Raw genomic sequence first — 55977 nt, 5'->3', positions numbered from 1 at the left:
GCGACCGCGGGCGCGGTGGGCTTCGTCGGCAACGAACTCGTTGCGATGTATCGGATCCGGGTAGGACGCCAGATCGGATCAGCGGCTCTGGTCGCCGACGGGCTGCATGCACGAACCGACGGATTCGGTTCGCTCGCAGTACTTGTCGGAGCCGCGGGCGTCGCACTCGGGTTTCCGTTGGCAGATCCGATCGTCGGCTTGCTCATCACCGCGGCCATCGCAGCCGTGCTGTGGACAGCTGCTCGCGACGTGTTCCGACGGCTGATGGACGGCGTCGAACCGGCATTGGTCGACGCGGCCGAACATGCGCTCGCGCACGAGAACGGCGTGGTCGGCGTGCAGAGCCTGCGGCTGCGGTGGATCGGCCACAGGTTGCACGCCGACGCTGAACTCGACGTCGATCCCGATGTCTCGCTACGGGAAGCGCACGAGGTCGCCCACTCCGCGGAACATGCGCTCATGCACGCGGTTCCGAAGCTGGACAGCGCACTGATTCACGCATATCCGGCTCATCACGCATCCTGAGCGGTCACGCACCGGGCGCCGGTGCCGGCGTAGCTGTCGGCGCAGGCTGCCCGCTCGGCGTCGGTTCTACCGGATTGCGTCGCCCGCCCATATCGCCATCACGCGGCCCGCGCATTTCGCCATGGTTCCTTCCGTGGCCACCCATTCCGCCGCCGTCGCGATACATCATGTGATGCCCGCCGTGGCCGTGATCGTGGCCGGAATCGCCGACCGCGTAGCCGATTCCGAAACCGATGCCACCCACGATCAGCACGGCAAGCACCGCCGACACGATCTGGGCTGCGCGCGACGCCCGCCATCGCTGCGTCAGCTTCGGTTTGGCGGGCGTAGCGGGCGGCGGCGTCGGTTCCACGACCGGACCCATTTCTTCGGTGCGATCTTCGTCAGCCATCGTTGGCCCTTTCTTCGGTTTCGAACCCCGACCTACCCAGCCGAAATTAGGCCCGGAAACTGGGAGCTACCTGCGCAACTCCATCGATGTTGCCGTGAACCTTTTACCGGAGCCCAGCGAGCCGTTACTGGTCGCGATGCCGCATGGGCGATACCCTGGGCCGTACTATCTGCCGATCCCGGTGATAGCTCGGGAGGGAGCCAGAATTCGTGAACTTGCGTGAGATTGCGCTTGTCCGCACGAATTTCCGGTCGGTCACGGAGACACCCAACGGCCGCGACCGTCTCAGCAACTCGTTCTACGGTCTGCTGTTCGGCGAGAATCCGATGTTCCGGCAACTGTTTCCGGCAACCATGGAACACCAGCGCGACCGACTGGTCGACGCGATTCAGATCGTCCTCGACCACCTCGAACAACCCGACATCGCACGCGGCTTCCTCGAGCAGCTCGGCCGCGACCACCGCAAATACGGCGTCGACGGCTCGCATTATGCCGCGGCGGCTCGGGCCCTGCACGGCGCGCTCCGGGCGTACACCGGACCGGCGTTCTGGACCGACTCGATCGATCAGGCGTGGTGGCACGTCGCGACGCTGATCAGCGACTCGATGGCGTCCGGCGCCGACACCGACGACATGCCCTCGCACTGGGACGGCACCGTGGTCGATCATCGCCGGGTCCTCGACGATCTGGCCATCGTCCGACTGCGCACCGATACGCCCATCCCGTACGAGGCCGGGCAGTACCTGTCGGTGCGCACCCCGCAGCGTCCCAGGATGTGGCGCTACCTCTCGCCCGCCATCCCGTCGAATCCGCACGGCGAGATCGAATTCCACATTCGCCGCATCTCCGGCGGCTGGGTGAGTCCGTCGATGGTCAACGAAACGCGGGTGGGCGATCGGTGGTCGCTCAGCTCGCCGCTCGGTGGCCTGAAGGTCGACCTGGACAGCGGCGACGACGTGCTGATGATCGGATCCGGCACCGGCATCGCGCCGCTGCGCGCGCAGATCATGGAGATGTCGTCACGCGGGATCAACCCGCGTGTGCACCTGTTCGTCGGCGGCCGCCACCCGTGCGACCTCTACGACCTCTACACCATGTGGGAACTCGCGATGGTCAATCCGTGGCTCACCGTGGTGCCGGTTTCCGAAGAGGAGAACGATCCGTGGTGGCACGTCGAGCCGCCGCGTGAACATCCGATCGGGATGCACCAACGGCTGGTCGGACCGATCGGCAAGGTGGTCGCCAGCTTCGGCGCCTGGACCGATCGGCAGATTCAGATCGCCGGTTCGCCGCGCATGGTGGCTGAGACCACGCAGGAACTGCTGGCGGCAGGCACGCCGTGGGAGCGCATTCAGCACGATCCGGTCTAGCCCCGGTAATCTCCGCGTGGTGTGGAAATCAACGGTGGTGGAACATCATCGGCTTCGCCACGATCTCGCTGTCGTACGACTGATCGGCGAGCCGGTGCCGTTCACAGCAGGGCAATCGCTCGCGGTGCTGACACCGCAGCATCCCGAGAGCCCGCGCCGACTCTCCCCCGCGCTACCGCCGTCGTTGGACGGCAAGCTCGAGTTTCACGTTCGCGCCGTGCCTGCGGGTTGGATCAGCGGCAGCATCGTGAGCGACACCCGACCCGGCGACGTGTGGCAACTCGCCGACCCGCAGGGCTCGATGCACATCGCCGACTCCACCCGCGACGTGCTGTTGATCGCGGGCGGCACCGGCCTTGCTCCGCTGCGTTCGCTGATTCTCGATCTGACGCAGCGCCCCATTCCGCCTCGTGTCTTTCTGTTCATCGGCGGCCGCAGCCCGCGCGACCTGTACGCCTCCGACATGCTCTACCTGCTGAGTAGGGAATTGCCTTGGCTCACAGTGGTTCCCGTCGTCGAGCAGATCGCCGATCCGGACTGGCGTGACGAGTGGCATGAGCGAAGCTGGGTCAACGTCGGCTTCACCGTCGACGACATTCTGCAGGGCACGCTCGCCGACGTGGTCTGTGCGCACGGCAAGTTCGCCGACAGCCAGGTGCTGGTGTGCGGATCCCCGGCGATGACGAGGGTGACGGTCGATCAGCTGATTCGCAACGGCACGCCTGCCGAGAACATCAGCCACGATCCGATCTAGAAGAGGGGGTCGTGCCGGAAGTTCGCCGTGGGGGTACCTGCCGCCATCATTCGGAATTTCGTGGTCTGCACCATCGGCGGCGGCCCGACGATCTGAACGTCACGATCTGCCCAGGAACCCAGTGCGGCAACCACTTTGCCGATCTGGCCGGTGATCCTGTTCGCCATGGCGGGTGAGGTGCGGTCCTGCGAACCGTGGAACCACCACGGGTTGTCGTCCACCTCGGATACCGGTGTGATGGTCAGCCACGGATTCATCGCCGCAATGTCGCTGAGCACGTCGATGTCGTAGATGTCGCAGGGGTGGTGCCCGCAGACGAACAGATGGACCCGAGGGTTCTGGGGCCGCTGCGCCATCTCCATCAATTGCGCACGCAACGGCGCGATGCCGGTACCGCTCGCCACCATCAACATGTCGCGCGTGGGATCCTTCGGCAGCCCCAGCTCACCCAGGGGCGAGCCGAACAGCCAGCGATCGCCGATGTCGGTGCTGCCCACCATCGCCTGGCTCACCCAGCCGCCTGCGATCGATCGGATGTGGAACTCGATCTCACCGGCGTCGTTGGCCGGATTGGCCGGCGACATGAACCGCCACATCTTCGGACGCTGCGGGATCTGCACGCTCATGTACTGACCGGCGGTGTAGGCGATCGGCACATCGAGCTGCAATCGGATGATCGCCGCGTTGCGGAGGACGCGCTCGTGTTCGATCACCGTGCCTGCCCACACCGAAGCGCCGGACACCCCGTTGGCGCCCTCCTTCATGGTGGTGGCGATCAGGTCCAGTACATCGGTCCAGGCTTCGTCGACCGCATCGGTCCACAGTTCGTTCGCGGCGAACTTGCGCAAGGCGGCTACCAGCGAGTCGCCGACGGCCACATAGTGCACATCGCGCACGCCGTACTTGCGGTGATCGGTGCCGAGTTGGCGGAGAAACGGCAGCAGCTTGTCCGGCTCGTCGAGCCGATCCACCACGTACGCAATCGCTTTCACCAGTCGGTCACGTTGCGAGAGCATGACGGCGGGAAACAGATCACGAAGATCCGGATGGTGCGCGAAGAGGATCGAGTAGAACGAGCGCGCGAGCCGATCCGGCCCGTCTTCCTGTGCGGCTACTGCCTTGAACGACGCCCGAACCAACGAGACAGATTGCGAATCCACTGCCGCCTTCTCCGATTCCAGGCTGCCATTCGGCGAGCGCCGATCGGTTACAGCGCAACTATAAGCGACATTTACGAGGATTGGAATCGTTTCGTGATATTCGGATTGCTGCTTTTTGCAATCACTCACGGTAGAGGGGCCGTCCCTGGAACCATCGCGTGGCCTGCGGCGACACCCAAATCTGGAACAGGTTCTGTTATTACCAATCAGTAACGACTTCAATGCGGATAAGGAGGGCAATGTACTGCCGGAAATTGGCTGTTTTGGAAATCGGACAATTCGTTTTCACCGGTTGCGCCAATTCCGTCCGTACAACGATTCCGCATCAGCGAAACCGTACGGTTTCATAGCCCCACCGCCTCGGCACCGCAAAAGGCTACTGTCGGGTTACCGGGAACAGATTCCCGCGGACCGAGTTCCATCCGAGATCGATAGAACTAGGAGCGTGCCACCGATGACCGACGCACCCAAGCCCGATACCTCCGTTGCGAAGACACCCGGCGATTCGACGGATCTCGCGAATTCGCAGGGGCACACGGTAATTGCCGACACCGTTGTCGCCAAGATCGCAGGCATCGCCACCCGCGAAATCGACGGCGTACGCGATCTCGGTGGCGGCGCTGCGCGTGTGGTGGGTCGGCTGCGCGAGAGTTTGCCTGGCGCATCGACCAATGTTTCGCAAGGCGTCTCGGTGGAGGTGGGCGAAAAGCAGGCCGCCATCGACGTCGGCATCGTTGCGTATTACGGCACGGCAATCCACGAACTCGCGGCGGCGATTCGACGCAACGTCATCAACGCCGTGGAGCGGATGACCGGACTCGATGTGATCGAGGTGAACGTCACCGTGCACGACGTGTACCTCGAGGGCGACGACGACAGCAGCGGCGACTCCGAGCAGGAGCCCGCCAAGCCGCCGAGGGTCCAGTGACCGATGCCGTCGCTACCGCGCAACTGGTAGCCGAGGCGGTGGCGCGAATCGACGGTGTGGTCCGACTGCACGGTGGGACCTTCGGCGAGGTCGCCACCTACCGCGCGGGCGGGCGAATCGCCGGCGTGCGTATCGGGGAGACTGAAGGCGAAGTGCACGTGGTCGCCGGTCTGCACCGGAACGTGCGCACGGTTGCCGAGGAAGCGCGCGCCGCAGCGGAGCGGATTGCGGGAGTGCCGGTCACGGTCACCGTCGCGGATGTGGCCACCGACGAGGAAGCGGCACAGGAAGGGACATGACGATGACAGGCGACGGCATCGACGACCGGACCGATCGGTCGTACGCCGCTGCCCGCCGCGCCATCATCCGAGCCCATCACCCCGACGTCGGCGGTTCCGCGGAGCGGTTGGCCGCAGAGTTGGCCCGTCTCGATCGGCGTCTCGGACCCGCGGCCGTTCACGAAGATCTCCGGCCTCGGCTACGACGGCGGATTGCGCGCGGCGCTCGGAGCGTCCGCACCCGCTTGCCCCGCAAAGTTCCCGGCAGTAAGCGCTATTTCAGCATCTAGCTAGTCCAGCACAGCAGATTGGGAGGCGAAATGAACAACGCAACACTCGGCCTGTTCATCGGGTTACTCTTGGCGATCGCAGGCGTGACCGGCGGCTTCGGCGGTTTCTTGCTCGCCGTGGTCCTCGGCGCCATCGGTCTGGCGATCGGGCTGCACCTCGACGGCAAGCTGGACCTGAGCGGCCTGCTGCGGAGCAGGGGCCGTGGCTGACGCGGATATCGCTGCGCCCCAGCTCGATTCGCAAGACCCGGGACTGCGCGGCACACTGACCATCAAGAACAAGGTGGCAACGCGCATCGCCGAACACGCGGCGCTCGACGTCCCCGAGGTGATCAAGCACAGCTCTCGGCTGGGCGCGCTGACCGGTCGTGAACTGCCGCGGGCCGTCGTCGACATGACACCGGTGCATCCGAACGTCCATGTCGACATCGCCGTGGCGTGGCCGAGTCCTGTTGCGGCCGTGTGCCGTCAGGTGCGTACCCGGGTTGCCGACGAACTGGACCGACTGACCGGGCGCAAGCCGAGCCGAGTCGACGTCTCGGTCACCGAAGTGGTCGCGAACCAAGAGGAAGGTGAATCCGCATGAGCGTCACCGATCTGGACCCCTCGCCAGCCAAGAAGCCCGCAGCAAGCCCGATCGCGGCTCCGATCGCCACGCTGACATCGCTTGCTCTGATCACGCTGTCCGTCATCGCTTTTCGGGAGTTCCTGATCGAGCGCGGCGCGGTCGGCGGTCGACCGTGGATTCGCAACACATTCGAATGGATCAGCCGACTCGGTTGGCAGGGCTGGATGTTGCCAGCCGCCATCGGTGCGGTGATCGTCGGACTGCTGCTGCTCTACACGGCGCTGGCACCACGCGGCAGAACCCATCTGGCAGCAAAGGATTCACCGGAACTGTGGTTGCGTCCTACCGATGCGGCAAGGCTCTCAACAGCCGCGGCGCTGCGCGTTCCCGGGGTACTCAGCGCACAGACCACCGTGGGTAAGCGGGTTGCGAGGATTTCGGCGGTGACCGATTCCACCGATTCGACGACCGTTGCGGAATCGGTCCGATCGAACGTGGTCGGCGTTCTCGACGGCTTGGATTCGCCGCCGCGAGTCAAGGTTTCCGTTCACAAGGGGATCACGCAGCAAACCGTCGTGGACCAATCCCTTGTGGAGAAGGAGGCAACGGCATGAAGCGCTCCACCGCAAGCATCGACCGATTGATCACCGCACTGTTGGCGGCCACCCTGCTGATCGGTGGCCTGCTCGCCCTCGCGTGGCGAGCCGACATCCATTTTGCCGACAGGGTTTTCGCGCACGCCGAGCCGCGCTGGTACGGCGATGCGCCGAAGGAGACCTGGTGGGATTGGGCGCTGCTCGGCGCATCGATTCTGCTGCTGTTGCTCGGCTTGTGGCTGCTACTCGCGAACCTGCGGCCCAATCGGGTGGGTGCGGTGTCCTTGCACGGCAGCGATTCGCTCGGCACGTTGGCGGTCAGCCCCGCACAGATCGGCCGTGCTGTCGCGACCACGTTGGAGCGCAAGCCGGAAGTGCATTCGGTGACCTCGAAGGCGGTGGTCGATCGTGGCCAACGCACGCTCCGCATGACATTGACGGCCGAGCCGACCGTGCCGCTGGACAAGCTTCGGCGTCTCGCGGCCGAGAGTCGCAACGACATCGACCGCGCGCTGGAGGGTTCCGACGTCGCGACGCAGTTCTACGTGCGCTATCTGTCTGCTGGAGCGGCGAAGCCGGCGAAACGTGTTGCCGCGAAGCCTGCGCCGCGGGTGATCTAGCCTGCGATGAGAGTGCTGGTCGGCGTATCCGTCGTGACGGTGATCTGCGCCGTCGCGCAGTGGGTGTACGTGGTGTCGCAGCTGCTGGCGAACGGTGTGGTCGAAGTCGGCGGCGCGATGTTCGAGACGTTGGTGGTGTTCTCGGTACTCGTCGGCGTGGTGGCCGCGCTACTCGGTGCAGTCGTGGGCGCCGTTGTACTCATTCGACAATCCGACCGCGGGCTGCCTGGCACTCTGATGGCGGTCGGGCAGATACTGACCGTGGTGTCAGCCATCGCGATCGTCTTCTGGGCCCTCAACTTCGGCTCCACCGGCTGGGAACTGTTGCTGCTACCCGCAGCGCTGATGTTCGGCCAGATCCCCGTCGCCGTCGGCCTGTTCACGCTGCGGCGCCACCGCCGAGGCGCGCTCGCGAACTGACTGGCGCACCGACCCGCGCACGTTGTGTACGCGTCGCGCACGTTGCAACGATCGCGGCACGTACACAACGTGCGCGTTCTGCGTTTACTAGCCGCGCCGATTCTTCGGCTGCCACACGACAAGTGCAGTACTCCGAGGAATCGGCACCAGATCGCCGCGCCGGTAGGCGCCACCATGCAACTGCGTTATCTCCGCTGCCATCTCGGTGATCCGATGCTGCAGCGCCTCCACCTGATTGGTGAGGTCGATGATGCGTTTGATCCCCGCGAGGTTGACGCCCTCGTCCTGCGACAGCCGCTGCACCTCACGGAGCAGTGCGACATCGCGGGCCGAGTAGCGCCGACCTCCGCCCGACGTGCGTTGCGGGGTAACCAAACCGAGCCGGTCGTAGGTGCGCAACGTCTGCGCGTGCATACCCGCGAGCTCGGCGGCAACCGAGATCACGAACACCTCTTCCGACTCCATCATCAAGCTCCTGCCCAGCCCGATCGTGGATCGAAGCCGCCGGCCTTTTCGACCTCGAGATACTTGGTCAGTGCCTCGGTGGCCGCGTCGTCCAGCTTCTGCGGAATGGCGACGCGCACGGTGACCAACAGATCGCCCGCACCGCCTGCCCGCTTCGGCACACCACGACCGCGAACACGCAGGATGCGACCGTCGACGGTCCCTGGCGGAACCTTCACGCCGACACGGCCTTCCAGCGTCGGCACCGACACCGTGGTGCCCAGCACCAGCTCGCCGTAGCTCACCGGCAGCACCAGCGTCAGGTCGTCGCCGACCCGGCCGAACACCTTGTCGTTGCGCACGTGCACCGTCACGTACAGATCACCCGACGGCGCACCGCGCAAGCCCGCCTCACCTTGACCGGCCAACCTGATCCGCTGGCCGTCGCTCACGCCGGAGGGCACGCGCACCGTGATGGTGCGGGTGCGGTTCTGGATTCCGGTGCCGCGGCAGTCGTCGCAGGGATCGTCGATCAGCGAGCCGGTACCGCGGCAGTCGTCGCACGGCTCACTGAAGCCGAACGCACCCTGATTGCGGCTGACGATGCCGGAACCGTTGCAGTTCGGGCACACTCGCGGACTGGTGCCCGGCTTGGCGCCGCTGCCGTGGCACGTTGTACACGGCGACGGACTGGTCATCCGCAGCGGAACCGTCACACCCTGGGCAGCCTCGCGGAAGCCCAACGTCGTCTCGGTTTCCACATCGCTACCCCGGCGTGGCCGGGTAGTGGTCGGGCGAGCCGCACCGCGGTTGAACAAACCACCGAACAGGTCGCCGATGCCACCGTCGCCGCCTTGAGCTCCGCCACCGAACAGGTCACCGATGTTGAATTCGGTTCCACCGCCGGTGAATCCGCCACCGGCACCGGGCTGGAAGCCGCCGCGACCGCCGCCTGCGAACAGGCGCCGAGTCTCGTCGTACTCCTTGCGCTTCGCCGGATCGGCCAGCACGGCGTTGGCCTCGCTGACCGACTTGAACCGCTCTTCGGCCTTGGTGTCACCCGGATTCTTGTCCGGATGCAGGCTCGACGCGAGCTTGCGGTACGCCTTCTTGATCTCGTCGGAGGAGGCGCTGGAGGAGACACCCAGCTCCTTGTAGAAGTCCTTCTCGATCCACTCCCGTTGGCTCACTGGGCATCTCCTCCTCTCACCGCGTTATTGCTGTTCTTCGTCGACATCGGGTTCGACGCCGACAGGGGCAACCGCATCGGTCACACCCACCATGGCGTGCCGCAGCACGCGGTCGCCCAGCGCATAGCCTTTGCGCATCACGACGCCGATGACCGGATCCCGGCCGTCGCCCTCGTGTTGCACGGCCTCGTGCAGGTTCGGGTCGAAAGGTTCACCCTCCGTACCGAACTCGCTGAGACCGATCTTGGCCAACGCCGCACCGAGCTTGTCCGCCAACGATTTCAGCGGACCGGTCTCGAGATCGCCGTGCGCACGCGCACGCTCGAGATCGTCGACAACGCCCAGCAACTCGACCACCGCCGATTCCTTGCCTGCCTCACGCGCAGCCTTCTTCTCGCGATCGGCACGCTTGCGGAAGTTCGCGTACTCGGCGGAGAGCCGCTGCAGATCAGCGGTCCGCTCCGCGAGTTCGACGTCGCGCGAATCCGGTTCGGCAGCGGGTTCGACGACCTCAGCAGTCCCCGGCTCCGGCTGCGCCGCAGCAGCGGTTGAGCCAGGCTGCGGCGCAGCGGTGGGAACCGTGATGGTTTCCGTCACCTGCTGCGACGCGTCCCGAACCTCACCGGTGTCCGGATCGATCTTCCGCTTGTCGACGAACGTGACCGGTTCTTGCTCGGCGCCAAATCCCCCGTCGCTTCGCTCGCCCCGCCCGCCGGTCACTTCTTGTCCGCGTCGGTCGGCTCGTCGACGACCTCCGCGTCCACAACGTCGTCCGCGTGAGCGGAACCGTCGGTCGGTCCGGCACCGTCACCCTGGGCTGCGCGCTCTTCGGCGGCCGATGCCTCGTAGATCGCCTGGCCGAGGGCCTGCGACTCGGTGGCCAGCTTCTCCACCGCGGACTTCACTGCGGAGATGTCAGAACCCGCCAGGGCAGTGTTGGCCTCGGTGATCGCAGCCTCCACCTTCTCCTTGACGTCGGCGGGCACCTTCTCTTCGTTGTCCTTGATGAACTTCTCGGTCTGGTGCACCAGCGACTCGGCCTGGTTGCGAACCTCGGCCTCTTCGCGGCGGGCCTTGTCTTCCTCGGCATGCGCCTCGGCGTCCTTGACCATCCGGTCGATCTCTTCCTTGGACAAGCCGGAGCCGTCCTGGATCTTGATCGTGTTCTCCTTGCCGGTGCCCTTGTCCTTCGCGGTCACGTGCACGATGCCGTTGGCATCGATGTCGAAGGTGACCTCGATCTGCGGGACGCCACGCGGGGCCGGGGGCAGACCGGTCAGCTCGAACGAGCCGAGCAGCTTGTTGTGCGACGCGATCTCGCGCTCACCCTGGAACACCTGGATCTGCACCGACGGCTGGTTGTCGTCTGCTGTGGTGAAGGTCTCGGACCGCTTGGTGGGGATGGTGGTGTTGCGCTCGATGAGCTTGGTCATCACGCCACCCTTTGTCTCGATGCCGAGGGACAGCGGCGTGACGTCGAGGAGCAGAACGTCCTTGACCTCACCCTTGAGCACGCCTGCCTGCAAGGCTGCGCCGACCGCGACGACCTCGTCGGGGTTGACGTTCTTGTTCGGCTCACGGCCACCGGTCAGCTCGCGCACCAGATCGGAGACGGCGGGCATACGGGTGGAGCCACCGACCAGCACGACGTGGTCGATGTCGCCGACCGAGATACCTGCGTCCTTGATCACGGACTGGAACGGCGCACGCGTGCGATCGAGCAGGTCCGAGGTGATCTTCTGGAACTCCGAGCGGGTCAGCTGCTCGTCGAGGAACAGCGGGTTCTTGTCGGCATCGACCGTGATGTAGGGCAGGTTGATCGACGTGCTCTGTCCGGATGACAGCTCGATCTTCGCCTTCTCGGCAGCCTCACGCAGACGCTGCAGGGCCATCTTGTCCTTGGTCAGGTCGATGCCCTGGCTGGCCTTGAACTTGTCGACGAGCCAGGTGACGATGCGCTCGTCCCAGTCGTCGCCACCGAGGTGGTTGTCACCGGAGGTCGCGCGGACCTCGACGACGCCGTCGCCGATCTCGAGCAGGGACACGTCGAACGTGCCGCCACCGAGGTCGAAGACCAGGATGGTCTGTTCTTTCTCGCCCTTGTCCAGGCCGTACGCCAGTGCGGCGGCGGTGGGCTCGTTGACGATGCGCAGCACGTTGAGGCCGGCGATCTGGCCGGCTTCCTTGGTGGCCTGACGCTGTGCGTCCTCGAAGTACGCGGGGACGGTGATGACCGCGTCGGTGATCTCTTCACCGAGGTAGGACTCCGCGTCGCGCTTGAGCTTCATCAGAGTGCGGGCGCTGATCTCCTGCGCCGTGTACTTCTTGCCGTCGATCTCCACGTTCCAGTCGGTGCCGATGTGGCGCTTGACCGAGCGGATGGTGCGGTCGACGTTGGTGACCGCCTGGTTCTTGGCGGGCTGGCCGACCAACACTTCGCCGTTCTTGGCGAAAGCGACGATCGACGGTGTGGTCCGCGCGCCCTCGGAGTTGGCGACCACTACGGGCTCGCCGCCCTCCAGAACGGACACGACGGAGTTGGTGGTTCCGAGGTCGATCCCGACCGCACGAGCCATTGTTGTTCCTCCCTATTACGGTTGCCACGACGCTGGTGCGGCGCGGCGGTGTATTTCTTGCACCCTGTAGGTCTTGCACGCAGTACATCTGAGCGTGAGCGGCTCAAGCTTGCCCGGCTGCCCCATCGGCCGTCAAGTCGAACTTGAGCGAACCGCACTCAATGCTGTCGAAGTGTCCAACGGGCGTCTGCGCAGATTTGTTCCCGGTGCGCCCGGTCCAAGCCGAAATCGGGGCAGCAACGAAGTCAGTGCATGAGCACCCTGGCGCTGATCGGACTACTCGGCGGTCTGATCACCGGAATTTCACCCTGCATCCTGCCGGTACTCCCCGTCATCTTCATCTCCGCAGGCGCACAGGGCACCCGCGAGACCGAAGGCGCCGGCGGCGGAACAGCGACCCTGGTGAAACAGCCGTCGAAACTGCGGCCCTACCTGGTGATCGCCGGACTGGTGCTGAGCTTTGCAACCTTCACTCTGGTCGGATCGGCACTGCTGTCCGTCCTCGGCCTGCCGCAAGACCTGCTGCGCTGGGCGGGATTGGTCGTGTTGGTGCTGATCGGGATCGGGCTGATCTTTCCGCAGTTCGAGCACATCCTGGAGAAGCCGTTCTCGTGGATTCCGCAGCGCCAGGTCGACACGCAACGCAGCGGATTCGTTCTCGGCCTCGCACTCGGCGCGGTCTACGTGCCGTGCGCGGGGCCCGTGCTCGCGGCAATCGCCGTTGCCGGCTCGACCGGCGAAATCGGCTGGGACACAATTGTTCTCACCGTCACATTCTCGATCGGCGCCGCAATTCCACTGCTGATATTCGCGTTGGCCGGGCGTCGGGTCGCGGAACGGGTCCGGGCATTTCGCCAGCGGCAACGCGCCATTCGAATGGTCGGCGGAATCCTGATGATCGCGCTGGCGATCGGCCTCGTCTTCGACCTGCCCGCGGTGCTGCAGCGCGCAATACCCGACTACACCAGCGCGCTGCAGGACAAGGTAGGCGACTCCAGCGATATCCAGAACAAGCTCGATCTCGGCGGGCTCGTCAACGATCAGAACCGCGATCTGGACGAGTGCACCGACGGCGCAACGCAATTGGAAAGCTGCGGGACGGCTCCCGACATCAAGGGCATCACCAACTGGATCAACACCCCCGACGGGCAGCCGATCGATCTGAAAAGCCTGCACGGCAAGGTGGTCCTGATCGACTTCTGGGCGTACTCGTGCATCAATTGCCAGCGCTCCATCCCGCACGTGGTCGACTGGTACAACACCTACCGCAACGACGGCTTCGAGGTGATCGGCGTGCATGCGCCGGAGTACGCGTTCGAGAAGGAGACCCGCAACGTGATCTCCGGTGCCCAGAAACTCGGGATCACGTATCCCATCGCCCAAGACAACAACCTCGCAACCTGGACCAACTACCGCAATCGGTACTGGCCCGCGCACTACCTGATCGACGCGTCGGGTGTGGTTCGGCACGTCAAGTTCGGCGAGGGCGACTACGACGTGACCGAAAACCTCATCCGCCAGCTGGTGAAGGACAACAACGCCAAAGCCGACCTCCCGCAGATGACGGCGAACACCGACACCACACCGCAATCCTCGACAACGCGCGAGACGTACTTGAACGTCGGCAAACAGGTCAACTACGCAGGGCCCGGCCCGCTGCTGGCAGGCGAAGCCACCTACGACTATCCGACTCCCTTTCCCGCCGACTCGTTCGCGATGCGAGGCCGATTCGACGTCGATTACGAAGGTGTCACCGCCATCGACGACCAGGCGAGCATCCGACTGAACTACCACGCTCGCCAGGTGTTCATCGTTGTCGGCGGCCAAGGCACCCTGACCGTCGACGAGAACGGCGTCCAGCAGAAGATCCCGATCAGCGGAGCTCCCACGCTGTACAAGATTCACGACGGTCCGACGAACGCCGCGAGCAGCCTCACCGTGAGTCTCGACAAAGGGCTGCAAGCGTTTTCGTTCACCTACGGCTGATCGCGAATCTCATACCTCGGTGTGACGCCCGCGGGCGCAGGTGGCACCTAGCGTCGACGGGGTGACCTTCCGAAACCTGCTTCGGCATGCCAGATACGCACTGACCGCACCGCCACGTTCGGTGGTCGCGGTGACACAGTCGCGCGATTACCGCGTGCTGATCAACGCCGTCCTTGCCGGCTGCGTCGGTCTGCTCGCCTGGTTCCTGGCGTTTCTTGCCGTGCTCGGAGCCTTCCGCGGAATCTTCTACCCCCTGATCGACGACGACAGTTACGCCCAATCGTGGGGCGGGCCGACACTCGCCGGAGCTTGGGCCGTCCACGCACTCGCCGTGTTCCTCGTGCCGGTGTTCGGCCTTGCGATCGCCGCGATCGGGATACTGCAACTGCGTCTCGCCCGCAGGTTGCTCGACCGTTCGGGGCCGATCTGGCCGGTACCTTTCGCCGTTGTGCTGCTGATCGGTGGGCTCTTCTTCTTTGTGTCCTGGCTCCACCAGGCGCAGTGATCGGCCTCGAACTGTAGATTCTGTAACCAAACCGGTGGCTGAATGCGACATTCAAGCTGAAACGGCAGCGAGCCGGAGCTGGAACAGATGGGGAGTGTATGGCCACGGGACTGGGCCTACGGGTCGGTGATGCCGAGAGCGTTGCCGCCATTGTGACGTCCGGCCGCCTCTCCGAACCCGAATACGTGGTGCGCCCGACCGTTTTGCACATGTCCGACGACGGCGACACCGTGCTCGGCGACGCTCCGGCCGACGGCACCTACAAGACGGTGTCCGATTTCGTGGGCCACGTCGGCGATCCCGAGGGCATCAGCGTCGATCAGGGCGATGCGTATCGCGCCGAAGACCTCGTCGCCACCGCCATGTTCTGCCTGATCAACGAGGTCGGCGATCGACTCGGCGAGCCCAATCGGATCGTTGCGACGTATCCGGCGGAGTGGACCGGACCGACCGTCGACTCGGTACGCGACTCACTCGACTACCTGGGGCTCAACCAGGTCAAACTGGTCCGACAGGACGACGCAGGTTCGGACAAGGATCTGGCTCTCGGCGCTGCGCTGGTCGCCCACGATGCGGCGTCCGGAACGGTGCCGGTCTCCGGCGCGGCAGGCGACCCGCAGGACATGACCGAAGAGTTCCCGGTGACCGCAGGTCCGATGGTCGGCGCGCAGGCCTATTCGACGGCGACCGAAATCCCCATCGCCCTGCCGCCACTCGACGTACCGCCGAGCAGCCAGATCGTCGAGGCGGAAGCGGTTCCGGAAAAGCGCCGCAAGACTCCGCTGATCATCGCCGCCGGTGCGGCGGCCGTACTCGCCCTCGGCGGTGGTGCGGTCGCAATCGCCCTGCAGAGCAACGACACCACCGAGGTGCCGACCATCCGCGATGCCCCGACCAGCGCTGTCGTTCCGCCGACCACCACGCGCACCTCGGCACCCGTCGTGTTCGCGCCGCCCACTCAGACTCAGGAGCAAGAGTCGGTCGCTCCGCAAACGACGCAGGCACCTGCGCCGCCCCCGCCACCCCCGGTGACGACACCGCCGCCGCCACCCCCGGTCACGACACCGCAGCCGCCACCCCCGACGACTGAACCGCCAGTCACGGTCGCACCGACGACCGTCCCGTCCGAGGAACCGACCGAGACCGACTCACCGACCACCACACGGCATTTTCCAACCGTTCCGAATCCGTACGGGATCCCCACTTTCCCGCGTCCGGGCGACCCCAACTACCCGTACTGAGGCAACGCTGCAGGTGACGCCGCTGCGCCCATCGTGGTGCAAGCTTTTGTCCCCTCGTGCCCTAGTGTTATGGCGCACGGTCGGGGAGTTGAAGGGATTTCATGCGTAAGTCGGTGGCGCTTCGCGCTGCAGTAATCGGTTCCACAGCGATACTGCTCTACACGTCGTTTTCCTCCTTCACAGCCAGTGCGGCACCCGCGGATTCCGCTGCGCCGACCCAGCTTTCCGCTGATCAGCTGCCTGCCGAGCTCACACAGGCCATCCAGCGCGATCTGAAGATGAGCCCGCAGGAATACCTGAACCGGGCCGCGGCTGCACAGAAGCTCGGCAGCTACGCGCGTGAATTCCGTGCCGAGCACCCGCAGGCGTTCGCCGGTGCGTTCATGGGCCAGGACGGCTCTGCCACGGTTGCCGTCACCTCGAACGAAGCGGCTGCCATCGCCGCCAAGGACGGCTACAAGACGCGGATGGCGCCCATCTCCGCGGACGGCCTGGAGCAGTCGCTCGCCGAGCTGAACCGTTGGCTGTCGAAACTTCCGCGTGAGGCGAGCTCGCAGGTCAATTCCATCGCCATCGATCTGCTGAACAATCAGATCGTCGTCGACATCGCGAACAGCCCCATCGGTCGCGTACTGAATCTCCCGACAGTCCTCGCGAACATCAAGGTGATCCTGTCGCCGGGTGGCGGCGGTCCGGTCGACCACTCGCCGATGGGTGGCGACACCTACATCACCGCGAAGAGCACTCTGAAAGGCACGCCGCCGAGCGAAATCGGTGTGTGCTCGTTCGGCTTCAACAGCACCGATTCCGTCGGCAACGCCATCAACATCACCGCGGGCCACTGCAACCCCAACGTGACGACCGGCGGCACCGCTCCCGTCTTCGGTCCGACGCCGTCGCACCTGGAGAACAGCCCCCAGATCGGCGTATTCGCCAAGTCGACGCTGGGTGGCAGCTCCGAACTCGACTACTCGCTGATCAAGCTGAACAAGACGGCAACCAACGCGGGGCTGGATCGTCCGCACGTGCGCGGCGCCAACGGCACCACGTTGACGATCACCGGAACCGCCGCACCCGTGGTCGGCGCTCCGCTGTGCAAGACGGGTCAGACCTCCACCTTCACCTGCGGAATCGTCGCAGCCGATCGGGTGGAGACCCAGTTGTTCACCGACGACGGCTCCAGCCGGACGGTTCGCGGATTTGCCAGCACCGCATGCACCCTCGCGGGTGACAGCGGCGGCGCAATCGTCTCCGGCACTCTGGCCCTCGGCATCACCAGCGGGTCCAACAGCGCGATGGCGCCGGACTGCGACGAGGCCAACCGAGTCCTCGCTCCGAATGGTGGAACCGCAAGCCTCGGCATCCCGATTCGCGAGATTCTGGCCGACGCGAACTCGTCGTCGGGCGGCGGCATCGGCTCCGGACTTGCTGTGCGTACCGGTAACAGCGCCAGTTGATTCATTTCGCTGCCCTATAGTCTTTCGTTGTGACCGCGCCTTTCGCGCTGGTGTCCCATAACGCGAGAGGCATTCATGCGACGCTCCATCGCACGTAAGGCTGCACTGTTCGGTTCCACCGCACTGCTGCTGCTCGGCCCGACGACGGCCATCGCGCAGGCGGACCCCGGTACCGACCCAGGCGTTTCGGATCAGGCGGCGCATCTGCCGATCGAACTGACCCAGGCGCTGCAGCACGACCTGCAGCTGACGCCGGACCAGTACATCGAGCGCTCCGAGCTGGCTCAGAAGCTGGGCGAGTTCGCGTCGATCGCGCGGATTCAGTACCCCGACGCGTTCGCGGGCAGCTGGCTCGACGATCAGGGCAAGGCGATCGTCGCACTGGCGGGACCGAACGCGGGTCCCGCGCGCGCTGCCGCACAGGCCGCCGGCTTCGGCGTCAAGGATGTCGCGCGGTCGGAGGCGAGTCTCAACGATCAGCTCACCGCCTTCGACGATTGGCTTCGCGGCCAGCCCACCGACGTCGCCAAGCTGGTTCGCGGTGCCGCGGTCGACCTGCTGAACAACACGCTGTCGATCCGGGTGCAGCAGGTCGCGGGCGGCGTGCCGCTGCCCGGCTTCCTCGATCCGTTCCAGCCTCGCGTGCTCGTCACACCCCCTGCCGTCGGACCGGAGAAGGCGCCAACCAAGGCCGCCGACATCGCCGCGGCTACACCGGACTCCCTCGAAGGCGGCGACGCCTACGCAGCACTCGCCGGCGACAACTCGCTGCGGTGCTCGCTCGGCTTCAACGGCACCGATGCAGCGGGTCGCGTCGTGAACATCACCGCAGGCCACTGCGACCCCAATCTGGCCGCCGCAGGCACCGCCGACGCCACGCCGGTCCACGCGGTCGGCGTCGGTGACAGCGTTGGCCCCAAGGTCGGCTCGTTCGAGAAGACGGTGCTCAACAGCCACGACTACGCCCTGATCGGCATCGACGAGGCGGCCAAGACCCGGTTCCAGAACAACCTGGTTCGCGTGCCAGGCCAGGCACCCGTCGCCATCGATGGTGTTGCTCAGCCGGTTGTCGGCGCGCCGGTCTGCAAGTCGGGATCGCGCACCGGATTCAGCTGCGGCACAATCAATTCCGTCGGCCAGTCGGTGACGGTCGGCGATCGCACGCTCAACGACGCGTTCTCCACCACCATCTGCGCACTGCCCGGTGACAGCGGCGGCGCCATCATCACCGGCACCAAGGCCCTCGGAGTTTCGAGCGCGTCGTCGGTAGCCGACGCACCGTTCTGCGCCATTCCCGAGCTGATCGGTTCGATCACCGGCGACACCCCGATTCTCTTCGCCACCACGCTCAACGTTGTGCTGGCCGAGAACCCGGGCCTGCAGGTGCGCACCTCCTGACGTGAGCGAGGGGCCCCCTCACGACGTCTATTGGCGTGCGGGGTCCCCCGGCTCGTTCACCTGGTCGGCGTAGCGCTGTAGGTAGAGCGGCCAGCCAGCCTCGTTGTCGACGCCGTCGCGCACCGCTTCCCAGCCGTCACCATGGCGCTCGAGATTGCGATGTTCGAGCTCGACGCGCGTGCTGTCGGCGGATTGGGCGATGAATCGGACCTCCACCTCGCTCGTCTTGTTCGGGTCGGTCTCGATCTGCCAGCGCATATCGATATCCCAGCTGAACACGAGGCGGTTCGGCGGCTCGTAGGCCAGCACGCGCGCCCAGCGGCACTCGGTGCCATCGACGCCGCGGTCGTAGATGTTGCCCCCGACGCGGGGCTCGAAGACCGTCTCCGCAATCGGGACGGCCAAGAGGTTGTGCTCGCGCGGCTTGATGGCGTCGAATCTGTCGACGAAAACAGAGAACGCTCGCTCGAGCGGTGCGTTGACGACGATCGTCTGCTGTATCGGCTCTGCCTGGGTGTGCGTCATGATCTCTCCTCGTCGTGTTCGACAACCTCTTTGTAGGCGGCCAGGGACTGGCTCCAAAACCTGTCGAGCTGCGCGCGCAGCGCTTCCATGCCGTTCGGATCGAGCTGATAGATGCGCCGAGTGCCCGCGGCGCGATCACAGACCAGACCGGCATCCTTGAGCACCTTCAGGTGCTGTGACACCGCAGGTCGACTGATCGGCATCCCGCGGGCGATATCGCCGACCGCGCACGGGCCTGCCGCAAGCCGTTCGAGAATCGTGCGCCTCGTCTTGTCGGCGAGTGCGCCCCATTCATCTCCCGCTTGGTAAGTAGCCACTAACCGTAAGTATCCACTTACGGATGGGTGCGGTCAAGGCTTGAACACGAAAAAACCCGCCCTCCAGAAGGAGAGCGGGCTCTGTCGGTAAAGCTGAGATCAGTTACTTCGGCAGCTGATCGGCGTACTTGCTGGTGCCCGGAGGCGCCGTGAGCGTGCTGACCAAGTCGACGCCCGCGATGAGCAGCGTCGGACCGCCGGCAACGATGGTGCCGATGACGCCACCCACGCCTGCGCCCGTGGCGATGCCACCGAGGATCGTCGCGAGACCAACGGGGCCGCCAAGGAGGCCCGCACTGCCGATGATGCCGCCGACAACGGCACCGATTGCGGTGCCGGTGAGGCCACCGATCGCGGTTGCAATACCGAGCTGGGTTGCGAAGGCGCTCATCGCCGCCTGGTTCTCGATCGTCGAGGCAACCGGGCGCAACAGCGGCTTACCGTGCAGCAGGTCCGGCGTGGTCTCGAGGACCTTGCCGTCGTTGCTCACCTTGTTCACCAAAGGAAAGGTCGCGTTGTTGAAGTTGAATGCGAGCGGAAGGGTGACGAGCGCGTTGCCCGACGCCTTGTCCTTCACATCGACAGTCTTGCCGTCACTCGACACCTGGAAGAAACCGCCGTCCAGGGTGGTCACCACCGTTTTGTCGACGAGCTTGGCCTCGTAGCCGACCCCCTTGTCGGTAGGCGCGGCCGGCGCTGCGGCCGACGTGCCCATTCCGACTCCCATAGCAGCAATTACGAGCACCGCGGTCGCGGTGAGTCTGCGGATGTTCATACTGAAATTGATCCATTCCTACTCAGGTCTGCAGCGTCCTGCTCTGGGTTTCGAGGGCGTTCGAATCCCCAGGTTTCACGATAGGTTTTGTCAACCCTCCCCGACGACCGTGAAGCAGGACACATTGGACAGGCTGGGGTGAGCGTAGCCGAATCGTGACCGAGAAGCGAGTCTGATCATGGTTTGTGTCCGACTAAGCCTGACCTGCACTGGAGGCCGATTCTTCGACCACATACCTTACTTGTGACAGCTGCGTCGCCAGTGACACGTGGTTTGGAAAAAGGTACATCTGGTTACTGAATGTCTGGTTTCCAGCAGGTGTACGTAGCAATATTACTGGCTAGTAACTTATCGTGGATTACGATACTGCCTGACCGGCGGCGGACTCGCTGCCACTACAGAAAGGCCGCGACATGAATGCCCTGACGATTACGTTGGGCACGATTGGGGCCCTGCTCAGCCTCGTGTGTTGGGCATCCTTCCTCAGTGGCGCATACCGGATGTTCCGCACGATCACGATCGGTCAGCCCGCGCCTGATCGCTGGCGTCCGTTCTTCCCGCGCTTCAAGCAGATGATCGTCGAGTTCCTCGCACACACCCGCATGGTGAAATTCCGTACCGTCGGCTGGGCGCACTGGCTCGTGATGATCGGGTTCATGGCCGGCGCAGTGTTCTGGTTCGAGGCGTACGGCCAGACGTTCAACCCCGAATTCCACTGGCCGTTCGTCGGCAATTGGAAGATCTACCACCTGATGGACGAGATCCTCGGTGTCGGCACCGTGCTCGGCATCCTGACGTTGATGACCATCCGTCAGCTGAACCATCCGCGCCTGCCCGAGCGTCTCTCCCGCTTCAGCGGCTCCAAGTTCGGCCCCGCCTACTTCGTCGAATGGGTCGTCCTCATCGAAGGTCTCGGCATGGTGTTCGTGAAGGCGGGCAAGATCGCCACCTTCCACGAGTCGAACGCCTGGACCGACTTCTTCACCATGAACGTCGCGAAGCTGCTCCCCGAGAGCGTCGTGATGGTGTCGATCTTCGCGTTCATCAAGTTGATGTCCGGCATGATCTGGCTGCTGATGGTCGGCCGCAACATCACGTGGGGCGTTGCCTGGCACCGCTTCTCGGCGTTCCCCAATATCTACTTCAAGCGTGAGAAGGACGGCGGCGTCGCACTCGGTGCCGCGAAGCCGATGATGTCCGGCGGTAAGCCCGTCGACCTGGAGGATCCGGGCGAGGACGACCTGCTCGGCGTCGGCAAGATCGAAGACTTCAGTTGGAAGGGCTGGCTCGACTTCACGACGTGTACCGAGTGCGGTCGTTGCCAGTCACAGTGCCCGGCCTGGAACACGGGAAAGCCGCTGTCGCCCAAATTGCTGATCATGTCGTTGCGCGATCACGGCTACGCGAAGGCGCCGTACCTGCTTGCCGGTGGTCGTACCGATATCGGCGGCGACGAGGTCGGCCTTGTCGACGGCGACGGCACGCCCGACGACGCCAAGCTCGCAAAGATCTCCGAAGCCGCACGTACCGAGTCCGAGCGTCCGCTGGTCGGCTCCGAGGATCTCCGCGGCATCATCGATCCCGAAGTCTTGTGGAGCTGCACCACCTGCGGAGCCTGCGTCGAGCAGTGCCCGGTGGACATCGAGCACGTCGACCACATCATCGATATGCGCCGCTACCAGGTGCTGATCGAGTCGGAGTTCCCGTCCGAGCTGGCAGGCCTGTTCAAGAACCTGGAGAACAAGGGCAACCCGTGGGGCCAGAACTCCAAGGATCGCCTCAACTGGATCTCCGAGATGGACTTCGACATTCCGGTCTTCGGTAAGGACGCCGACACCTTCGACGACTACGAGTACCTCTTCTGGGTCGGCTGCGCCGGTGCCTACGAGGATCGCGCGAAGAAGACCACCAAGGCCGTCGCCGAGCTGCTCGCGACCGCGGGCGTCAAGTTCATGGTCCTCGGTGCGGACGAGACCTGCACCGGCGATTCGGCTCGGCGAGCGGGCAACGAGTTCCTGTTCCAGCAGCTTGCCCAGCAGAACATCGAGACCATCAACTCGGTGTTCGACGGAGTCGAGAAGAGCAAGCGCAAGATCGTCGTCACCTGCGCGCACTGCTTCAACGCGCTCGGTAACGAATACCCGGAGGTCGGCGGCGACTACGAGGTGGTTCACCACACGCAGCTGCTGAATCGCCTTGTGCGACAGAAGAAGCTGATTCCCGTGGCCTCGACCAACGAGGACGTCACCTACCACGACCCCTGCTACCTCGGCAGGCACAACAAGGTTTACGACGCTCCCCGCGAGCTGATGGCCGCGTCGAACACCACGCTCAAGGAAATGCCGCGGCATGCCGAGCGGTCCATGTGCTGTGGTGCCGGTGGCGCGCGCATGTGGATGGAAGAGAACATCGGCAAGCGCATCAACATCGACCGCGTCGACGAGGCGCTGTCCACCAACCCGAAGAAGATCGCAACCGGCTGCCCGTTCTGCCGTGTGATGCTCACGGACGGTGTGACCGCGCGCCAGGAGTCCGGTCAGGGCGAAGGTGTCGAGGTTGTCGACGTCGCACAGCTGATGCTCGGCTCGATCACCCGCCTGGAACCGACGCAGCTCAGCGAGAACACCAAGGTCGTCCAGACGCCGAGGGCCGAGCCCGCACCGGTTGCGGCGGAGGCGACGGCCGAGGTCAAGGAAGCCGAGCGAGTCGAAGAGGTCGAGGCCGCTGCGTCGACCACGGCCGCGGCGCCCGCAGGCAAGGGCCTCGGCATGAAGGGTCTGGCTAAGGCACCCGGTGCGAAAGCCCCCGGCGCAAAGGCGGCACCCAAGGCCGACGACGCTGCGCCCGTAGCCGACAAGCCGAAGGGCCTCGGCATGAAGGGCCTCGCGAAGGCACCCGGTGCCAAGGCGCCAGGAGCAAAGGCTGCCCCACAGGCCGCCGACGCTCCCGCTACCGACGCTGCGGCAGCTCCCGAAGCCAAGCCCAAGGGTCTGGCGATGAAGGGCTTGGCCAAAGCACCTGGCGCGAAGGCACCCGGCGCTAAAGCACCTGGCGCGAAGGCACCCGGCGCAGCAGCACCGGCTCCGGCCGAGTCGGTGGAAACTGACGCCGCACCGGCGGGAGCAGCACTGCCGACGGTGAAGCCGAAGGGTCTCGCCGTGAAGTCGGGCTTCAAGAAGCCTGGCGCAAAAGCACCAGGAGCAGCGGCACCTGTTGCGGAGCCGAAGGCCGAGGAGTCGGCTGAGCCGGAGACTGCAGCCGGCACTGCTGAACCTGCAGCTCCCGCCGCAGAACCGACCATGCCGACGGTGAAGCCCAAGGGTCTCGCCGTGAAGTCGGGCTTCAAGAAGCCAGGCGCAAAAGCACCAGGAGCAGCGGCACCTATTGCGGAGCCGAAGGCCGAGCAGCCGGCTGAGGCTGAAGCGCCAGCGGTCGAGGAACCACAGGCAGAAGCTCCGAAAGCGGAGTCTGCGAAAGCAGAGTCTGCGCCGACCCCGCCTCCCCCAGCAGCCAAGGCAGGCGGGCTGGGTTTCAAGTCGGGAGCCAAGCCGCCCGGTCGTAGGTAAGCCCTACTCGAAAAGGTCCGCGAGGTCACCTCGCGGACCTTTTCTTGTCTTCGCCCACGCGATCGGCAGCGCGAAGTCGGTAGAACCACCGCGAAGTGATCCGGGCTCAGCTCCGAACAGACTGCAAAACTTATGGTTTTGCCGCCATACTGGTGGTCAGTCAACCGGGGGAGGTAGGACTTCTGTGACCCTGCACGGCCCAAGCACATTTCACGATCTCGCTGTGCCCGAACAGCTGAAGATCGTGCGACGTGGCACCGCCTACTTTGCGCAGCGCCTCGTCGAATTGAACGACTCCGACCTCGACGCCCCGTCCACGCTGCCGAACTGGACGCGCAAGCATGTAGTAGCGCACGTCGGTTACAACGCCGACGCGCTCGGCCGTCTGCTCGACTGGGCCGAGACAGGCGTCGAGAATCCTATGTACGAGTCGATGGACGAACGCGCACGTCAGATCGCCGAGGGCGCGAACCTGGGCGGCGTCGAACTGCGCAATCTGTTCAATCAATCAGCTGCCCGACTGGACGAGCAGTGGCGGCAACTGTCGCACGAGGGCTGGCGCGCCGAAGTCCGCAATGCGAAAGGCGCCGCGATACCGGCGGCCGACACCGTATGGATGCGCGCCCGCGAGGTCTGGATTCACGCGATCGACCTCGGGACGGGAGCCACCTTCGACGAGTTCCCGGAGTCGGTTCTGGAGGCGCTGCTCGCCGACGTCGTCGACTCGTGGCGCAACAACGACTTGGGCGCAGATCTGATCATCGAGGTCGACGGCAGAGAACCTGTTGCGGTTCAAGAGAATTCGACCAACACAGCCGGGGTGCGCGGATCGTTGGCGGCCGTCACACAGTGGGCCGTCGGCCGCGGCGCCGGCGGACTCTCGTCCGACGCTCCGGCACCGCCTGCCTGGCTCTAGAGCTATACCGCGATGGCCTGCAGCGGGTGAATCGCGGGAGCCGACGCGAGCTTGTCGCTGACGCCTGCGATGGTCTGCTGCAATTCGGGCGACTGCAGATGCCGGTCGAGATCAGCTTGGCTTGCCCAGACCTCGACGGTGACGAACGTTCCTGGGGCGGCGGCGGACTCGTAGACGTCGTACGAGGTGCAGCCCTCCTCCGTCCGCGACGATGCGACCAGCGTTTTCAGGGCGTCACGAATCTGATCGACGGCCTCGGGCTTGGCTTCGATGGTGGCAACGACATGCAGTTCGGTCACAGCGCTTCCTCTCGCTTCGGCCACCTCGTGGTGACGCGTTTTCGAGACTACCTGCGGGCATCGCCGAAAACCGGTGGACGGAGGGTGGCACCATATGGGGTGTGAGCACACCGAATTCGAGCCCGGAGTCAGAGCCGGTCACACCACCGACCTCGCATCATCACGTCCCGCCGCGCCAGCTGGGTCAGTCGACCAAGCTGCAGAACGTGGTGTACGAGATCCGTGGCCCGGTACACGCTCACGCAGCACGACTGGAGGCCGAAGGCCACCGCATCCTCAAGCTCAACATCGGCAACCCGGCGCCGTTCGGCTTCGAGGCGCCCGACGTGATCATGCGCGACATCATCGCCGCACTGCCGTACGCGCAGGGGTATTCGGAGTCCAAGGGCATACTCTCCGCCCGACGTGCGATCGTCACGCGCTACGAATTGGTACCCGGGTTTCCCGAATTGGACGTCGACGACATCTACCTGGGCAACGGTGTTTCGGAACTCATCACGATCACCATGCAAGCGCTGCTCGACAATGGCGACGAAGTGCTGATTCCGTCGCCCGATTACCCACTCTGGACGGCGATGACGAGCCTGGCCGGCGGCACCGCAGTGCATTACCGCTGCGACGAGTCGAACGACTGGCAACCCGACATCGCCGACATCGAATCCAAGATCACCAGCAAGACCAAGGCGCTGCTGGTTATCAACCCGAACAACCCGACCGGCGCGGTTTACTCGACCGAGGTGCTGCAGCAGCTGGTCGACATCGCCCGCAAGCATCACCTGCTGCTGCTGGCCGACGAGATCTACGACAAGATCCTCTACGACGACGCCAAGCACGTGTCGCTCGCGTCGCTGGCCCCCGACCTGCTGTGCCTCACCTACAACGGCCTGTCGAAGGCGTACCGCGTTGCCGGCTACCGCGCGGGCTGGCTCGCCATCACCGGGCCGAAGGAGCACGCGTCGGGCTTCCTCGAGGGCATCGACCTTCTTGCGTCGTCGAGGTTGTGTCCGAACGTTCCTGCGCAGCATGCGATTCAGGTAGCACTCGGCGGACACCAGAGCATCGAGGACCTGATCCTGCCCGGCGGTCGACTGCTGGAGCAGCGCGACGTCGCGTACGAGAAGTTGAACGCGATCCCCGGCGTCTCGTGCGTGAAGCCGAAGGGGGCGTTGTATGCGTTCCCCAAGCTCGACCCGAACGTGCACGAGATCCACGACGACGAGAAACTGGTGCAGGACCTGTTGCTGCAGGAGAAGATCCTGGTGGTCCAAGGCACCGGCTTCAACTGGCCGACGCACGACCACATTCGTATCGTCACTTTGCCGTGGGCGCGCGACCTCGCGGTGGCCATCGAGCGGTTCGGCAACTTCCTCGCGAACTACTCGCAGTAAAACGGATTGAATTCAGACAAAACAAACCGAAAGTTTGTTTTGAGACACTTTTGTTGAGTAGGCGTCCAGAAAAACTGGATTATCAGACCGACTGGCGTAAACCCACTTTATGTCTGTACATTAGTAGCTGGCACTACGCGTGCCGGTTCCGGCCGCCCACCCCCCCTGGGCGTTGCCGCAGCCGGGTGGCGGGGACACCCCCCCCTGCTCTCCGCCACCCCCCAAAACTTTTTTCGTTTTCGCGAGACTGCACACCGACCCACCAGGCCACAACACCGAGGGTCGCGCAGACATTCATTACGCTGATGCGGTGCGAGTAGACAACTCACGGCCGGTGTCCCTGTGAGCCCCCAGCACGGGCGCCCGGACAATCCCAGCGTCGGCCATGGTCATGGGCACGGCCATTCCGATACTCCGCTCGCGATCGGTGCCGCAGCCAAGTGGGTGGTGATCGGACTTCTCGCGACCATCGGCCTCGTGGTGATCGTCAGCGCGGCCGTGTTGTGGCCGAGCAAGCAGAACGTCGACATCCCGCTGCCGTTCCAGACGGCGGGCGGCGGTGCCGTCACCACCGTGGCCGCGTCGGTCACGCAGCAGGACATGGGTGCGTGCGGCAGCGAGTCGGCGGGCAAGGTGCTGACAGCGAATCCTCTTCCCGCGCCGAACTCTTCATATCAGTGCCAGCGCAGCCTGATCGACATCAAGTCCGGATCCGACGCGGGCAGCAAGACTCTGCTCGAGATCGCGCAGGGGCCGGGTCAGCCGGATCTGCGGGTCGGCGACAACATTCGACTGGTCAAGCAGACGGATCCGTCCGGCGCCACGATCTACTCGTTCAACGACTACGCGCGCGGCTCGTCGCTGATCATCATCGGCCTTGTGTTCTTGGTGGTGATCGTGATCGTCGCGCGGTGGCGTGGGCTGCGCGCCGTGATCGGGTTGGTGTTCGCGTTCGCGGTACTCGTGACGTTCCTGCTGCCTGCACTGCTCGACGGCAAGCCCGCCATCCCCGTCGCCATGGTGGCGGGTGCGGTGATCCTCTACGCGGTGCTCTACCTGGCGCACGGAGTCAATCTACGGACCAGCTCGGCGCTGCTCGGCACGCTGGCGTCGATGATCCTTGCGGCATTCCTGTCGTGGGTCGCGATCAAGATGACCCACCTGACCGGGCTCTCCGAAGAGCAGAACACCAATGTTCAGACGTATCTCCAGCACGTCAGCATCACCGGTCTATTGCTCGCCGGCTTCATCATCGGCTCGCTGGGTGTGTTGAACGACGTCACCATCACTCAGGCATCGGCGGCGTTCGAGCTCGCCGCGATCGACGAAAATGCCACGCGCAGAGACATTTTCACATCCGCGATGCGAGTGGGCCGCGACCACATCGCCAGCACCGTCTATACCTTGGTGTTGGCATACGCCGGTGGTGCGCTGCCGCTATTGCTGCTGTTCAGCGTGGCGGGGCGGTCCATTCAGGACGTGCTGACCGGCGACGCCGTCGCGATCGAGATCGCGCGATCTGCTGTCGGTGGCATCGCCCTGGCACTCTCGGTGCCGCTGACGACGGCGATCGCAGTACTACTGGCCAGGCCGCTCGGACGAGTTCCCGCACCGGCACAGGCACCCGGCGGCGCTGGCTCGAGCGGGCGGCACTCGCGCTAGTGACTCAGGCCGCTAGTGATCTGGGTCGCTAGTGATCTGGGTCGAACTTGGCGGGATCGTCCCAATGCTGGTCGGTCCAGTCTTCGAAGAAGACCATCACCACGACGCCGTCGGGCCGCTTGATCGACGACTTGCGCACCTTCGCCCACACACTCGATCCGTCCTTGCGGACGAGGCGGCGCGCGACGTTCATCGTCGTATGTTCTTGGTTGAGCAATTGCTCGGCCTGGTGGTCCCTGACCGCCTGATCGTCCGGGTGAATCACGTCGTGCGCATGCAGGTTCAGCACCTCGGACATCGAGTACCCGAACAACTCCGCGAACGCGGGGTTGGCGTCGACCACCCGTGAATCCTCACCGTGCACCACGATCGGCACCGGGCTGCCCCTGAGCAAGGCCGAGTAGTCGGACTCGGTCATCTCACGCATCTGCGCCTTGGTCATCAGGGGAACCTCGGCAACTGCGGCAACGGCGGCAGATCGATTCGCGGCATCGGCGGTGGCGGTGGGGGCGGCGGAAGCGTCGGAATCACGATCGGCGGCAGCCCCGGAATGATCACCGGTGGCGGACCAGGCGCGGGCGGCGGCGGACCCGGCGCGGGTTCGTCGACCTCGGCCTGGGACTGCTGCTGGCGTTGCTGCTGGGTCTGTGGCTGTTGCTGCGGCTGCGGAGCAACCACCTCTGGCGGCAGCGGGATGGGACTGTCCGTGGTCGGCTTCATCGGTGCGACGGCGATGGACGGATCGGACGTGGTGGTGCGCGAAGGCGGTTTCGGCAGTGTTGTCTCCGGATCGCTGCTTCCGGTCCCCCGCTCGAGCATCTGGCCACCGTAGCCGAGCGCCAGTCCGATCGCCGCGATCACAGCCAACGACGTCACCGCAAGGCCCGCACCGCTGATCTCGCGTTTGCGGCGCGACGGCGTGTGCTCCCCGCCGGTGTTCGCGGCCAGCCAGGCCGGGGTGCTCTGTGGAACCGGTGCGGCCGCTTGCCGTACCGGGCGAACGGGCCGCGCCAACAGCGCGGCACCACGAGCGGCGACTGTTTCCGGACTGTCCGGGACGATCACCGGCATACCCATCCAGGTACGCAGAACGTTCTGCACCAACGGAATTCGGCCACCGCCGCCGACCACGACCACAGCTTCGACCGGCTGCTCGGAATGGACGATGACGTCGCGGGTCATGCGCGCCGACGCCTCGACCGCAAGCACGATCAGTGAGTCGAAATTCTCCCGCGACAGCAGCACGAGGCCGTTGTCCGACGGCAATGCCGCACCCGAGTTCGTGGACAGCTGCTCTTTGACGCCGCGACACCGTTCATCTTGGTCGAGAACGTCCTGCTGGGTGGCCGGATAGTCGAGACGTCCGGACGCGACCTGATGCTCTCGAATCAGGGAGTCGAAGTAGTCGCCGCTGATGTCGATGGTCCGCTCGAGGTAGCGCACCTCGCGGGAGCGGACGTCGACCACGCTGATCGACAGACCCGAGCTACCGAGGTCGTAGATGGCGAGGGTGGAGTAGCCCTGGATCTCGCCGGTCGACTCGAGATACTCGACGATCGCCGAGGCCTCCGGGACCAGGTGATAGTTGTGGACTTGCTGGCGACTCATCGCAGCGTCGATCGCCTTCGCCTGCTGGGCATCGCGATACGCGATGCCGGTCGCAGCGATCGGCTCACCGGATGCCAGCGCCACGCCGATGGATTCCGCTGCCAACTCTTCGCTGCGTGGCTGTGTAACGATGACCGCCTGTTGGGCGAAAGTCCGAGTGTCGGGATAGCCACCGAGGCCCCCGACATCCGGGCGTGCCATACGCACAGCACTCGCCCCCACGGAAACGCCCAGAACAGAACCCATGAATCCCTTTTTCTTCAATCCCCTTCCAAACGCGAACATGCTTTCGCGCTCGGCCCGTGGCTCATTCTAACTGCTGTGCTACCGACCGGCTGCCTCGCGAGAAAATCCCGGCAGCAGATCGCCCGAACCTCGGGTCCGATCGACACAGCATAAACGTACCGAGCGTCGGGCCCAAGGCCCTAGTTTCCCGGTCGGCCCAGGCCGCGGTAGGTCCAGCCCGCTGCGGTCCACACGTCTCTGTCCAGGCAGTTTCGGCCGTCGATGATCGATCGCTGCCGAACGACAGGATCGAGATCGTCAGGTCGCAACGCCACGAATTCTGCCCACTCGGTGAGCAACAGCACCACATCGGCACGGTCGCATGCCTCGGTGACGGACGTTGCGTAATTCAGCGTCGGAAACAGGCGTTGCGAGTTCTCCAGCGCCTTGGGGTCGTAGACGGTGACCGCCGCACCGTGCAGCTGGATCATGCCCGCCACGTTCAACGCAGGCGAGTCCCGGACGTCGTCGGATTCGGGCTTGAAAGCCGCACCGAGGACAGCGACATTGGCGCCCAGCAGCGACCCGCCGCACGCCACCGCGGCCATCTCCACCACCTTGGTGCGACGCCTCATGTTGATGTTGTCCACCTCGCGCAGGAAGGTCAACGCGTGGTCGGCACCCAACTCGCCGGCCCGGGCCATGAACGCCCGGATGTCCTTGGGCAGGCAGCCACCGCCGAAACCGAGGCCTGCATTGAGGAATCGCCTGCCGATGCGAGCGTCGTAGCCCAACGCATCGGCCAGCTGCGTCACGTCGGCGCCGGTAGCCTCACACACCTCGGACACCGCGTTGATGAACGAGATCTTGGTCGCCAGAAAGGCATTGGCGGAGACCTTCACCAGCTCGGCCGTTGCCAAATCCGTTGTCAGGAAAGGAATCTCGGCGGCGATCAGGTCGGCGTAGAGCTCGCGGATCAGCGCCTCGGCGCGCTCGTGACCGCTGCTGGTCCGGTCCAACCCGAGGACCAGGCGATCGGGGCGCAGGGTGTCGGCAACCGCAAAGCCCTCGCGCAGGAACTCCGGATTCCAGGCAACCTCGATGTCGGTGTCCGGCGCAAGGTCTCGCACACGAGCGCCCAGCTCGGCCGCCGTTCCCACCGGCACGGTCGACTTCCCGACGATCACCGACGGCCGGTCCAACCGTGGCGCGAGGGAATCGACGACGGAATGGACGTGGCGCAGATCGGCGCCGTATTCGCCCTTCTTCTGCGGTGTGCCGACGCCGAGAAAGTGCAGGTCGGCGAAGGCGGCAGCGTCGTCGTACGAGGTGGTGAACTGCAGGCGTCCCGCATCCAGGTTGCGACGCAGGACGTCGGCGAGTCCTGGCTCGTAGAAGGGCACCTCACCCGACGACAGCTTGGCAACCTTGCCGGGGTCGATATCGACGCCGAGGACGTCGTGACCCAGCTCGGCCATGCAGGCGGCGTGTGTGGCGCCGAGGTATCCGGTTCCGAAAACTGTGCAGCGCATACCCGATTGGTAGTCGCCGACGGTTAGCGGGCGCCGACCTCGAGGGAGGTGTCGAGGCAACAGCAGGTGTACATGCGATGGCGAAATTTGTCCCGATCAGTCCACGTAGCATCGTTGCCATGACGCAAACCCCCACCGTGCGCGTCGATCCCGCGCCGGTGCGGGTGAAGCGCGGGCGATGGGCCGTCGTCGCGGTTGTCATTGCATTGGTCGTGGGGATCGCCGCACTGTGGCCCGTGTACATCGATCCGCAGGTCGAGCGGCCTGCTACTGCCGACGCGATAGTCGTGTTGGGCGGTAGGCACGACGGCCGTGAGGAGCTAGGGCTGCAACTGGCCAAGGCGGGCTATGCGCCGCAGGTGATCCTCTCGAATCCCTACAAGGACAGCCCGCTGGTCAACCGAATCTGCCACGGCGGCTACAGCTTCAAGGTGACGTGCTTCGACCCCGATCCGGGTACGACGCGAGGTGAAGGCCGCGAAATCGCTCGACGCGCGGCAGCCGAGAACTGGAAGCGCGTAATCGTAGTGACCTTCACCCCGCATGTGTCCCGCGCCCGATATGTGATCGGAAAGTGCTGGGACGGTGAACTTCTCATGGTCCCCAATCGTCAAAAAATCACGATGGGCGATTGGGTCTGGAACTACGTCTACCAGTCTTTCGGCTACGCCCGCGCCCTGTTCGAGGACTGCTGATCAGTAGGCGCCTTCGGAGCGCGCCACCGCGCTCAGCGTCTTCTTGATGATCAGCAGGTCCTGCACCATCGACCAGTTCTCGACGTAGGAGAGGTCCAGTCGTACCGACTCGTCCCAGGACAAGTCCGACCGTCCGCTGACCTGCCAGAGGCCGGTCACGCCGGGCTTCACCAGCAGTCTGCGGCGAACGACGCCGTCGTAGGCCTCGACCTCACGGCGCAGCGGCGGGCGCGGGCCGACGACGCTCATCTCGCCGCGCAGCACGTTGATGAACTGCGGCAGCTCGTCGAGGCTGTACTTGCGCATGATCTTGCCGATCGGAGTGACGCGCGGATCGTCGCGCATCTTGAACAGCACGCCTGCGCCCTCGTTCTGCCGCAACAGAGCGTCGAGGTGACGATCGGCGTCCTCGTACATGCTGCGGAACTTGATCATCGCGAACGGCTTGCCGTCGATGCCCATGCGTTCGGACTTGTAGAACACCGATCCGCGGCTGGTGGTCTTGATCGCAATCGCGACAGCGAGCATCACCGGCGCGATGGCGATCAGCGCGAACAGGGCGAAGCAGAAGTCGAATGCGTGCTTGCCGAAGGACTTTGCACGGTCGTACTGCGGCTTCTCGATGTGCACCAGCGGCATATCGGCGACCGGGCGAATCTCCAGTCGCTGTCCCGCGACGTCGACGACACCCGGGGTGACGACGAGGTCGACGTTGAGCGGCTCGAGTTCCCACACCAGGTCGCGGATTCGCGCGTTACCCAGCTGTTCGGTCGCGGTGACCACCACGGTGTCGGCACCGGTCAGCTTCACGGCGTCGAGGATGGAATGCTCGTCGCCCACGATCGGCACCTCGTCGCCGGGAACGGTCATGCTCTGGTCCTCTGCCATGTCACCACCCGGCGTGCAGACGCCGACGACCCGGTAGCCGGACGTGTGGTCACGAGCAAACGACGTCGTCATCGAGCGAGCTGCATTACGTGCACCGACGACGAGAACGGTGGTTTGGTAGCTGCCCTGGCGGCGCTGCCGGACCGCGTACTTCCGCCACCCCTGCCTGCTCAGCACCAGACCGATGAGGCCCAGCGGGAACGCGATCGCCAGGTATCCCCGAGCGATGTCGACCTGGAACAGCAGGGACGCGATCGCGATGAGGCCGAAGAGTCGAAGGGTTGCCGAACCGATGCGGCGGTACTCCTCGGCTCCATTGCCCATCACGCGTGGCGAACGGGTGTTCAAGGCGGTCAGCAGTATCAGCCAGACGACGGCGATCGAGACAGACAGCGCTGTGTACTCGATGCCGGAGATCTCTGCGGGTTTGAGGATGGACTCCTGGGTACCGAATCGAACCACCTGGCCGAGCGCCACGGCGCCTGTCACGACAACAGCATCGGTGAGCTGCACGCGGCGCTTGTACTCCGATTGCCAGCGCTCACGCTCGGAGTTCCAGAAAGCTCGAGAACCGCGTGCGGAAACGGCGGAAGAGCCGACGTTCGCCTTGAAGTTCATCGACGCACCTATCTCTACGGAAATGTGTATCAGGATGTCGTCCCCCCGTAGGACGTCAATGTCTTGAATAGTAGGGGGTCGACTGCACTTTCGGTAGGGATGACTGTCGCGTTACAGACTTTGAGTCGGTTTTTCTTTCAATTAGAGTTTAATAGCTGATTATTAGCTGAAGTAGCTAGAATTACGAACTTTCGAAGTTCAGGTACGCCTTGGACGGGGTCGGACCGCGTTGTCCCTGGTACTTGGACCCGACAGCCGCGCTGCCGTACGGATTCTCGGCCGGGCTGGACAACCGAATCAAGCATAATTGTCCGATCTTCATCCCAGGCCACAGCGTGATTGGGAGATTCGCCACATTCGACAATTCCAGGGTGATGTGGCCGCTGAACCCCGGATCGATGAACCCGGCGGTCGAGTGCGTGAGCAGACCCAGCCGCCCGAGGCTCGACTTGCCTTCCAGCCGACCTGCCAGGTCGTCGGGCAGGGTGCACAGCTCCAGGGTGGACCCGAGCACGAACTCGCCCGGGTGTAGAACGAAGGGCTCGCCCTCGGCGGGCTCCACCAACGATGTCAACTCGTCCTGTCGTAGGGCCGGGTCGATATGGGTGTATCGCGTGTTGTTGAAGACCCGGAACAGTCGATCCAGTCGAACGTCCACACTCGACGGCTGGACGAGGTCCGGCCGGAAGGGTTCGACACCGAGGCGTCCAGCGGAAATCTCGGCACGAATATCTCTGTCGGAGAGCAGCACAGCTCGAGGGTAGCTGGTGCCCGATCAGGCCGAACGGTCGGTAATAAAGACGATAAGAATCATCCGACACGTTCACGTAGCGTCGGATAAATGAGTTTGCAATGGGAAGCGATCGTCGTAAATGCGCTCGACCCGGACGCACTCGGTCGTTGGTGGGCCGCCGCATTGGGTTGGGAGACCGGGCTGGACGAAGACGGCGATCTCACCGTGGTCTCTCCCTCGGATTCCGCGCCCGACCTTTTGTTCGCCACTGTCCCCGAATCCAAGGCCGGACCCAACCGCCTGCACCTGGATTTCCGCCCAGACGATCAGGCGGCCGAAGTGCAACGCCTGCCGAATCTCGGTGCGACGCACACCGATGTCGGCCAAGGCGAGCAGACCTGGGTGGTGCTTGCCGATCCCGAAGGCAACGAATTCTGTGTGCCCAGCGCACGACCGTAATCGCTAGGCTGTGTCTGCTAACGTAACCGCTCGCAGGGTACTGGTCCTGCTGTACAGCGGCCGGTATCAGGCACGCCGATGTAGTTCAATGGCAGAACGGCAGCTTCCCAAGCTGCACACGCGGGTTCGATTCCCGTCATCGGCTCAAGTATTTCTCCCGATTCAGCGCAGCAAATATGCACCCGCGCAGCAAGTTTCCCGCTCGGATGCACATTCGATGCGCCAAATCAATCAGCGGCCGCCTTGCCGGTCGAAATCAGCAGCAGCGGCTACGACCGCGGCGTGAGCAAATTCTTCGGGCGATCTGCCGGAGGAGTCAGCGGCGTCACGCAGCGCAGCCATCTCGTCGTCGTCGAAGTCGATAGTCACGGTAGGCACTGGCCAACGGTACCGACACAGACACACCTTGCAATCTTTTTTCTGGACGAACCGCCCGCCCCGCGCTAATGTAAATGAATGTTCACTAACAATGATTGGCTCCTCTACGGAGCTACCGGTCGCACCGGAACCCTCATCGCGGAACACGCGGTGGCGCTGGGTCATCGACCACTACTCGCAGGCCGCGATGCGTCGCGCCTACGACCGCTCGCCCAACGCCTCGACCTGCCGTGGATCGAGACAGACGTCGACGAGCTCGACCGCCACCTCGGCGATTCTCGGCTGGTACTGCTGACCGCAGGCCCGTTCGCATCGACCTCGCAACCGGTGCTCGCCGCATGCCTTCGAGCCGGCGTGCACTACCTCGACATCGCCAACGAGATCGACGTCGTCGACCGCGTGCTGCGCACGTCCACCTCGACCATCACCGCCATCCCTGCCGTCGGGTTCGGCACGGTCGCGACCGACGGCATCGCGAGCTGGGTCGCCGCCCAGGTCCCGGGGGCGGACCGGCTGGAGCTACTCGCCATGCCGAGCACCGCGGGCAGCAGCGCGGGCGCGCAGGCGAGCACCATGCTCGCGTTGGCAGGCGGTGGTCGTGTCCTTCGAGACGGCGCGCTCGTGCGCACCGGGCTCGGATCAAGCGCGCACCGGATGCAGACACCCCTCGGAACGCGGACCGCGGTTCCCGTGCCGACCGGCGACCTGGTCGTCTCGCACAGGACGACCGGGATTCCGAACATCACGGCACACACGGCGATGACGTTGCATCCGCTGGTCGCGCGAACCGCCCTACCCGTGCTGCCCACCCTCGCCAAGGCCGCGCGCCACCTACCCCGGAACGCGCGTCCCGCTCCCGACGGGCCGACGACCTACGTCGCAGGCTATGTCTGGGCTCGCGCCACTGCGCGCGACGGACGCAGCGCCGAAGGGTGGCTTCGCACCGGCGAGGGATACGCCTATACAGCTGCGACCGCCGTCGCCACAGTCGAGGCCGTGCTCGCGACGGAACCGCTCGGCGCCACCACCGTCACCGCAGCCTTCGGGACCGAGATCGCGTTCGGAGCGGGCGGTGAGATCGTTGCCGCGGCCTAGCCAGAAGGACAACATCATGCGGGCGGCGCTGTCCCGCTTCGCCGAACAGGGCTACGACGGCACCCGCGTGCGGCACATCGCCGAACGCGCAGGCGTCTCCGATGCCGCTCTCTACCGGCACTTTCCCTCGGTCGAGGCATTGGCGCAGGAGCTTTTCGCAACGTGGTTCGGCGAGTTCGGCACCCGACTCGCCGACGCCGTCGCGGAGGGCGACACCGACGACAAGTTGCGGGCCGTCGTCCGAACCGTTTTGCGGTTCTACCGCGAAGAACCGGCAGCGGCTACGTTCATCCTGCTGCGGCAGGACTCGCTGATGCCTGCGCTGCCTGCCGGTTCGGCGTACCCGCTCGAAACCGTCGAGGCGATCATCGCCACCGGCCAGCAGCAGGGACTCATCCGCAACGGCCAACCCAACCTGCTCGCTGCGATCTTCCTCGGCTGCGTGCTGCGGCCCATCCACCTCGCGAACTTCGCCGCGGCGGGAGCGTTCGATCTGCTTGCCGAGACGGGACACGACACCACCATCGAAAGCGCCGCGCTCGCGGCGGTACGACAGGAGACACCATGATCATCGACACGCTCGAACCCGTCCAGCTCGGCGGCACCACGCAGTGGATCCGCATCCGTGGCACCGACCGCTCCAATCCCGTTCTGCTGCTTGCCCAGCAGGGGCCGGGCCTGCCGATCATCAACGATGCGCGCCGTCTCGAAGGTGTCCTCGGATTGGAACGCGACTTCACGGTCGTCTACTGGGACCAGCGCGGGTGCGGCCTGTCGCTGCGTCGATCCGGTCGGGGCGAGAAGCTCACCGTCGCTCGCATGGTCGCCGACACCGTCGAATTGCTTCAACTGCTCAACGATCGTTTCGGCGGACCGCCGTTCGTCGCCGGTTTCTCCTTCGGCGCCACGTTCGCCGCGCGCGCAGCAGCCCAGCGTCCCGACCTCGTGGCGGCCCTGATCGCGACCGGAATGGACATCGACATCCCGTTCGCCGAGCGCCACACCTACGACTTCGTGCTCGACGCCGCACGCGCAAGCGGCAACCGCCGCGCCTTGAAGCAGCTCGAGGCCATCGGCGCTCCCCCGCACCTCGACGCGAAGCGATTCGGGACGCGGGTCCGCTGGGCCGTCGACTTCGGCGGCGTCACGACCGGCGCGACCTACCTGCAGCTGATGCGCTCGATGCTCGGCAGTCTCCTACGTTCCTCCGACTACACGCTTCCCGACCTCGTTCGGACCGTCCGCGGCATCACTGCGACGCAGGTCGCGCTGTTGGTCGAGCTCGCCGACACCGACCTGGTGCACGACCTGCCCCGCATCGACGTTCCGGTCGTCATGGTTCAAGGCCGCCACGATCAGGTCGCACCAGCGGTGCCCGCTCAGCGCTACTTCGACGTACTCACGGCCCCGAGCAAGCGACTCGTGTGGTTCGAAAACTCAGCGCACACACCGCATGTGGACGAGCCCGCCGCGTTCCGCGCGTTGCTTATGGACGTCCTGGCCGCCTCGATCAACGATCCCCGGCCGATTCGCGCTGAGCCGACTCGCTAGCCCGATGCGTTGGGCCGTGCGGTTCTTCGCAGTGCTGATCCAGATGAGGTGACCCCAGCTGCACAGCACCTGTGGCGGCGTGATCGACCTGCAGCGTGGTGTGGTCGATGTGATGGTCGCGAGCGAGCATGTCGGCCAAGTCCGACCGCACCGCGTGACAGTCGTGATCCGGTTGCACCAAAACATGCGCGGACAGCGCGGGCGATCCGGACGTGATTTCCCAAACGTGCAGGTCGTGGACTTCGACGACCGACGGACGCGCGACCATTGCCTGCCCGATCGCGGTCGGGTCGAGATCCTTGGGCGCGGCCTCGAGAAAAATGCTGCTCGACGCTCGAACAAGCCCGACGCCTGCCCGGACCATCAGCACGACCACGACCAGCGTGGCGATCGCATCAGCGCGATCGAATCCGGTCACGAGTATGACGACGCCGGCGATGCCGGTGCCGATGAACGCGAACAGATCGTTGAGGATGTGCTGGTACGCGCCCTCGACGTTGAGGCTCGTCCGGTTGGCGCGACTGATCATCCAGGTCGCCGCGATGTTGACCACGATGCCGACCAGCGCCGTCACCAGCACCACGCCGCCGGCCACCTCGGGCGGATCGAGCAGGCGGCGAATCGCCTCGTAGGTCAACCAGGCCGCGAGCAGGAGCAGCGTCAATCCGTTGGCTTGCGCCGACAGAATCTCGACGCGCTTCCACCCGTACGTCATCCGCCCGGCGGCAGGCCGTGCGGCGAGTCGAATCGCCCACAGCGCCAAGGCGATCGACGCCGCATCGGTGAGCATGTGCGCCGCGTCTGACAGCAGCGCGAGCGAGCCCGAGATCAACCCGACGACCACTTCGCCGAGCATGAAGACCACGATCAGTGCCAGCGCACCCGCCAACCAACTCTGATCGGCGTCCGTGGACGTGCTGTGACCGTGTCCGTGTCCGTGACCGGCGCTCATGACGCGATTTCTTCGAAAGGCATGCCGGAAAATATATGCATACATTGCTATATGCGCAAGCCTTTGCTATCCGATCGTGATCCCCATCGGCAGCGGAACACCCTGCCAGAACACCAGTGGCGGGGCGAGAATCAGCCCCCAGGCCAAGGGTGAGCGGACGAATTCGGTCAGGTCTCGGTGCCGGTTCGCGATGTGCATCGCCGCGAATACCACGGCCGGAAACGACGTCATCGCCAGTACTCGGGTCTCGTCTTCGGACATGACGCCGCTACAGAACCACACAACCGCGACAAACCCGGCAACGACAAGTCGACCCCGGCTCCATTCGTGAAACGCGGTGCGCACGGCCGGAATTGCGTAGAGCCACAGTCCGCCGAGCGCCGACCACGCGATGATCGGCCCTACCGACACCGAATCCGTGAGTAGCTCGCGCGCCTTGCCGTCGGTGGCGAGAAACATCAGACGGGAACCCGACTGCGCGCCCACCGACCCGAGATAGGTTTCGAGCGCCACCTTGCCCACCACGAGCCCAGCCAGCAGCGGCACCGCTCGTGGCTTCACGCCGAGGTCGCGAACGAAGGCGGGGACCAGCAACAGAATGGCCACCGCGAACAGGGACTGCTCGAAATTCTGGAAGCCGACCAACACAGCTACGGCGAACTGCAGCAGCGGCCCTCGACTCAGCACCATCAGCAACGCAACGAAAGCCAGGATCGAGAACGCGTCGTAGATTCCGATCCAGTTCAACTGCACGGCGGTGATCGGTGCCATCGCCAGCACACAACAGGCGATCAGTGCGCGACGCAGTCCCAGCCGCCGGACCAGCCATAAGGCGAGCAGCGCTCCGGCCGCGACCAGGCACACCAGGTGCAGAACGAGATAGGTCCGCTGACCCGAATACGGCAACAGCTGATAGACCAGCGGCCCCAGTGGCACCCGCAGCAGGTAGGCGAAGATCGGTTCCACCGTGCTACGCGGCCACATGTCGGCGACACCGACGAACACCTGCAGATGCGGAACGACTGCCGGGCCTGTCCGCCACAGCACCCAACCGGCAATGGCGACGACGATCGCAACGCTGCCGAGTCGACGCAGCCAGGTGTCCTTGTCGTCGATATCGTCGACGGCGCTGCTGGTCGCGATTCCGGTGCTGCTCAGAGTTCCCCGATTCACAAGTCGTCCGACAACGAAGCGTTTCGATGGTATCCACCCGGACTGGCACGAATCTGCCCGCGCCCCATTCCGGATGAATACGACAATTCAATTTCGTGGGTCATGAATCAACGAATATTGCCGGTAATCTCGAATTTCACACGCCGCTGGCCTCGACCGAAACAACCGCACTGGAGATGACTTTTGTCTGCATTGACCTACCCGCAATCGATTGTGATCGGGGCACTTCAAGGCATCACGGAGCTGTTTCCGATCTCGAGCCTCGGCCACTCCGTGCTGGTTCCGGCGTGGATCGGCGGCTCATGGAGCGACCTTGTCACACAGGGCAATTCGGACACCGGCACGCCATATCTGGCGTTCGTCGTCGCCTTGCACGTCGCGACGGCACTTGCGCTCTTGATTTTCTATTGGCGCGATTGGGTGGCAATCATCGGCGGCTTCGTTACCTCGATTCGGAACCGTCGTATCGACACATCGACCCAACGACTCGCCTGGCTGATCGTCGTCGCGACCATTCCTGTCGGAATACTCGGACTACTCCTCGAGCATCCGCTGCGAACGCTGTTCGCCACCCCGCTGATTGCCGCCGTATTCCTCACTCTGAACGGACTCGTCCTGATCGCCGGCGAAGCCCTACGACGACGACAGTCGATGACTCTCGCCGAGTACGGACGCCAACACGAGGCCGCGGAGCAGGGGGCGACGGTAGCGACGCGCCGACGAACGATCGACAGCCTCAGCTACAAGGAGGCCGGCGGCATCGGTCTGGTGCAGTGCCTGGCACTACTTGCCGGGATCAGCCGCTCCGGTGTAACGATGGTGGGCGGGCTGGTCCGCGGTCTCGACAACGAGGACGCGGCGAAGTTCGCGTTCCTCCTTGCCACACCCGTCATCTTTGCAGCCGGTGTACTGAAGCTGCCGCAGCTCGCAGGACCGCAGGGTGACGGAATACTGGGGCAGGCGCTGGTCGGGGCGATAGTTGCGGGTGTTGCTGCTTACGTGGCCGTGAAGTTCCTGACGAAATACTTCGAGACTCGAACGCTGCTCCCGTTCGCCGTCTACTGCCTGGTTGCGGGGCTGCTGTCCATCGCCCGTTTTGCCTGAGAAGCGCTGATATCGCGATTCGCGACCACCTGGCGATGTCCTCGACCAAGATGAACCGCACTGGAGTCAATCATCCGGAGGCGACCATGACCAGCGCTGGACAGCAACCCCGCACGCTCGACGATCTGTCGGCACAGAGTTTCGACGACCTCGATGCCCTCTACCGCGCAGGCACCGTACCCGCCGATCTGAGCGTCCTCGACAACAAGCCGAAGGGTCGAATGCTCGCGGTGCGTGGAGTCGACAAGACGCCGCTGGCCGGACTTTTGCGCGCCGCTGCCAAGTTGCCTGTTTTTCCTTGGGACGGAAAGACTTTGACCTCGGAAGACAGCCAGAGCGGGTCGGGTATAAACCGCGTCCAACTCGGTGTCTCGATGGATTGGTTCGCCTTCAAGACTCGCGTCGAACCGTCGGTGATCGACGGCGCCGACACGATCGTCCTGGACTACGAGCAGCCGGGCAACCCATGGTTCGTCCGCCAGATCCACGACGAACTTCGTGAGGTGTCCCCCGGCCTGTTTCTGGGACCCGCCATGTGGAAGCGCAGCGAGTCCGCACCGGCGAACGTGCTGTGGTTCGCGCTCGACGCCACGGGCGCGTGACCGAACAAGCTCATGAAGGAGACGGCCGCTGCGCTCGCCAGTCCGCCCGAGGAATTGGCCGATGAGTACGACGTCGTCATCGTCGGCTCCGGATACGGCGGTGCGATAACGGCGGCTCGACTGGGAATCGCCAACGCCACCGCCGAAAAGGGTCTGACGATCGCCGTTTTCGAGCGTGGTGACGAGCACCCGACCGGCACCTTCCCCGAATCGCAGGAGTCCGCGGCAACCAAGCTCTATTCGTCGTTGAATCCGCTGGGCATATTTCAGGTCGACCGCAACAAGACGGTCGACGTGATCCGTGCCAGCGGCTTGGGCGGCACGTCGCTGATGAACTTCAACGTCGCGATCATCCCCGACCGCGAAGTGTTCCTTGCGTCGTGGCCGCGCCAGTTTCGCGACTTGGTCGAACAAGAGCCGGAGGGCATCGGCGGCCTCGGCGAGTACTACGACCGCGCCGCGGCGATGCTGGGAGCAAACCGATTCGTCGACGGCGAAAACCTGGCGCGGGACAAGGTTTTCGGCGAAATCGCCAAGACCGCAGGTGCGGAGGTGACGCCGCTGAACATTGCGGTCAACAAGGAAGACCGGGTCACCCGGTACGGCGTGCAGCGTCGGCAGTGCCCGATGCACGGCGGCGACGGCACCGGCGACAACAGTTTCTCCAAGAACACCCTGATGACCAACTACCTGCCGATGGCGCGCCATTTCGGTGTCGAACTGCACCCGCGTCTCGAGGTCGATCGCGTCGAGAAACTGCCCGACGGTCGGTGGCAGGTGACCGGTGTGCGCCGATCGGGAAGCCGGGGCACCAAGACCACCCCGATCAGTGTGATCGCGAAAACCGTTGTGCTGTCGGCAGGTTCGCTGGGTACCAACGCGATTCTGCTGCGGTCGCGCGAGCGCGGACTCGATCTGTCGTCGCGGATCGGCAAGAATTTCAGCGGCAACGGGGACAATTTCGCGATCGCCTACAACACCGACATGCGCACCGATACGCAGTCGTGGTCGACGGACGAGGGCCCACCGCGGTCAGGCCTGATGTGCGGGCCGAGCATCACCGTCGCCATGCGTTTCGGCGCGGATCAACCCGATCTGCGAAAGCGTTTCACCGTGCAAGACCTCTCGCTACCGCGCGCGTTGGTCGATGTGTTCCGGTTGGGCCTGATGGGTCTGGCCGCAGCCAAGTACCCGGAGTTTCGTCCTGCCAAGGTGAATCGGTGGCGCAAGGACGTGCAATTCAACATCGACGGCGCGATGAACCATTCCCTCGGCTTCCTGATCATGGTGCACGACAACTCCGACGGTGAGCTGGTGTTGAAGAAGGACGGGTCGGTCACGATCGACTGGCCTGGGGCACCGAGCGAGCGGATCTACAAAGACATCGACGAGTTGCTGAAACCCGCCGTCGAAGCCATCGGTGGTACCTACATCAAGAATCCGTGGTGGGCCAACACCCTGTTCGGCAATCATCTGATCACCGCCCATCCGCTCGGCGGATGTGCCACCGCCGAAACCGTCGCGGGTGGCGTCGTCGATCACGCGGGTCGAGTTTTCAGAGCCGACGGCGGCATCCACGACGGGCTGCTCGTCGTCGACGGCTCGGTTCTTCCCCGCGCGATCGGGGTCAATCCTTTCCTGACGATTTCGATGTTCGCCGAACGGGCCGCCGACGAGCTCCGCGCCGATCTCGGTCTGCCCCGCTACGATCCGGAGCTCGAGCGCGACGATCGGTGAAACCGGCTCAGCGGCCAGCCCCGATCGGTTGACCGAGCGCCGTCAGCAGCATGTTGCCGATGAACGACGGCCCGAGCACCGACAGCGAATCCGGTGTCAGCAACGTCGTCGGCACCGTTTGAATGTCGCAGCCCGACGGCCGAGGCGCGTTAGGGGCCAACCGCTGCTTCAGCCAGGCGAAGGCATCGGGTGCGCCCGTGATCGCGACGACGCCGTGGGTGGACATCACCTGCGGGAAGGGGCGCGGCGGGAACTCCTGGCGGCGATACGTCACCGGCGTTCCGCCTGCGCAGTAACCGTTCACCTGTCTGTCCGTCGCCACGATGGGAGCGACCTCTTCGGTGACGCCGTTGTAGACGTAGAGCGGCGCGGTCGGAATGTTGTTCGTCATGCCGCGATCGTCGATCGCCTTCCGCAAGATCGGATCTTTCAGCACCACGTCGATCGGCTGGTTCAGTAGGGTCCGATAGTCGAACCACAGGTTGGCCAGCACGTTCTGGCCGAGGCAGTGATTGGCCGTTTCGGCCATCCGCGCAGCCCCGTCCGGCGTCGCGAACTTGTTGACTTCTTGGGTGAAGCCGGGCACATCCTTACCGATTGCACTGAGTGCGATCGGGATCAATCCCGCGAGCGGCGTTGCGTTCGCCGCACGGAGCGATGCTTCGAGGTCACGCTCGGGAGCGCCGAACGCGGCACCCTTGATGTTGAGCTCGGGAGCGTAGGTCGGCTGCAACTCCACAGCCCAGCTGCTGGCGATCGCACCACCCGAGTAGCCCCACATCCCGACGGGAGTGCTGGCACCGGTCAACCCGACGGGCTGGAATCCTTCGACTGCGCGAATCCCGTCCAAGACGGCGTAACCCGGCTCGCGCGGCGTCAGGAATCGATCGTTGATACCGCCGTGATCCGGCAGCGCGACCGCCCAACCCTGCTCCAAACCTGCTGCGGCGAGGGCAACTTCGCCGCCCGGCAACGCAAAGGTCAAGGGGCCTGCCGGATTGCCCAATTCGATCGGAAGCCCATTGGTCAAGCTGTACGACGGACCGCAGATCCGGGAAATCGAATCGGTGGCCGCCTGGTAGGACAGCAACGGACGCGGCTTGGCAGGTCCACGGGGAATCATCACCGTCGTCACCGCCGCGTACGGGGAACCGTCGGCGGCGGTCGTGCGGTAGAGCAGCTGCCACGCCGTGACGTTGATCGGCAACAGCTGCAGCAATTTCACGTCGACCGGCCGACTCTTGAGCACAGCACCGGGTTTCGCGGCCGCAAGCCCCGCCGGGACGTCGTAGAAGGAGTCCGGTGGCGGTGGCGGTTCTGCCGACGCAGTCGAGCCTCCCACCACGATCATTGCCAGGGGCATCAGAACGGCAACGAGCAAGCTGAACATACGACGTGTTCGGCGAGGCGGTTCGGGCAGCAATTCGTACGTCACGTTTGCGGAGCTTAGGCTCGACAACCGGTGTGCGCAGCGGTTTCGCTGAAGTGAGACTTCCGTGTACCAAAAACCTTCACTCCGGTACGGAACTGGCGTGGGCGGCGATCACCCGCCAGTCGCCCGAACCGTCACGCAGCCACGTTCTCGTGTAGCGCATCCGAGCCCCGAACGGCTCACCTCCGATTTCACCCGCGAGTGTGCCGAGGAACCACGTGACGCCGGTATCGCCCTCGACGAACACCTGCAGATCTTCCTCGTCGACCCGGGTCAGCTGCTGCGATCCGGACCGCTGAATGTCGAGATCATCCTGCTTGGAGTACGTCTTGCCATCCATGCCGAGCGTGAAGATCAGCCGATCGTCGAGCAATCGATCGAGTGCATCGGCGTCGGCCGCCAGTTGCGCGGCTTGCAGTCCGCGCTCGGCTCTGCGTAGGTCTTCGGTGTCGTCCCTGCCCACGGTGCCCATGCCTTACATTGTCGCGCACACGTCACACTCTGACGAGCCTCTCGACCGCATCGACGACGGCACCAGCGCCGGCTTCGGCAGCGATTCGGGCAGCCAACTGTTCGGCGCTGTCACGGTGCGACTGTTCGGTCAAAGCCGAATCGATTGCCGCAGCGAGCTTGTCGGCGGTGAGCTTGGGGCGCTGCACCGTCGCCGAACTGACGCCGAGTTCGGCAAGCCGTCGCGACCAGAACAGTTGGTCGCCACCCGGCGAGGGTACTGCGACGGCAGGCAAACCGGCGCGCAACCCTGCGGCCATCGTCCCTGCACCGCAGGAGTGCACCACGGCCGCGGCCTTGCCGAACAGCCAATCGTGCGGCACGCCCCCTACGGTGATGATCTGGTTGTCGTTGCCGGCATCCAGCGCGGCACCGCCCGCCTGAACCACACCGCGGACGCCGACCTTACGCAGGGCCTCCGAGGCAATTTCCGAGATTCGGGCGGCCTCGTCGGCGGTCACGATGAGGCTTCCCAGTCCGAAAATCACTGGTGGCAAGCCGGATTCGAGGAACGAGACCAGATCGTGCGGCGGCTCCCAGCCGATGGGCTGCTGCGGCCACCAGTAGCCGGTCACCTCCAGTCCGGGACGCCAATCCGCAGGCCGAGGCACCACGCTCGGCGAAAAGCCATGCAGGATAGGCCATTCAGCGTCCGTGCGCTGTCGCCGCATCGCTTTGGCGGACATCCGCGGCAGGTCCAGTTGTTCGCGAAAGGCTGCAATGGTCTTGCCGTACATGCGATCGATCACTCCGGCAGCACGTCGACCGGCAGCACGGTTGATCATCGAACCGGCAGACCAGCCGCCCATCAGCGACGGTGGAAACTCGGCCGTTGTCGACATCGGTTGCAAGCGAACGCCGATGCTCGGGATGTTCCTCGCTTCGGCGAGCGGGTGGCCGGCAAGTTCGGCGAACGGCGACAGGAGCAGCACGTCGGCACGCACGTCGTCGAGCGCGGCGAGGAGGTTTCGCCCGGTAGCGAGCATCCCCTTCGGCGAGACCGCTTGCTTCGCGATCTTCATCGGATTCGCTTCCAGATCGATGTCGCCGCTTACCGCGAATTCGACCGAGCGAGCCTCCAGACCGCACTCCGATACCGAGTCGGCATACTCGGTCACGGCGGCAACGACAACCTCGTGGCCTGCTTCTTTCAGACGACAACCGAAGTCGGTGAACGGCGCGACATCTCCACGCGAACCGATCGCGGCAATTGCGATTCTAGCCATCATCTCCCCTTCATTTGTGTTGCTGCTAAGGATGTTTGGTTGCGATCTCGAAGGTGGTGACCAAGTGCTCGCCATAGGCGACGACGTCGAAATCTGGATCGGCCATCGACCTCATCAGTGCGCCGCCGATCGCGCCCCGCACCGCCGTCGCCGTGAAACTTGGCGACAGCGAGCGGAATTCGCCATTGTCGACTCCGAGCGCAAGTATGGAATCGAGCTCGAGGCTCGACATGTCGGCGAGCACCGACGGGTCGACACGCAGTTGATGCAGGCGCTCACCGGTGCTGCTGCGATAGTTGGAACCGATCTCCATCAACGCGATCTGATGCGATCGATGAGTCGCGATGTACTGAACATGCGCCCGGATGTGGGCCGAAAGTTTTCCGCGCGCCGTGGTTTCCGATTCCATGTCCGGCGTCATGATCGCGATCAACGACCGATACAGCTCGGTGACGATTGCCGCCACCAAGTCGTCCTTGTTGCCGAAGTGATAGAGCACCACACTCATCGCGACGCCCACTCGCTCCGCGATCTTGCGAACCGAGGCCTGGTGGTAGCCGAGTTCGGCGATCGTCTCGATCGCGACATCGACAATCTGCGCACGGCGCGCTGTCTCTGTGAAGGTCGCGTCCTCTTTAGATCGCATGATCTAACTCTAGATCAGTTGATCTAAATTGTCCATGCCGCCCGCCGCGAGAACAATTCCGTAGGTCCCGCCACTACATGCCGCGTAGTCTCCTTTCGCATGCGGGGGGCTTGGCCACTGACGGGGCGCATCGAGGAAATGCGCCTGGTCGACCGGGTCCTGACCGCCCCTGACGAAGGCGGTGGCCTGGTCATCGTCGGACAGCCAGGCGTCGGCAAAAGTCGCCTCGCTCGAGAGGCGCTGGCGGCAGCCGCATCCCGTGGCAGCTCCACCGCGTGGGCCGTCGCTACCGCCTCGGCGCGCACGGTGCCGCTCGGCGCGCTGGCATCGTGGACCGGCTCCGAGAGCACTGACCCCCTCAAGCTGGTGAGCAGCGTGATCGACACTCTCTCCGACAACAACGCGCGCTCGAATATCGTTGTGGGCGTTGATGATGTACACCTGCTCGACGATCTGTCGGCGTTCGTTCTCCATCAGTTGGTGCTGCGTCGCGTGGCCAAGGTGGTGGTGACGATCCGCCTCGGCGAACAAGCGCCCGATGCGGTGACGGCTCTGTGGAAAGACCGCCATCTGGACCGCCTGGAACTGCAACCGCTGTCGGAAGAACAGTGCCGATCCCTGATGGGAAGTGTGCTCGGCGGCCCCGTCGACCCCGAGAGTGCGCGTCGGATCTGGACACTGACCCGCGGCAATGTCCTCTACCTGCGCAACGTCGTCGACCAAGAGGTGTCCGATGGCCGCTTGAAGAAGCGAAATGGACTGTGGCGCTGGGGCGGTCGACCCGTCGTCTCACCGAGCCTGATCGATCTGATCGAGGCACGCATCGGCTCACTTCCACCAGATGTGGGAGACGTGGTCGATGCACTCGCCGTCGCGGAGCCCCTCGAACTGACGCTGCTCGAGCGCATCGCCAATCCCGCCGCGATCGAGGAGGCGGACACCCGCGGATTGATCGTGATCGACCGCGCCGATGCGGTCCCGCAAGCGCGAGTCGCTCACCCGCTCTACGGCGAAGTTCGACGGGCGCGCGCTGCTTCCTCGAGACTGCGTCGGCTTCGTGGTGAGATTTCGACCGCGCTGGGCGTGCGCGAGAGCAAACCTGGACTGGTCCGACGTGCGACGCTCGCGATGGACTCGAACCTGCCGCCGAACGCGACGCTGTACACCGACGCAGCCGGGGCCGCGATGTCACTGCTGGACCTCGGTCTTGCCGAACGACTCGCACATGCTGCGGTGCGAGCCGGAGGTGGCACATCGGCACAGATAGTTCGAGCGCACGCGTTGACGATGCTCAGCGACGGTTTGCAGGCAGAGGCTGCGCTCGCAGAGATTCCGCTCGACAGGTTGGACGATTCGCAGCGAGCCCGCGTGCTTCTGTTGCGGGCGGGAAATCTGATGTGGGACCTCGCGGATCCTCGACGCGTCGACGATCTGCTCGCGTCGGAGGAGGTCACCTCCGATGCGACGTTGACAGAATCCGTCGTGGCTTTTCGAACGATCTGCCTCGCCGTAACGGGTGACCCTCGACAGGCACTGCAGCTGTGGGGTAATCGTGACGCCTCCAGCCTGCCAACCTTCCCCGCTATGCTCGCGGTGTGGGGGCAGGTAATCGCCCTGGGAGATGTCGGGCGGAGCAACGACATCGGGCCGATCATCGCGTTCGGATTCGAGCTTGCCGCGCAATCGCCGGAGGCATCCGGCCACACCTTTCAGCTTTCCGACAGCCAAGTCCGCGCGCTGCTACTGGCAGGACGGATCGCCGATGCAGATGCGGTCGCCACGCGAATGTTTCGGTTTGCCGCCGATCTTCCGGGCTTTCCGCACGTCGTCGGATCGGCATTGATGGGTACCGCAGCACTCGCAGCCGGTCGGCTCGCGGTCGCACGTGCGCTGCTCGACGAAGCAGTCCAAGGTTTCGCATCGATCGACGACACCACGGGCGTCGGGTACCACTACCTGATCTTGCTCACCCAGGCGATCGCGATGACGGGTGATCACGACGCCGCAGCGGGCACTCTCGAAGCTGCACGGCTGCAGCGACATACGGCATTCGCACTGGACGAGCCGAATCACATTCTTGCGGATGCGTGGGTATCGGCAGCCCGGGGCCTGTCCAGTGAGGCCATCGTCATCGCGCGTCGCGCCGCTCAAACTGCTTGTGTCAACGGCCAGTTCGCGTGGGAGGTGCTCTGTTTGCAATCCGCGACACAATTCGGCGACCGCACCAAAGCTGAGCGGCTCGCCGAGCTCCGGGCGCAGGTGGACGGACCTCGCGTGCGCGCAGCAGCGAATTTTGCGTCCGCAATGGCCACCAACGACGCCGCGGCGATGCTCGCCGCGTCCGGCCAGTTCGAAGAGATCGGCGATCGAATTGCAGCTATGGACGCGGCGGCACGCGCCGCAATTGCGTATCGGCACAACGACATGCGTGGCTCCGCAGTGACCTGCGCTTCGCGTGCCCAACGTCTCGCGCAGGAGTGCGGGGGCGCGCGCACTCCCGCATTGAGCGAGTGCGCACAGCCGCTACCGCTGACCACCCGTGAGCGAGAAATCGCCATGCTCGTCGGTGCCGGGCTGTCCAACCGAGAGATCGCGAACCGGCTCTCCGTTTCGGTCAGGACCATCGAAGGCCACCTCTACCGAGCCGGCCTCAAGACCGGCGCGCGGAATCGCGACGAATTGGGCGCCTCGGTCATCGGTAGCTGATCAGCGCTCGCGAGCAACACAGGCTGTCGCGACGACCGTCACGTAGTTCACCACAAACTTCCACCCGCAGCGTCGATGACAGCACCGATGCCGTCGAGCAACTTCGTGAGCTGCGCAGACGGAAACTGAGCGTGGTCGGCGGTCGTCGGAACCTGGTCGAGCCACTCGTCGCGACTGAAGCGATGTTCCCAGTCGAAGAGCCACCGCTGTGGCTCGCCGAATCTGCTGTCCGACCGCACTCCGTCCGCCGCCTTGTCGGCGAGCGCCGAATACCCGTCGACCGCCCGCATCGCCGATCCGCGACTGGCGATCGAGTTCGGTGCGACGCGGCGATAGACGTCCGCGAACTCGCGAGACAGGTCGGCGGGTGGCTCCGCGGCATTCCAGAACAACGCGAGACGCCCGTTGGGCCGCAACACTTTCGCAGCCTTCGCCGCGCCGCGAACCGGTTCCACCCAATGCCAGGTCTGGCCTGCGACGACGGCATCGAAGGTGCGTCCTTTCGCATCCCAATCCTCGAATGTCGATACCTCGACGTCGAATCCACCCCGGCGCGCGAACTCCGCCATGCGCGGATCCACGTCGACGCCGAGGACGTCGCAGCCGGCAGACCGAAACTGCCGGGCAGCGATACCGGTTCCGCACCCGACATCCAGCATGGTCCGCCCCGGACTTTCCGCAACGATCTGCCGCACCATCACATCGGGATAGCGAGGCCGCGCGCGGTCGTAGCGTTGAGGGTCGATGCCGAACGACTCGGCGATCCCACGAGCTCGATGCGGCTCCTCGCGAGGTAAAGTGACCATGCGCCCACTATGAATGGGCGCTTGCCCATTCGTCAAGCAAAGGACCGAAGAATGCCGACCGGAGTGGCGATTCGCGATGCCCGCCGGCAATTGTTCGACGCCGCCGAGAGGGTCTTGTTGCGGGACGGGCCGAACGCCTTGACCAGTCGCGCGGTAACTATCGAGGCGGGCTGCGCCAAGGGCGTCCTGCATCGACACTTTGCCGATTTCGATACGTTTCTCGCCGAATTGGTGTCCGATCGCGTCACTCGCGTCGCCGATCAAGCTGCCGCTCTGAAGGATCGCCCGGGCACCGGCACGGTCGTCGACAATCTGGCCGCAGCATTGACCGTGCTGTTCGAGTCGATAGCCGTTGCCGTTGTCGGACTGATCATCTCACGTGACGGTTTGCGGGCCCGCTTGCGCGAATTGACGCCGACCGGAATCCCGATTCTGACCGAGGCGGCCGCCATGATCGCCGATTATCTTGCCGCAGAACGTGATCTAGGCAGAATCGCATCGAGCACCGACGTCGATTCGCTGGCACCGATGCTGATCGGCGCGGGCCATCTGCTCTTCGCCGACCGCACGGGCACAGCGCCGAGCGCAGCAGCGGTGCGCAAGGTAGTGGCGACCGCCATTGCCGAGATATGAAGCGGCACAAGTCCTACGAATCGCCGACGACTTTTCGTTCTCGCTGCACAAGATTGGGCCCGACCTGTCGTATCGTCGGATCGGGGAGTCAAGACGAATTCGTCCGTCGATCATAGGAGCTACTTGTGAAATTGCGTCGCCACCTGGTCATTGCCGCCATCGCAGCAGTCGGGGCCCTGATCGCAACGGCCGCACCGGCATCGGCTGCCACCACCAACTTCACGCCCACCTACACGTTGGGCGACGGCGCATGCGCAGGCACCATCGATGCGTACTACAACCCGGATCAAGACTTCGAAGGAATCGATCCCACCATTTGGATCCGGCCCGACTTCACCTTCATCAATCCGATATCGGGTGCGTACTGCGGCGTCAACGCGACACTCACCTTCCGCAATCTCGATACCGGCGGCACCGGCACCACGATTTCGGTCCCCGTCGGCGACAACACGCCGTTCGGCCCGAACAATGGCGGCCTATGGGTGCCGCTGCTCCCCGCGACCGGCAAGGGGCGCATCGAAGCGACCATCACCACCAACCTGCCGAACGTTCCGGGTAAGGCGACGTTCACCGCGCCATAACGGGCGCGAACTTCGCCGCTGCTCCGTAGTCGTGGCTGGCAACGACCTCGATCTCGGCAGGCAGCGCATGTAGGCGGTGGACGACACGGAATGCGTCGAGCCTGTCGGCGTCTACGATCTGACCTGGGAATGGTGCCTTCTCCCTGAGGAGTTGGACCTGCAACCCGTGCCAGACGGCATCGCCGGCAAGCAGGACGCGCCGTCCGTCGTCGAGCGCCACGAGCACGCCGACACTTCCCGGCGTGTGACCGGCGAGGTCGACGAGCAGTACCGACCCGTCGCCGAACACGTCGTGGCTGCGTTCGAAGGTCAGCACCGGAGGGCCGTCGAGTTCGTAGGCCTCGAAGGTCCGAGTCGACAACGGGCCCCGAGCAATTCCGGACGGTGCGGCCGAACCATCCATCGCCCAGCTGCGTTCTGTCGCCAGCGCGCGAACCGGCAGACGGTCCGGCAAATCAAGCAGTCCGGAAACGTGGTCCCAATGCAGATGAGTCGGCAGCGCGAAATCTATTCCGCCGACGTCGATTCCGTGCTGCGACAGGATCTCGGCAAGTCCGATGACAGGCTTCGCGGGCGACACGATCGGACGGATCAGCGGCGAGATTTCCGGCAGCACCCGATGGTGGACATCAGCGCACATCGCAGGGTCGACCACAAAACGTGCTGAAGGATGCTCGACGAGGAACGTCGTCATGCCCGACCGCACCTGTCTCGGTTTTCTCGCACCCTCGGCGATGAACGCGGCAGGGTTGTTCTTGCTGGATTGAACCAGCGACGTCAGCTTCACAGTTGCGCGCGCCCGAGGCAGAGCAGCGTTGTCGAGGCTCTCGAGAAATCGGCGATCGGGCTTGCGTGGACGCAGCAGCCGACCCGGTGTCGCTGCAAGCGCACCACAGCATTTGACGATCATCTCGGCATTTGTGGTCATGACTTCATCTCCTGGGCAACGATTTTCGCGATGCGGTCGGCAACACGTCGGATCGGAGCCGCGTCGCGCTCGGTCCGCGCGAGCAGCAAGGCGCCCTCCAACGACGAGATCGCCAGCAGGGCCAGGTCGGACGCCGATTCCGGCTCGATGCCGGAACGGGTGAGATAGTCGGTGAGCGATTGCAGCCAGCTCGAGAATCCGTCGTTGCACGCCTGACGCACCACGTCGCTGTCGGACGCGTCGAGCGCTACGCCCGCGATCGGGCAGCCGTTACGAAAGTCGGATTCGACGAGATGATCGGCCAGCAGATCGCCGATCGCTCGGCTCGCCGCCATCGGATCCGCCGACCGTTCTACGACGGCGTCGATGACGTTGCGCAGCTGGAGCGCGCCTGCGGTGACGGCCTCCGCCGCGAGTTGCTGCTTCCCACCCGGAAAATGAAAGTAGAGCGAGCCTTTCGGAGCGGCAGCCTCGGCGAGAATCTGGTTCACACCGGTCGCGTGATAGCCCTGGGTGCGGAACAGGCAGCGTGCGGTCTCTACAACCCGGGTTCGTGTTTCTCCGCGAAGCGCCACATCTGAAACTATAGAGACTGGTCTAGTAATTAGCCAGAACTACCGATGCCGTTCGGTCCCCAGCAGCTCGTAGGCGACCTCGAGCGACACCTTCTTCTGCTCTTCGAGGCTCGCGTCGAGATCGGTACCGAAGTTGGGGCCACCCATCGGTCGGAACACGATCGCCATCATCGCCGCGCGGATTCGAGTACGGGTGTAGAGATCGGCGTCGGGGGGAGTCAGCAACCCGAGCAGCGCGAAGATCCACAGCTTGGGACCGAAGTCTTCGCGTTCGCCCTGCGCGGCCGCCTCGGCCGCGTGGAGCGAGCGAATCACCGGCTGATTCTCTTGAAGGAGACGCAGGATGCGACTTGCGTCGCCGTAGAACAGGTCGGCAAGCCGCTCGAGCAGTTCGAACTGGAACTCGGCCGAGAAGGGCTGCTCGATTCCCCATTCGACCAGCGCATCCACCGATTCCTTCATCTCCGCCATCAGGCTGAGAAGGATCGCTTCCTTCGATTTGAAGTGGTAGTACAGCGCGGCCTTCGTGACGCCGAGTTGCTCGGCGATCTCCCGCAGCGACGTGCCGTCGTACCCACGCTCGGTGAACAACTCGAGCGCGACCTGCCGGATTCGCTCCCGCATGCTGCCTTCGGTAGGCGGCATCCGCTCACGCTCCTCGTGTCCGTATTGACATCCTCATTCGGAAGATTACTATACGGCAGGTAAGTAGCTAACCGGTCGGCAAGTAAGCGGGTGGGGTATATGACAGAGCAAATTGCGATGCCGCAGGTGGACGACGAGGAATTTCCACACCGGAGTTCCCGCGAAATCATCACCGTGATGAGCGGACTGATGATCACGATGCTGTTGGCGATGCTCGACAACACCATCGTCGGTCCGGCACTGCCGACCATCGTCGGCGATCTGGGCGGGCTGCAGCACCTCTCGTGGGTGCTCACGGCATACACGCTGGCAACCGCCATCTCGACGCTGCTGTGGGGCAAGCTCGGCGACCTGTTCGGACGTCGGGGAACGTTCATGGCGTCGATCGTGCTGTTCCTGATCGGATCAGCGCTCACCGGCATGTCGCAGAACATGATGGAGCTCATCGGCTTCCGTGCACTGCAAGGTCTCGGCGCCGGTGGGCTGATCGTGGGCGTGATGGCCATCCTGGGCGAGCTGATTCCGCCCGCAGAACGCGGTAAGTACCAGGGCCTGTTCATGGCGATCATGCCGCTCGCGATGTTGGGCGGCCCGCTGATCGGCGGCTGGATCACCGACAACGCATCGTGGCGCTGGGCGTTCTACGTCAACATCCCGCTGGGCGCGATCGCGCTGACCACGGTGTGGTTCACCTTGCACCTGCCGCATCGCAACAAGGGCAAGGTCACCATCGACTGGTGGGGTGCGGGCACTCTCGCCGTGTGGGCGAGCGCGCTGGTCCTGCTCGGTAGCTGGGCGGGAACCCAATACGCTTGGGGCTCTTGGCAGATCGTGCTGCTCGCCGTGCTCGCGGTGGGATTTTTCGCGGCGTTCGTGGCAATCGAGCAGCGCGTCGACGAACCGATTCTGCCGTTGCACGTCTTTGCCAACCGCAACTTCGCACTTGCCGGTGCACTGGCGTTCGTGATCGGCATGGCCATGATGGGCGCGGCGGCGTACCTGCCGCAGTTCCAACAGCTGGTGCAGGGCGCATCGGCGACCAACAGCGGACTTCTGTTGCTGCCCATGATGTTCCCGATGATCATCGCGAGCCTCATCATCGGCCAGATGACGACGCGGACGGGCAAGATCCGCATCTTCCCGATCATCGGCGGCGCGATTCTCACCATCGGAATGTTGATGTTCACCCAGGTGCACGTCGACACCACCAAGCTGATGCTGAGCTCGTTCATGGTGGTGCTCGGCTTCGGCATCGGCTGCTTGATGCAGCCGTCGATGCTGATCGCGCAGAACAGTGTGAGCATTCGCGACATGGGCGCGGGCATGGGCGCGAGCACGTTCCTGCGAACCATGGGAATGTCCTTGGGCACAGCGATTCTCGGCACGGTCTACACGACTCGGCTCACCGATACTCTCTCCGATCGCGCAGGAGCGGCGGGCGATCAGTTGGTGAAGGGCGGAGCGCAACTGCCGCCGTCGGTGATCCACACCCTGCCTGCTCAGTTGCAGGACGCGCTGCACCACGGCGTGACCAACGGGATCGCGGGCGTGTTCTGGGCAGGCTCTGCCGCCGCCCTGATCGCCTTCGTCGTGTCACTCTTCTTCAAGGATGTGAAGCTCAAGGGCTTCAGCGCTCCGGCGCCCGAGCAGAAAGCGGCGGAAGTCAACGCCGTCTAGGGCGTGTCTCCCGAATATTTGCGTCCTGACCAGCGAGTATTAGCCGATGACGCGGATGGGTGTGATTTCTGACGAGTTCTGGGCTGCTGTCGAACCGGTGATGCCCTCGGATGTAGG

The 55977-nt window shown here is 64.5% G+C and carries 58 protein-coding genes and 1 tRNA gene (1 of these 59 only partly in view); 33 read left to right on the top strand and 26 right to left on the bottom strand.

The genetic code is table 11. The features are described from left to right. Positions 1–525 carry the 3' portion of a cation diffusion facilitator family transporter gene (locus FOY51_RS23260; protein WP_149432660.1) on the top strand. 399 nt of this gene lie to the left of the window's left edge, so the window shows 525 of its 924 coding nt (coding positions 400–924); its start codon lies beyond the left edge, outside the window; it ends in the stop codon at positions 523–525. A gap of 4 nt (positions 526–529) precedes the next feature. Here FOY51_RS23260 and FOY51_RS23255 read toward each other — a convergent pair whose 3' ends face one another. Next, positions 530–916 carry a hypothetical protein gene (locus FOY51_RS23255; RefSeq protein WP_149432659.1) on the bottom strand — a complete coding sequence of 129 codons (387 nt, stop codon included), beginning with the start codon at positions 914–916 and terminating at the stop codon, positions 530–532. A 209-nt stretch (positions 917–1125) separates the two neighbouring features. Between FOY51_RS23255 and FOY51_RS23250 the strand changes: the two genes are divergently transcribed. Together FOY51_RS23250 and FOY51_RS23245 are read left to right on the top strand one after the other, a co-directional pair. Beyond that, the gene (locus FOY51_RS23250; RefSeq protein ID WP_149432658.1) at positions 1126–2286 is read left to right on the top strand and encodes an FAD-binding oxidoreductase; all 1161 of its coding nucleotides are present in this window, start codon (positions 1126–1128) and stop codon (positions 2284–2286) included. 19 nt (positions 2287–2305) lie between these two features. Continuing rightward, the gene (locus tag FOY51_RS23245; protein WP_235916673.1) at positions 2306–3040 is read left to right on the top strand and encodes an FAD-binding oxidoreductase; all 735 of its coding nucleotides are present in this window, start codon (positions 2306–2308) and stop codon (positions 3038–3040) included. Here the strand turns inward: FOY51_RS23245 and FOY51_RS23240 are convergent. After that, the gene (locus tag FOY51_RS23240; protein ID WP_149432656.1) at positions 3037–4200 is read right to left on the bottom strand and encodes an FAD-binding oxidoreductase; all 1164 of its coding nucleotides are present in this window, start codon (positions 4198–4200) and stop codon (positions 3037–3039) included. The genes FOY51_RS23245 and FOY51_RS23240 overlap by 4 nt on opposite strands. Positions 4201–4654: 454 nt before the next feature. Between FOY51_RS23240 and FOY51_RS23235 the strand changes: the two genes are divergently transcribed. Genes FOY51_RS23235 through FOY51_RS23200 form a run of 8 tightly spaced genes read left to right on the top strand, consistent with a single transcriptional unit; the run spans position 4655 to position 7900 of the window. Then, positions 4655–5128, top strand: a complete 474-nt coding sequence (locus FOY51_RS23235; RefSeq protein WP_149432655.1) for an Asp23/Gls24 family envelope stress response protein — start codon at positions 4655–4657, stop codon at positions 5126–5128. Then, a complete protein-coding gene (locus tag FOY51_RS23230; protein WP_149432654.1) occupies positions 5125–5427 on the top strand; it encodes a hypothetical protein in 303 nt (100 codons plus the stop codon). Before FOY51_RS23235 ends, FOY51_RS23230 begins: the two co-directional genes overlap by 4 nt. Further along, positions 5424–5696 carry a hypothetical protein gene (locus FOY51_RS23225; RefSeq protein ID WP_149432653.1) on the top strand — a complete coding sequence of 91 codons (273 nt, stop codon included), beginning with the start codon at positions 5424–5426 and terminating at the stop codon, positions 5694–5696. Before FOY51_RS23230 ends, FOY51_RS23225 begins: the two co-directional genes overlap by 4 nt. Before the next feature lie 30 nt (positions 5697–5726). Beyond that, on the top strand, positions 5727–5906 hold the full coding sequence (locus FOY51_RS23220) for a DUF2273 domain-containing protein (protein ID WP_149432652.1): 180 nt from the start codon (positions 5727–5729) through the stop codon (positions 5904–5906). After that, a complete protein-coding gene (locus FOY51_RS23215) occupies positions 5899–6282 on the top strand; it encodes an Asp23/Gls24 family envelope stress response protein (RefSeq protein WP_149432651.1) in 384 nt (127 codons plus the stop codon). The genes FOY51_RS23220 and FOY51_RS23215 overlap by 8 nt, the downstream gene beginning before the upstream one ends. Next, the gene (locus tag FOY51_RS23210; RefSeq protein WP_149432650.1) at positions 6279–6878 is read left to right on the top strand and encodes a DUF6286 domain-containing protein; all 600 of its coding nucleotides are present in this window, start codon (positions 6279–6281) and stop codon (positions 6876–6878) included. The genes FOY51_RS23215 and FOY51_RS23210 overlap by 4 nt, the downstream gene beginning before the upstream one ends. Beyond that, positions 6875–7480 carry a hypothetical protein gene (locus FOY51_RS23205; RefSeq protein WP_149432649.1) on the top strand — a complete coding sequence of 202 codons (606 nt, stop codon included), beginning with the start codon at positions 6875–6877 and terminating at the stop codon, positions 7478–7480. The genes FOY51_RS23210 and FOY51_RS23205 overlap by 4 nt, the downstream gene beginning before the upstream one ends. A gap of 6 nt (positions 7481–7486) precedes the next feature. Beyond that, positions 7487–7900, top strand: coding sequence for a hypothetical protein (locus tag FOY51_RS23200; protein WP_149432648.1), 414 nt, complete (start codon positions 7487–7489; stop codon positions 7898–7900). An 87-nt stretch (positions 7901–7987) separates the two neighbouring features. Here FOY51_RS23200 and FOY51_RS23195 read toward each other — a convergent pair whose 3' ends face one another. From FOY51_RS23195 to dnaK, 4 genes are read right to left on the bottom strand one after another with little or no spacing between them, the layout of a single operon-like run. Further along, on the bottom strand, positions 7988–8368 hold the full coding sequence (locus FOY51_RS23195) for a heat shock protein transcriptional repressor HspR (RefSeq protein ID WP_149432647.1): 381 nt from the start codon (positions 8366–8368) through the stop codon (positions 7988–7990). Continuing rightward, positions 8368–9534: a molecular chaperone DnaJ gene (gene dnaJ / locus FOY51_RS23190; RefSeq protein WP_149432646.1), complete on the bottom strand. Its 1167-nt coding sequence runs from the start codon at positions 9532–9534 to the stop codon at positions 8368–8370. The genes FOY51_RS23195 and dnaJ overlap by 1 nt, the downstream gene beginning before the upstream one ends. Positions 9535–9558: 24 nt before the next feature. Next, positions 9559–10254: a nucleotide exchange factor GrpE gene (grpE, locus tag FOY51_RS23185; RefSeq protein WP_149432645.1), complete on the bottom strand. Its 696-nt coding sequence runs from the start codon at positions 10252–10254 to the stop codon at positions 9559–9561. After that, on the bottom strand, positions 10251–12110 hold the full coding sequence (gene dnaK, locus FOY51_RS23180) for a molecular chaperone DnaK (RefSeq protein ID WP_149432644.1): 1860 nt from the start codon (positions 12108–12110) through the stop codon (positions 10251–10253). Before dnaK ends, grpE begins: the two co-directional genes overlap by 4 nt. 252 nt (positions 12111–12362) lie before the next feature. On the opposite strand from dnaK, the gene FOY51_RS23175 reads away from it, so the two are divergent. The 5 genes from FOY51_RS23175 (at position 12363) to FOY51_RS23155 (ending at position 18697) form a co-directional block, all read left to right on the top strand. Further along, positions 12363–14096 (top strand): cytochrome c biogenesis protein DipZ, encoded by a 1734-nt coding sequence (locus tag FOY51_RS23175; RefSeq protein WP_149432643.1) that lies wholly within the window; start codon positions 12363–12365, stop codon positions 14094–14096. Between the two features lie 61 nt (positions 14097–14157). Further along, positions 14158–14601, top strand: coding sequence for a hypothetical protein (locus tag FOY51_RS23170; RefSeq protein WP_149432642.1), 444 nt, complete (start codon positions 14158–14160; stop codon positions 14599–14601). Between the two features lie 98 nt (positions 14602–14699). Next, positions 14700–15842: a hypothetical protein gene (locus FOY51_RS23165; protein WP_149432641.1), complete on the top strand. Its 1143-nt coding sequence runs from the start codon at positions 14700–14702 to the stop codon at positions 15840–15842. A gap of 101 nt (positions 15843–15943) precedes the next feature. Then, positions 15944–17299: a S1 family peptidase gene (locus FOY51_RS23160; protein ID WP_149432640.1), complete on the top strand. Its 1356-nt coding sequence runs from the start codon at positions 15944–15946 to the stop codon at positions 17297–17299. 75 nt (positions 17300–17374) lie between these two features. Further along, positions 17375–18697, top strand: a complete 1323-nt coding sequence (locus tag FOY51_RS23155) for a S1 family peptidase (RefSeq protein ID WP_149432639.1) — start codon at positions 17375–17377, stop codon at positions 18695–18697. 27 nt (positions 18698–18724) lie between these two features. Here FOY51_RS23155 and FOY51_RS23150 read toward each other — a convergent pair whose 3' ends face one another. The 3 genes from FOY51_RS23150 to FOY51_RS23140 form a co-directional block, all read right to left on the bottom strand. Further along, positions 18725–19222, bottom strand: a complete 498-nt coding sequence (locus FOY51_RS23150; protein ID WP_149432638.1) for an SRPBCC family protein — start codon at positions 19220–19222, stop codon at positions 18725–18727. Next, positions 19219–19539 (bottom strand): ArsR/SmtB family transcription factor, encoded by a 321-nt coding sequence (locus tag FOY51_RS23145; RefSeq protein WP_149432637.1) that lies wholly within the window; start codon positions 19537–19539, stop codon positions 19219–19221. The genes FOY51_RS23150 and FOY51_RS23145 overlap by 4 nt, the downstream gene beginning before the upstream one ends. Positions 19540–19642: 103 nt before the next feature. Further along, positions 19643–20314, bottom strand: coding sequence for a DUF8020 domain-containing protein (locus FOY51_RS23140; RefSeq protein WP_149432636.1), 672 nt, complete (start codon positions 20312–20314; stop codon positions 19643–19645). Positions 20315–20727: 413 nt separating this feature from the next. On the opposite strand from FOY51_RS23140, the gene FOY51_RS23135 reads away from it, so the two are divergent. Then, positions 20728–23880 carry a (Fe-S)-binding protein gene (locus FOY51_RS23135; protein ID WP_149432635.1) on the top strand — a complete coding sequence of 1051 codons (3153 nt, stop codon included), beginning with the start codon at positions 20728–20730 and terminating at the stop codon, positions 23878–23880. 223 nt (positions 23881–24103) lie between these two features. Beyond that, positions 24104–24796: a maleylpyruvate isomerase family mycothiol-dependent enzyme gene (locus FOY51_RS23130; protein WP_235916671.1), complete on the top strand. Its 693-nt coding sequence runs from the start codon at positions 24104–24106 to the stop codon at positions 24794–24796. A gap of 2 nt (positions 24797–24798) precedes the next feature. On the opposite strand, the gene FOY51_RS23125 is transcribed toward FOY51_RS23130, so the two are convergent. Continuing rightward, entirely contained in the window at positions 24799–25095 is a 297-nt protein-coding gene (locus FOY51_RS23125) for a putative quinol monooxygenase (RefSeq protein WP_149432634.1), read from the bottom strand. Between the two features lie 179 nt (positions 25096–25274). Between FOY51_RS23125 and FOY51_RS23120 the strand changes: the two genes are divergently transcribed. Both FOY51_RS23120 and FOY51_RS23115 read left to right on the top strand, forming a co-directional pair. Then, a complete protein-coding gene (locus FOY51_RS23120; protein WP_149432700.1) occupies positions 25275–26483 on the top strand; it encodes a pyridoxal phosphate-dependent aminotransferase in 1209 nt (402 codons plus the stop codon). A 342-nt stretch (positions 26484–26825) separates the two neighbouring features. Continuing rightward, positions 26826–28145: a YibE/F family protein gene (locus tag FOY51_RS23115; protein WP_149432633.1), complete on the top strand. Its 1320-nt coding sequence runs from the start codon at positions 26826–26828 to the stop codon at positions 28143–28145. Between the two features lie 28 nt (positions 28146–28173). Here the strand turns inward: FOY51_RS23115 and FOY51_RS23110 are convergent, their stop codons facing one another. From FOY51_RS23110 to FOY51_RS23100, 3 genes are all read right to left on the bottom strand, one after another. After that, positions 28174–28587, bottom strand: coding sequence for a PAS domain S-box protein (locus FOY51_RS23110; protein WP_149432632.1), 414 nt, complete (start codon positions 28585–28587; stop codon positions 28174–28176). Beyond that, a complete protein-coding gene (locus FOY51_RS23105; protein ID WP_149432631.1) occupies positions 28587–29999 on the bottom strand; it encodes a DUF7159 family protein in 1413 nt (470 codons plus the stop codon). The genes FOY51_RS23110 and FOY51_RS23105 overlap by 1 nt, the downstream gene beginning before the upstream one ends. 179 nt (positions 30000–30178) lie before the next feature. Continuing rightward, positions 30179–31510, bottom strand: a complete 1332-nt coding sequence (locus FOY51_RS23100) for a UDP-glucose dehydrogenase family protein (RefSeq protein ID WP_149432630.1) — start codon at positions 31508–31510, stop codon at positions 30179–30181. A 119-nt stretch (positions 31511–31629) separates the two neighbouring features. Between FOY51_RS23100 and FOY51_RS23095 the strand changes: the two genes are divergently transcribed. Beyond that, entirely contained in the window at positions 31630–32205 is a 576-nt protein-coding gene (locus FOY51_RS23095; RefSeq protein WP_149432629.1) for a YdcF family protein, read from the top strand. Here FOY51_RS23095 and FOY51_RS23090 read toward each other — a convergent pair whose 3' ends face one another. Both FOY51_RS23090 and dcd read right to left on the bottom strand, forming a co-directional pair. Further along, complete coding sequence (locus tag FOY51_RS23090) at positions 32206–33711, bottom strand: sugar transferase (RefSeq protein ID WP_149432628.1); 1506 nt, start codon at positions 33709–33711, stop codon at positions 32206–32208. Between the two features lie 181 nt (positions 33712–33892). Then, complete coding sequence (dcd, locus tag FOY51_RS23085; protein WP_149432627.1) at positions 33893–34462, bottom strand: dCTP deaminase; 570 nt, start codon at positions 34460–34462, stop codon at positions 33893–33895. Positions 34463–34552: 90 nt separating this feature from the next. Here dcd and FOY51_RS23080 point away from each other — a divergent pair, with 90 nt between their 5' ends. Together FOY51_RS23080 and FOY51_RS23075 are read left to right on the top strand one after the other, a co-directional pair. Then, entirely contained in the window at positions 34553–34903 is a 351-nt protein-coding gene (locus FOY51_RS23080) for a VOC family protein (protein WP_149432626.1), read from the top strand. Between the two features lie 74 nt (positions 34904–34977). Continuing rightward, positions 34978–35048, top strand: a tRNA-Gly gene (locus tag FOY51_RS23075). A gap of 86 nt (positions 35049–35134) precedes the next feature. Here the strand turns inward: FOY51_RS23075 and FOY51_RS27315 are convergent. Then, entirely contained in the window at positions 35135–35281 is a 147-nt protein-coding gene (locus FOY51_RS27315; RefSeq protein WP_187776439.1) for a hypothetical protein, read from the bottom strand. 78 nt (positions 35282–35359) lie between these two features. Between FOY51_RS27315 and FOY51_RS23070 the strand changes: the two genes are divergently transcribed. The 3 genes from FOY51_RS23070 to FOY51_RS23060 are packed head-to-tail and all read left to right on the top strand — an operon-like array spanning position 35360 to position 37927. After that, on the top strand, positions 35360–36376 hold the full coding sequence (locus FOY51_RS23070; RefSeq protein WP_149432625.1) for a saccharopine dehydrogenase NADP-binding domain-containing protein: 1017 nt from the start codon (positions 35360–35362) through the stop codon (positions 36374–36376). After that, entirely contained in the window at positions 36354–36944 is a 591-nt protein-coding gene (locus FOY51_RS23065) for a TetR/AcrR family transcriptional regulator (protein ID WP_214633144.1), read from the top strand. Before FOY51_RS23070 ends, FOY51_RS23065 begins: the two co-directional genes overlap by 23 nt. Beyond that, complete coding sequence (locus FOY51_RS23060; RefSeq protein ID WP_149432624.1) at positions 36941–37927, top strand: alpha/beta fold hydrolase; 987 nt, start codon at positions 36941–36943, stop codon at positions 37925–37927. The genes FOY51_RS23065 and FOY51_RS23060 overlap by 4 nt, the downstream gene beginning before the upstream one ends. On the opposite strand, the gene FOY51_RS23055 is transcribed toward FOY51_RS23060, so the two are convergent. Together FOY51_RS23055 and FOY51_RS23050 are read right to left on the bottom strand one after the other, a co-directional pair. Next, positions 37887–38879, bottom strand: coding sequence for a cation diffusion facilitator family transporter (locus tag FOY51_RS23055; RefSeq protein WP_149432623.1), 993 nt, complete (start codon positions 38877–38879; stop codon positions 37887–37889). The two genes, FOY51_RS23060 and FOY51_RS23055, sit on opposite strands and share 41 nt — an antisense overlap. Before the next feature lie 66 nt (positions 38880–38945). Next, entirely contained in the window at positions 38946–40052 is a 1107-nt protein-coding gene (locus FOY51_RS23050) for a hypothetical protein (RefSeq protein WP_149432622.1), read from the bottom strand. A 183-nt stretch (positions 40053–40235) separates the two neighbouring features. Between FOY51_RS23050 and FOY51_RS23045 the strand changes: the two genes are divergently transcribed. The 3 genes from FOY51_RS23045 (at position 40236) to FOY51_RS23035 (ending at position 43495) form a co-directional block, all read left to right on the top strand. Beyond that, positions 40236–41156, top strand: a complete 921-nt coding sequence (locus FOY51_RS23045) for an undecaprenyl-diphosphate phosphatase (protein WP_149432621.1) — start codon at positions 40236–40238, stop codon at positions 41154–41156. 86 nt (positions 41157–41242) lie between these two features. After that, positions 41243–41758 (top strand): hypothetical protein, encoded by a 516-nt coding sequence (locus tag FOY51_RS23040; RefSeq protein ID WP_149432620.1) that lies wholly within the window; start codon positions 41243–41245, stop codon positions 41756–41758. Positions 41759–41770: 12 nt separating this feature from the next. Further along, positions 41771–43495 carry a GMC family oxidoreductase N-terminal domain-containing protein gene (locus tag FOY51_RS23035; protein ID WP_149432619.1) on the top strand — a complete coding sequence of 575 codons (1725 nt, stop codon included), beginning with the start codon at positions 41771–41773 and terminating at the stop codon, positions 43493–43495. Between the two features lie 7 nt (positions 43496–43502). Here the strand turns inward: FOY51_RS23035 and FOY51_RS23030 are convergent, their stop codons facing one another. From FOY51_RS23030 to FOY51_RS23015, 4 genes are all read right to left on the bottom strand, one after another. Then, positions 43503–44930 (bottom strand): lipase family protein, encoded by a 1428-nt coding sequence (locus FOY51_RS23030; protein ID WP_235916669.1) that lies wholly within the window; start codon positions 44928–44930, stop codon positions 43503–43505. 76 nt (positions 44931–45006) lie between these two features. Beyond that, positions 45007–45399: a nuclear transport factor 2 family protein gene (locus FOY51_RS23025; protein WP_149432618.1), complete on the bottom strand. Its 393-nt coding sequence runs from the start codon at positions 45397–45399 to the stop codon at positions 45007–45009. 22 nt (positions 45400–45421) lie between these two features. Then, positions 45422–46663: a glycosyltransferase gene (locus tag FOY51_RS23020; RefSeq protein WP_149432617.1), complete on the bottom strand. Its 1242-nt coding sequence runs from the start codon at positions 46661–46663 to the stop codon at positions 45422–45424. A 25-nt stretch (positions 46664–46688) separates the two neighbouring features. Next, positions 46689–47309 (bottom strand): TetR/AcrR family transcriptional regulator, encoded by a 621-nt coding sequence (locus FOY51_RS23015; protein ID WP_149432616.1) that lies wholly within the window; start codon positions 47307–47309, stop codon positions 46689–46691. 99 nt (positions 47310–47408) lie between these two features. On the opposite strand from FOY51_RS23015, the gene FOY51_RS23010 reads away from it, so the two are divergent. Continuing rightward, positions 47409–50015: a LuxR C-terminal-related transcriptional regulator gene (locus tag FOY51_RS23010; RefSeq protein WP_149432615.1), complete on the top strand. Its 2607-nt coding sequence runs from the start codon at positions 47409–47411 to the stop codon at positions 50013–50015. Between the two features lie 47 nt (positions 50016–50062). On the opposite strand, the gene FOY51_RS23005 is transcribed toward FOY51_RS23010, so the two are convergent. Beyond that, positions 50063–50821 (bottom strand): class I SAM-dependent methyltransferase, encoded by a 759-nt coding sequence (locus FOY51_RS23005; protein WP_149432614.1) that lies wholly within the window; start codon positions 50819–50821, stop codon positions 50063–50065. Positions 50822–50872: 51 nt separating this feature from the next. Here FOY51_RS23005 and FOY51_RS23000 point away from each other — a divergent pair, with 51 nt between their 5' ends. Continuing rightward, positions 50873–51454 carry a TetR/AcrR family transcriptional regulator gene (locus tag FOY51_RS23000; RefSeq protein ID WP_149432613.1) on the top strand — a complete coding sequence of 194 codons (582 nt, stop codon included), beginning with the start codon at positions 50873–50875 and terminating at the stop codon, positions 51452–51454. Between the two features lie 125 nt (positions 51455–51579). After that, positions 51580–52035: a hypothetical protein gene (locus tag FOY51_RS22995; RefSeq protein WP_149432612.1), complete on the top strand. Its 456-nt coding sequence runs from the start codon at positions 51580–51582 to the stop codon at positions 52033–52035. Here FOY51_RS22995 and FOY51_RS22990 read toward each other — a convergent pair. From FOY51_RS22990 to FOY51_RS22980, 3 genes are read right to left on the bottom strand one after another with little or no spacing between them, the layout of a single operon-like run. After that, complete coding sequence (locus tag FOY51_RS22990; protein WP_149432611.1) at positions 52022–52963, bottom strand: MBL fold metallo-hydrolase; 942 nt, start codon at positions 52961–52963, stop codon at positions 52022–52024. The genes FOY51_RS22995 and FOY51_RS22990 overlap by 14 nt on opposite strands. Next, positions 52960–53538: a TetR/AcrR family transcriptional regulator gene (locus FOY51_RS22985; protein WP_149432610.1), complete on the bottom strand. Its 579-nt coding sequence runs from the start codon at positions 53536–53538 to the stop codon at positions 52960–52962. The genes FOY51_RS22990 and FOY51_RS22985 overlap by 4 nt, the downstream gene beginning before the upstream one ends. 39 nt (positions 53539–53577) lie before the next feature. Continuing rightward, positions 53578–54183 (bottom strand): TetR/AcrR family transcriptional regulator, encoded by a 606-nt coding sequence (locus FOY51_RS22980; protein WP_149432609.1) that lies wholly within the window; start codon positions 54181–54183, stop codon positions 53578–53580. Positions 54184–54282: 99 nt separating this feature from the next. Here FOY51_RS22980 and FOY51_RS22975 point away from each other — a divergent pair, with 99 nt between their 5' ends. Further along, a complete protein-coding gene (locus FOY51_RS22975; RefSeq protein WP_235916668.1) occupies positions 54283–55860 on the top strand; it encodes an MDR family MFS transporter in 1578 nt (525 codons plus the stop codon). Positions 55861–55977: the final 117 nt, after the last annotated feature.

Origin of the sequence: Antrihabitans cavernicola, assembly GCF_008297975.1 — a bacterium.
GTDB classification, from domain to species: Bacteria; Actinomycetota; Actinomycetes; order Mycobacteriales; family Mycobacteriaceae; genus Antrihabitans; species Antrihabitans cavernicola.
Note: the sequence above shows the minus strand (reverse complement) of the source record. Positions and strands in the feature narration are given on the sequence as shown.

What these genes read in the sequence shown, in the direction of transcription:
- FOY51_RS23255 (WP_149432659.1), bottom strand. Translation starts at nt 916, where the DNA reads ATGGCTGACGAAGATCGCACCGAAGAAATGGGTCCGGTCGTGGAACCG.
- FOY51_RS23235 (WP_149432655.1), top strand. Translation starts at nt 4,655, where the DNA reads ATGACCGACGCACCCAAGCCCGATACCTCCGTTGCGAAGACACCCGGC.
- FOY51_RS23225 (WP_149432653.1), top strand. Translation starts at nt 5,424, where the DNA reads ATGACGATGACAGGCGACGGCATCGACGACCGGACCGATCGGTCGTAC.
- FOY51_RS23220 (WP_149432652.1), top strand. Translation starts at nt 5,727, where the DNA reads ATGAACAACGCAACACTCGGCCTGTTCATCGGGTTACTCTTGGCGATC.
- FOY51_RS23210 (WP_149432650.1), top strand. Translation starts at nt 6,279, where the DNA reads ATGAGCGTCACCGATCTGGACCCCTCGCCAGCCAAGAAGCCCGCAGCA.
- FOY51_RS23205 (WP_149432649.1), top strand. Translation starts at nt 6,875, where the DNA reads ATGAAGCGCTCCACCGCAAGCATCGACCGATTGATCACCGCACTGTTG.
- FOY51_RS23200 (WP_149432648.1), top strand. Translation starts at nt 7,487, where the DNA reads ATGAGAGTGCTGGTCGGCGTATCCGTCGTGACGGTGATCTGCGCCGTC.
- FOY51_RS23195 (WP_149432647.1), bottom strand. Translation starts at nt 8,368, where the DNA reads ATGATGGAGTCGGAAGAGGTGTTCGTGATCTCGGTTGCCGCCGAGCTC.
- dnaK (WP_149432644.1), bottom strand. Translation starts at nt 12,110, where the DNA reads ATGGCTCGTGCGGTCGGGATCGACCTCGGAACCACCAACTCCGTCGTG.
- FOY51_RS23175 (WP_149432643.1), top strand. Translation starts at nt 12,363, where the DNA reads ATGAGCACCCTGGCGCTGATCGGACTACTCGGCGGTCTGATCACCGGA.
- FOY51_RS23165 (WP_149432641.1), top strand. Translation starts at nt 14,700, where the DNA reads ATGGCCACGGGACTGGGCCTACGGGTCGGTGATGCCGAGAGCGTTGCC.
- FOY51_RS23160 (WP_149432640.1), top strand. Translation starts at nt 15,944, where the DNA reads ATGCGTAAGTCGGTGGCGCTTCGCGCTGCAGTAATCGGTTCCACAGCG.
- FOY51_RS23155 (WP_149432639.1), top strand. Translation starts at nt 17,375, where the DNA reads ATGCGACGCTCCATCGCACGTAAGGCTGCACTGTTCGGTTCCACCGCA.
- FOY51_RS23150 (WP_149432638.1), bottom strand. Translation starts at nt 19,222, where the DNA reads ATGACGCACACCCAGGCAGAGCCGATACAGCAGACGATCGTCGTCAAC.
- FOY51_RS23140 (WP_149432636.1), bottom strand. Translation starts at nt 20,314, where the DNA reads ATGAACATCCGCAGACTCACCGCGACCGCGGTGCTCGTAATTGCTGCT.
- FOY51_RS23135 (WP_149432635.1), top strand. Translation starts at nt 20,728, where the DNA reads ATGAATGCCCTGACGATTACGTTGGGCACGATTGGGGCCCTGCTCAGC.
- FOY51_RS23110 (WP_149432632.1), bottom strand. Translation starts at nt 28,587, where the DNA reads ATGACCAAGGCGCAGATGCGTGAGATGACCGAGTCCGACTACTCGGCC.
- FOY51_RS23105 (WP_149432631.1), bottom strand. Translation starts at nt 29,999, where the DNA reads ATGGGTTCTGTTCTGGGCGTTTCCGTGGGGGCGAGTGCTGTGCGTATG.
- FOY51_RS23100 (WP_149432630.1), bottom strand. Translation starts at nt 31,510, where the DNA reads ATGCGCTGCACAGTTTTCGGAACCGGATACCTCGGCGCCACACACGCC.
- FOY51_RS23095 (WP_149432629.1), top strand. Translation starts at nt 31,630, where the DNA reads ATGACGCAAACCCCCACCGTGCGCGTCGATCCCGCGCCGGTGCGGGTG.
- FOY51_RS23090 (WP_149432628.1), bottom strand. Translation starts at nt 33,711, where the DNA reads ATGAACTTCAAGGCGAACGTCGGCTCTTCCGCCGTTTCCGCACGCGGT.
- FOY51_RS23080 (WP_149432626.1), top strand. Translation starts at nt 34,553, where the DNA reads ATGAGTTTGCAATGGGAAGCGATCGTCGTAAATGCGCTCGACCCGGAC.
- FOY51_RS23070 (WP_149432625.1), top strand. Translation starts at nt 35,360, where the DNA reads ATGTTCACTAACAATGATTGGCTCCTCTACGGAGCTACCGGTCGCACC.
- FOY51_RS23060 (WP_149432624.1), top strand. Translation starts at nt 36,941, where the DNA reads ATGATCATCGACACGCTCGAACCCGTCCAGCTCGGCGGCACCACGCAG.
- FOY51_RS23055 (WP_149432623.1), bottom strand. Translation starts at nt 38,879, where the DNA reads ATGAGCGCCGGTCACGGACACGGACACGGTCACAGCACGTCCACGGAC.
- FOY51_RS23040 (WP_149432620.1), top strand. Translation starts at nt 41,243, where the DNA reads ATGACCAGCGCTGGACAGCAACCCCGCACGCTCGACGATCTGTCGGCA.
- FOY51_RS23035 (WP_149432619.1), top strand. Translation starts at nt 41,771, where the DNA reads ATGAAGGAGACGGCCGCTGCGCTCGCCAGTCCGCCCGAGGAATTGGCC.
- FOY51_RS23025 (WP_149432618.1), bottom strand. Translation starts at nt 45,399, where the DNA reads ATGGGCACCGTGGGCAGGGACGACACCGAAGACCTACGCAGAGCCGAG.
- FOY51_RS23020 (WP_149432617.1), bottom strand. Translation starts at nt 46,663, where the DNA reads ATGGCTAGAATCGCAATTGCCGCGATCGGTTCGCGTGGAGATGTCGCG.
- FOY51_RS23015 (WP_149432616.1), bottom strand. Translation starts at nt 47,309, where the DNA reads ATGCGATCTAAAGAGGACGCGACCTTCACAGAGACAGCGCGCCGTGCG.
- FOY51_RS23010 (WP_149432615.1), top strand. Translation starts at nt 47,409, where the DNA reads ATGCGGGGGGCTTGGCCACTGACGGGGCGCATCGAGGAAATGCGCCTG.
- FOY51_RS23005 (WP_149432614.1), bottom strand. Translation starts at nt 50,821, where the DNA reads ATGGTCACTTTACCTCGCGAGGAGCCGCATCGAGCTCGTGGGATCGCC.
- FOY51_RS23000 (WP_149432613.1), top strand. Translation starts at nt 50,873, where the DNA reads ATGCCGACCGGAGTGGCGATTCGCGATGCCCGCCGGCAATTGTTCGAC.
- FOY51_RS22990 (WP_149432611.1), bottom strand. Translation starts at nt 52,963, where the DNA reads ATGACCACAAATGCCGAGATGATCGTCAAATGCTGTGGTGCGCTTGCA.
- FOY51_RS22980 (WP_149432609.1), bottom strand. Translation starts at nt 54,183, where the DNA reads ATGCCGCCTACCGAAGGCAGCATGCGGGAGCGAATCCGGCAGGTCGCG.
- FOY51_RS22975 (WP_235916668.1), top strand. Translation starts at nt 54,283, where the DNA reads ATGACAGAGCAAATTGCGATGCCGCAGGTGGACGACGAGGAATTTCCA.